This window comes from Paraflavisolibacter caeni (assembly GCF_025628885.1).
GTDB classification, from domain to species: Bacteria; Bacteroidota; Bacteroidia; order Chitinophagales; family Chitinophagaceae; genus Flavisolibacter; species Flavisolibacter caeni.
In genome coordinates this window covers 1-48,475 of the sequence record NZ_JAOTIF010000006.1, presented here as the reverse complement: position 1 = coordinate 48,475, position 48,475 = coordinate 1, and the positions used below count along the sequence as shown (strand labels likewise).

Annotated in this window: 48 protein-coding genes and 1 other RNA gene; 17 read left to right on the top strand and 32 right to left on the bottom strand. The window is 39.9% G+C overall.

All coding sequences use genetic code 11. From position 1 onward, the window contains the following. Positions 1-420: 420 nt before the first annotated feature. Positions 421-951 (top strand): YceI family protein, encoded by a 531-nt coding sequence (locus tag OCK74_RS10245; protein ID WP_279296941.1) that lies wholly within the window; start codon positions 421-423, stop codon positions 949-951. 24 nt (positions 952-975) lie between these two features. On the opposite strand, the gene OCK74_RS10240 is transcribed toward OCK74_RS10245, so the two are convergent. Then, complete coding sequence (locus OCK74_RS10240; protein WP_279296940.1) at positions 976-3,591, bottom strand: PKD domain-containing protein; 2,616 nt, start codon at positions 3,589-3,591, stop codon at positions 976-978. 276 nt (positions 3,592-3,867) lie between these two features. Between OCK74_RS10240 and OCK74_RS10235 the strand changes: the two genes are divergently transcribed. Next, positions 3,868-4,329, top strand: coding sequence for a DUF4268 domain-containing protein (locus tag OCK74_RS10235; protein WP_279296939.1), 462 nt, complete (start codon positions 3,868-3,870; stop codon positions 4,327-4,329). Between the two features lie 85 nt (positions 4,330-4,414). On the opposite strand, the gene OCK74_RS10230 is transcribed toward OCK74_RS10235, so the two are convergent. The 7 genes from OCK74_RS10230 to OCK74_RS10200 form a co-directional block, all read right to left on the bottom strand. Then, the gene (locus OCK74_RS10230) at positions 4,415-4,591 is read right to left on the bottom strand and encodes a hypothetical protein (protein ID WP_279296938.1); all 177 of its coding nucleotides are present in this window, start codon (positions 4,589-4,591) and stop codon (positions 4,415-4,417) included. Positions 4,592-4,841: 250 nt separating this feature from the next. Further along, a complete protein-coding gene (locus OCK74_RS10225) occupies positions 4,842-5,069 on the bottom strand; it encodes a hypothetical protein (RefSeq protein ID WP_279296937.1) in 228 nt (75 codons plus the stop codon). A gap of 165 nt (positions 5,070-5,234) precedes the next feature. Continuing rightward, complete coding sequence (gene hemN / locus OCK74_RS10220) at positions 5,235-6,611, bottom strand: oxygen-independent coproporphyrinogen III oxidase (RefSeq protein ID WP_279296936.1); 1,377 nt, start codon at positions 6,609-6,611, stop codon at positions 5,235-5,237. Positions 6,612-7,058: 447 nt separating this feature from the next. Further along, complete coding sequence (locus tag OCK74_RS10215; RefSeq protein WP_279296935.1) at positions 7,059-8,117, bottom strand: response regulator; 1,059 nt, start codon at positions 8,115-8,117, stop codon at positions 7,059-7,061. Beyond that, positions 8,092-9,687, bottom strand: a complete 1,596-nt coding sequence (locus OCK74_RS10210; RefSeq protein WP_279296934.1) for a PAS domain-containing sensor histidine kinase — start codon at positions 9,685-9,687, stop codon at positions 8,092-8,094. Before OCK74_RS10210 ends, OCK74_RS10215 begins: the two co-directional genes overlap by 26 nt. A gap of 75 nt (positions 9,688-9,762) precedes the next feature. Further along, positions 9,763-10,488: a DUF542 domain-containing protein gene (locus tag OCK74_RS10205; RefSeq protein ID WP_279296933.1), complete on the bottom strand. Its 726-nt coding sequence runs from the start codon at positions 10,486-10,488 to the stop codon at positions 9,763-9,765. 139 nt (positions 10,489-10,627) lie between these two features. Continuing rightward, positions 10,628-11,110, bottom strand: a complete 483-nt coding sequence (locus OCK74_RS10200; RefSeq protein WP_279296932.1) for an RrF2 family transcriptional regulator — start codon at positions 11,108-11,110, stop codon at positions 10,628-10,630. 517 nt (positions 11,111-11,627) lie between these two features. On the opposite strand from OCK74_RS10200, the gene OCK74_RS10195 reads away from it, so the two are divergent. The 7 genes from OCK74_RS10195 to OCK74_RS10165 all read left to right on the top strand — a co-directional run bounded on the left by OCK74_RS10195 (position 11,628) and on the right by OCK74_RS10165 (position 18,667). Then, positions 11,628-12,095 (top strand): c-type cytochrome, encoded by a 468-nt coding sequence (locus OCK74_RS10195; protein WP_279296931.1) that lies wholly within the window; start codon positions 11,628-11,630, stop codon positions 12,093-12,095. Between the two features lie 30 nt (positions 12,096-12,125). Next, positions 12,126-14,150, top strand: a complete 2,025-nt coding sequence (nosZ, locus tag OCK74_RS10190; protein ID WP_279296930.1) for a Sec-dependent nitrous-oxide reductase — start codon at positions 12,126-12,128, stop codon at positions 14,148-14,150. Positions 14,151-14,219: 69 nt separating this feature from the next. Further along, positions 14,220-14,774: a fasciclin domain-containing protein gene (locus OCK74_RS10185; protein WP_279296929.1), complete on the top strand. Its 555-nt coding sequence runs from the start codon at positions 14,220-14,222 to the stop codon at positions 14,772-14,774. Between the two features lie 76 nt (positions 14,775-14,850). After that, positions 14,851-15,894 (top strand): nitrous oxide reductase accessory protein NosL, encoded by a 1,044-nt coding sequence (locus OCK74_RS10180; protein WP_279296928.1) that lies wholly within the window; start codon positions 14,851-14,853, stop codon positions 15,892-15,894. Further along, positions 15,894-17,138 (top strand): nitrous oxide reductase family maturation protein NosD, encoded by a 1,245-nt coding sequence (gene nosD / locus OCK74_RS10175; protein WP_279296927.1) that lies wholly within the window; start codon positions 15,894-15,896, stop codon positions 17,136-17,138. The genes OCK74_RS10180 and nosD overlap by 1 nt, the downstream gene beginning before the upstream one ends. A gap of 4 nt (positions 17,139-17,142) precedes the next feature. Continuing rightward, the gene (locus OCK74_RS10170; protein WP_279296926.1) at positions 17,143-17,916 is read left to right on the top strand and encodes an ABC transporter ATP-binding protein; all 774 of its coding nucleotides are present in this window, start codon (positions 17,143-17,145) and stop codon (positions 17,914-17,916) included. Then, positions 17,900-18,667, top strand: coding sequence for an ABC transporter permease subunit (locus tag OCK74_RS10165; RefSeq protein ID WP_279296925.1), 768 nt, complete (start codon positions 17,900-17,902; stop codon positions 18,665-18,667). The genes OCK74_RS10170 and OCK74_RS10165 overlap by 17 nt, the downstream gene beginning before the upstream one ends. 84 nt (positions 18,668-18,751) lie before the next feature. Here OCK74_RS10165 and hisC read toward each other — a convergent pair whose 3' ends face one another. The 3 genes from hisC to hisG all read right to left on the bottom strand — a co-directional run bounded on the left by hisC (position 18,752) and on the right by hisG (position 22,144). Next, complete coding sequence (hisC, locus tag OCK74_RS10160; RefSeq protein WP_279296924.1) at positions 18,752-19,816, bottom strand: histidinol-phosphate transaminase; 1,065 nt, start codon at positions 19,814-19,816, stop codon at positions 18,752-18,754. 145 nt (positions 19,817-19,961) lie between these two features. Then, positions 19,962-21,242 (bottom strand): histidinol dehydrogenase, encoded by a 1,281-nt coding sequence (gene hisD / locus OCK74_RS10155; RefSeq protein ID WP_279296923.1) that lies wholly within the window; start codon positions 21,240-21,242, stop codon positions 19,962-19,964. Between the two features lie 47 nt (positions 21,243-21,289). Continuing rightward, a complete protein-coding gene (gene hisG, locus OCK74_RS10150) occupies positions 21,290-22,144 on the bottom strand; it encodes an ATP phosphoribosyltransferase (protein ID WP_279296922.1) in 855 nt (284 codons plus the stop codon). A 346-nt stretch (positions 22,145-22,490) separates the two neighbouring features. On the opposite strand from hisG, the gene OCK74_RS10145 reads away from it, so the two are divergent. Further along, on the top strand, positions 22,491-22,811 hold the full coding sequence (locus OCK74_RS10145; RefSeq protein WP_279296921.1) for an ArsR/SmtB family transcription factor: 321 nt from the start codon (positions 22,491-22,493) through the stop codon (positions 22,809-22,811). Then, entirely contained in the window at positions 22,808-23,773 is a 966-nt protein-coding gene (locus OCK74_RS10140) for an SRPBCC domain-containing protein (RefSeq protein ID WP_279296920.1), read from the top strand. The genes OCK74_RS10145 and OCK74_RS10140 overlap by 4 nt, the downstream gene beginning before the upstream one ends. Before the next feature lie 69 nt (positions 23,774-23,842). Here the strand turns inward: OCK74_RS10140 and OCK74_RS10135 are convergent, their stop codons facing one another. The 5 genes from OCK74_RS10135 to OCK74_RS10115 all read right to left on the bottom strand — a co-directional run bounded on the left by OCK74_RS10135 (position 23,843) and on the right by OCK74_RS10115 (position 27,586). Beyond that, positions 23,843-24,724, bottom strand: a complete 882-nt coding sequence (locus OCK74_RS10135) for a DUF5777 family beta-barrel protein (RefSeq protein WP_279296919.1) — start codon at positions 24,722-24,724, stop codon at positions 23,843-23,845. Between the two features lie 5 nt (positions 24,725-24,729). After that, positions 24,730-25,269, bottom strand: a complete 540-nt coding sequence (locus OCK74_RS10130) for a YceI family protein (protein WP_279296918.1) — start codon at positions 25,267-25,269, stop codon at positions 24,730-24,732. Between the two features lie 62 nt (positions 25,270-25,331). After that, the gene (locus OCK74_RS10125; RefSeq protein ID WP_279296917.1) at positions 25,332-25,733 is read right to left on the bottom strand and encodes a c-type cytochrome; all 402 of its coding nucleotides are present in this window, start codon (positions 25,731-25,733) and stop codon (positions 25,332-25,334) included. Positions 25,734-25,811: 78 nt separating this feature from the next. Continuing rightward, positions 25,812-27,023 (bottom strand): outer membrane beta-barrel protein, encoded by a 1,212-nt coding sequence (locus OCK74_RS10120; protein WP_279296916.1) that lies wholly within the window; start codon positions 27,021-27,023, stop codon positions 25,812-25,814. Further along, on the bottom strand, positions 27,011-27,586 hold the full coding sequence (locus tag OCK74_RS10115) for an RNA polymerase sigma factor (RefSeq protein ID WP_279296915.1): 576 nt from the start codon (positions 27,584-27,586) through the stop codon (positions 27,011-27,013). The genes OCK74_RS10120 and OCK74_RS10115 overlap by 13 nt, the downstream gene beginning before the upstream one ends. 158 nt (positions 27,587-27,744) lie before the next feature. Between OCK74_RS10115 and OCK74_RS10110 the strand changes: the two genes are divergently transcribed. After that, a complete protein-coding gene (locus OCK74_RS10110; RefSeq protein ID WP_279296914.1) occupies positions 27,745-28,155 on the top strand; it encodes a hypothetical protein in 411 nt (136 codons plus the stop codon). A gap of 38 nt (positions 28,156-28,193) precedes the next feature. Here OCK74_RS10110 and fsa read toward each other — a convergent pair whose 3' ends face one another. From fsa to OCK74_RS10080, 6 genes are all read right to left on the bottom strand, one after another. Next, the gene (gene fsa / locus OCK74_RS10105) at positions 28,194-28,868 is read right to left on the bottom strand and encodes a fructose-6-phosphate aldolase (RefSeq protein WP_279296913.1); all 675 of its coding nucleotides are present in this window, start codon (positions 28,866-28,868) and stop codon (positions 28,194-28,196) included. A 166-nt stretch (positions 28,869-29,034) separates the two neighbouring features. Further along, positions 29,035-29,133, bottom strand: an RNA gene (ffs, locus tag OCK74_RS10100) — signal recognition particle sRNA small type. Between the two features lie 78 nt (positions 29,134-29,211). Further along, a complete protein-coding gene (locus OCK74_RS10095) occupies positions 29,212-29,976 on the bottom strand; it encodes a LytR/AlgR family response regulator transcription factor (protein ID WP_279296912.1) in 765 nt (254 codons plus the stop codon). Next, a complete protein-coding gene (locus OCK74_RS10090; RefSeq protein ID WP_279296911.1) occupies positions 29,957-31,018 on the bottom strand; it encodes a sensor histidine kinase in 1,062 nt (353 codons plus the stop codon). Before OCK74_RS10090 ends, OCK74_RS10095 begins: the two co-directional genes overlap by 20 nt. A 131-nt stretch (positions 31,019-31,149) precedes the next feature. After that, a complete protein-coding gene (locus tag OCK74_RS10085; RefSeq protein ID WP_279296910.1) occupies positions 31,150-32,343 on the bottom strand; it encodes a serine hydrolase domain-containing protein in 1,194 nt (397 codons plus the stop codon). A 241-nt stretch (positions 32,344-32,584) separates the two neighbouring features. After that, positions 32,585-33,853 carry a type IX secretion system plug protein gene (locus OCK74_RS10080; protein ID WP_279296909.1) on the bottom strand — a complete coding sequence of 423 codons (1,269 nt, stop codon included), beginning with the start codon at positions 33,851-33,853 and terminating at the stop codon, positions 32,585-32,587. 91 nt (positions 33,854-33,944) lie between these two features. On the opposite strand from OCK74_RS10080, the gene OCK74_RS10075 reads away from it, so the two are divergent. Continuing rightward, entirely contained in the window at positions 33,945-35,180 is a 1,236-nt protein-coding gene (locus OCK74_RS10075) for an ABC transporter permease (RefSeq protein ID WP_279296908.1), read from the top strand. 137 nt (positions 35,181-35,317) lie between these two features. Next, positions 35,318-35,878 (top strand): 2'-5' RNA ligase family protein, encoded by a 561-nt coding sequence (locus tag OCK74_RS10070; RefSeq protein ID WP_279296907.1) that lies wholly within the window; start codon positions 35,318-35,320, stop codon positions 35,876-35,878. 51 nt (positions 35,879-35,929) lie between these two features. On the opposite strand, the gene OCK74_RS10065 is transcribed toward OCK74_RS10070, so the two are convergent. The 3 genes from OCK74_RS10065 to OCK74_RS10055 form a co-directional block, all read right to left on the bottom strand. Then, the gene (locus OCK74_RS10065) at positions 35,930-36,328 is read right to left on the bottom strand and encodes a carboxypeptidase-like regulatory domain-containing protein (protein ID WP_279296906.1); all 399 of its coding nucleotides are present in this window, start codon (positions 36,326-36,328) and stop codon (positions 35,930-35,932) included. Positions 36,329-36,370: 42 nt separating this feature from the next. Further along, positions 36,371-37,402: an NAD(P)H-dependent flavin oxidoreductase gene (locus OCK74_RS10060; RefSeq protein ID WP_279296905.1), complete on the bottom strand. Its 1,032-nt coding sequence runs from the start codon at positions 37,400-37,402 to the stop codon at positions 36,371-36,373. A gap of 93 nt (positions 37,403-37,495) precedes the next feature. Continuing rightward, on the bottom strand, positions 37,496-38,488 hold the full coding sequence (locus OCK74_RS10055) for a sugar phosphate nucleotidyltransferase (protein ID WP_279296904.1): 993 nt from the start codon (positions 38,486-38,488) through the stop codon (positions 37,496-37,498). A gap of 408 nt (positions 38,489-38,896) precedes the next feature. Between OCK74_RS10055 and OCK74_RS10050 the strand changes: the two genes are divergently transcribed. Continuing rightward, positions 38,897-40,177, top strand: a complete 1,281-nt coding sequence (locus OCK74_RS10050; protein WP_279296903.1) for a serine hydroxymethyltransferase — start codon at positions 38,897-38,899, stop codon at positions 40,175-40,177. Between the two features lie 76 nt (positions 40,178-40,253). Beyond that, positions 40,254-40,670, top strand: coding sequence for a DUF4293 domain-containing protein (locus OCK74_RS10045; protein WP_279296902.1), 417 nt, complete (start codon positions 40,254-40,256; stop codon positions 40,668-40,670). Positions 40,671-40,771: 101 nt separating this feature from the next. On the opposite strand, the gene OCK74_RS10040 is transcribed toward OCK74_RS10045, so the two are convergent. Beyond that, a complete protein-coding gene (locus OCK74_RS10040; RefSeq protein ID WP_279296901.1) occupies positions 40,772-42,916 on the bottom strand; it encodes an autotransporter outer membrane beta-barrel domain-containing protein in 2,145 nt (714 codons plus the stop codon). A 438-nt stretch (positions 42,917-43,354) separates the two neighbouring features. Then, on the bottom strand, positions 43,355-45,232 hold the full coding sequence (locus OCK74_RS10035) for a hypothetical protein (protein ID WP_279296900.1): 1,878 nt from the start codon (positions 45,230-45,232) through the stop codon (positions 43,355-43,357). Positions 45,233-45,533: 301 nt separating this feature from the next. Here OCK74_RS10035 and OCK74_RS10030 point away from each other — a divergent pair, with 301 nt between their 5' ends. After that, positions 45,534-45,938 (top strand): YqaE/Pmp3 family membrane protein, encoded by a 405-nt coding sequence (locus OCK74_RS10030; RefSeq protein WP_279296899.1) that lies wholly within the window; start codon positions 45,534-45,536, stop codon positions 45,936-45,938. A 138-nt stretch (positions 45,939-46,076) separates the two neighbouring features. Here OCK74_RS10030 and OCK74_RS10025 read toward each other — a convergent pair whose 3' ends face one another. The 5 genes from OCK74_RS10025 to OCK74_RS10005 all read right to left on the bottom strand — a co-directional run bounded on the left by OCK74_RS10025 (position 46,077) and on the right by OCK74_RS10005 (position 48,278). After that, positions 46,077-46,739 carry a SprT-like domain-containing protein gene (locus OCK74_RS10025; protein ID WP_279296898.1) on the bottom strand — a complete coding sequence of 221 codons (663 nt, stop codon included), beginning with the start codon at positions 46,737-46,739 and terminating at the stop codon, positions 46,077-46,079. Continuing rightward, positions 46,732-47,130, bottom strand: coding sequence for a hypothetical protein (locus OCK74_RS10020; RefSeq protein ID WP_279296897.1), 399 nt, complete (start codon positions 47,128-47,130; stop codon positions 46,732-46,734). Before OCK74_RS10020 ends, OCK74_RS10025 begins: the two co-directional genes overlap by 8 nt. After that, positions 47,120-47,356: a hypothetical protein gene (locus OCK74_RS10015; RefSeq protein ID WP_279296896.1), complete on the bottom strand. Its 237-nt coding sequence runs from the start codon at positions 47,354-47,356 to the stop codon at positions 47,120-47,122. The genes OCK74_RS10020 and OCK74_RS10015 overlap by 11 nt, the downstream gene beginning before the upstream one ends. Further along, positions 47,331-47,750, bottom strand: coding sequence for a bactofilin family protein (locus tag OCK74_RS10010; protein ID WP_279296895.1), 420 nt, complete (start codon positions 47,748-47,750; stop codon positions 47,331-47,333). The genes OCK74_RS10015 and OCK74_RS10010 overlap by 26 nt, the downstream gene beginning before the upstream one ends. A gap of 132 nt (positions 47,751-47,882) precedes the next feature. Further along, positions 47,883-48,278, bottom strand: coding sequence for a hypothetical protein (locus OCK74_RS10005; protein ID WP_279296894.1), 396 nt, complete (start codon positions 48,276-48,278; stop codon positions 47,883-47,885). Positions 48,279-48,475 lie beyond the last annotated feature (197 nt).

The following is a 48,475-nucleotide window of genomic DNA, read 5'->3' as shown; positions in this document are numbered from 1 at the left end:
GCGTTGAGGGCAGCTATCCAAAGCTCTTGACTTGCTTTTCGCCCTGATAATTTCTCTTCCTTTACGAACTAATTGCTGTATAGTAGGCATTACAAACCTTTTATTTTTGGGACGGCAAAGGTAACGGCCAAAATGTGAATAACCAAATATTCAATTTCTAATTTCTCAAAAATATTTTCCTTTTTTTCAAAAATAAACTGGTTTTAACAAATTATCTGAGTCTCTTCTGATTGAAAAAGAGGATGAATTTGAGGGATATTATTCAATATGTCCACGAGCAATTTTCTTCTTTTGGGAATATTGGACAGTAATAATTGTTATTAATTAATATCCATCGCCGGGGCAAATCTTTCCAAAAAAGGATCAGGGTTTAGTTTTTGAAGTTGAAACAACAATAAACATTCATCAAAACTTCAATTTATGGCTATTAAATGGAAGATCGATCCTGCGCACAGCGAAATCCAGTTTAAGGTAAAACACCTGATGATTACCACTGTAACTGGATATTTCAAAGAATTTGACCTGGAAGTTGAAACGGAAACAGAAGATATTCATACGGCGAAACGTATTGAATTTACGGCTGATATTGATTCAATTGATACTAATAATGCACAAAGAGATACACACCTGAAGTCAAGTGATTTCTTCAATGCAGAAGAACATCCACAATTAAAGTTCGTGGGCTTGAATTACTCAGCTGATGGAGACACGGCTACACTTAGAGGACAATTGACCATCAGGAATATTACAAAGCCTGTATTGCTCAATATAGAATATGGCGGACAGGTAGTTGACCCTTATGGCCAAACCAAGGCAGGGTTTACCGTTGAAGGCAAGATTAACAGGAAAGATTTTGATCTTACATGGGATGCGGTTACGGAAGCAGGCCAGGTTGTTGTGAGTAATGAGATCAAACTTCATGCAGAGGTACAACTGGTGAAACAAGGATAGATTGAATGACGAATAAAAGGAGGATCATCTGATTAAAGCTGCTGTTCCTTTGCGGAAATAGGATTTACCATTGTAATCCACGGCTTTTACCAGCCACACATAGGTACCAGAAGCCTGCTCCTTACCATTAATCCGGCCATCCCATCCATTGCCGTTTTCAGCAGTGCTAAATACGGTTTGCCCCCATCGGTTGTATACGATAAACTGTTCAATACGCTGTATTCCCACTGCAATAGGTCTTAGTAGATCGTTCCGTCCATCATCATTTGGAGTGAATGCATTGGGAACATATATATAAGGCCCTTTTTGAAATACTTTGACTGTAATAAAGGCGGAATCTGTGCAGCCGGCTTCGTTTGATACCAGTACTTTATATAACTGCCCCTCACTGGGTTCATAATAAACAGCAACTGGATTAGAAACATCAGTTGCCGACAAATTGGAAGCGGGAGACCAAGAGTAACTTTCTCCTCCTTTGGCTTGCAGCTGTAAAGGCTGACCAACCGACACAGCTGTATCTCTTCCGGCTGAAGCGTTTATATCGGGCAATACTGTAATGACCACAGTATCCAGTCCAGCTTTTGGACATCCCTTTGAATCATAAACAGAAAGTGTATAAGCTGTAGTGTTTTTCGGGCGAACAGTTGGATGTAGGGTATTGGCAGCATTCATTCCAATAGCCGGAGACCAGACTGCATTATTTCCATCCATGCTGCCAGACAGTTGGGCCGATGTGGCAAAACATATGGTTGTATCATTGCCTGCATTTGCATTTGGATAGGGAACAGTTTTTACCAGGATCCTATCTGAGGCAGAGCAACCACCAATTCGGGCAGTTACTTCATAGGTTGAAGTAGCATTGGTGACAGCAAGTGGATTTTTTGAAAAAGCATCATTCAGTTGTTCTGCAGGCGTCCAGGAATAAGATAAACCATCTGAAACCACCCCTAGTCGAATTTCATCTCCCTGACAAATCGTAGTATCATTCATGGCCTGCACATTTACTTTACTGACCACGTTTACGGTTACTGAATCGCTATTCAGGCAGCCTCCGTCATCCAATTCAACAAAATAGGTAGTAGTTGCATGGGGAGTCACTGTTGGTGAATTTGTGGTACTACCCGTAATGTTAGATTGCGGGGACCATTTAAAAAGGCCACCCCCTATTGCGTGAAGCGTTAACTGATCGTTTATACAAATGACCGTATCGCGAAAAGCAAGGCCCAAAGGAGGTTTATCAACTATTGAAACAGCCTTACTGATCGTATCTACACAGCCATTTGTATTGGATACGATCAGCTGTACATTTTTGACTCCAATACCAGAATAGGCATAACTAGGATTCTGCAGGGTTGATATGTCATCACTGAGATCGTTGTCACCAAAATCCCAGGTCCACTTGTACGCCGCTCCATAAACTGATGTAGTAGCATCGCTGAACCTGGTTGGCTTTTTAGAACAGATACCATTGACTTCAAAGCCAGGCTTAAAACCAGGATAAACCCTGGCCACCGATGTAATTGAGTCTGAACACTCCTGGCCCCGGTTGATGATTAGTTTAATTTTGTACAGGCCAGTATCGGAGAAAGTATATACAGGATTGGAAGAGGATGATGAGAAGACAGGTGTGCCCTCCTGGTCAGAAAACTCCCAGTAATAAGTTTGAATTAATGGACTGTAAGCACGGTTGTTGAGGGCTAATGTTTTAGAATCATCGCAAAGCTGGTACTCTGGCAGTAAGGATGCGGCAGCGATGGTGCAGGATGTGATATTTATCTGCAAGTCTTTTCTCTGTAATGCGATTACTTTACCATTGCGAATTTCTTCTACGCAAACTGTAACCACGTAAGTGCCGCTAGCTGGTGCAGTACCCTTGATCATACCAGTTTTAGAGTCTATTGTAACTGTATTACCCAAGGGAGAAGAGCCGGTAAATGCCGTGCCCTCGTAAGGAACAGATAAGAAAGGAGGTGGAGAGGCAGGATTACTAGTACTTCCCCCACCAAAAGAACCACCCTGATATGCATTGCAGAATGAATAACGCAGTTCGTCACCATCAAGATCCTCGGCTGCGAAGCTGTAGTTGAATGAATTATCAGCACAAACTACAACCATGTCGTCGCTATTGAACCGTGCACTATTATTTTGTGGTGCTGTCGCCATGGTGGTTGTAGATGGGATTTCAGCGGTAAATGTAGCACCTACATTCCCATAGCCACTACTCAGGTTACTAATACCATTGATTCGAAAAACAATTTGGAGCGCAATAAGATATCCATCCGGAGAACCCGGCAAAGAAAGGTCAAAGTTGTAGTAGGCTAAATCGTAACAAACATCCGGGGGATTTGTAATGCATTTATTGGTGTTGGATAATTCAAGCCGCCCTGAATTGGCAAGGGGAACAGCAAGATCCTTAATACGACTGTTGGTTGCTTTATCAAAAACAGAAATAATTGCAGGATCGGGAAACTGCCTGTTTCTATGGCAATCTTTAAACAGTTTTGCTGTAATCCTGTATTGATATACGCCACCCGATGCTCCTAAAAAAGTATAGTACATTTCCCCCCCGGTTATATGGTCGGCCTTAGCTGCCAACCAAATACCCAGGCTAACAAGTAAGCAGACAATACTTCTCTTCATGAAACCAAATTTTCAGAATAATAAAATGGTCACACTACTCTATAAATAGATATTACTGTCTTGAATCTGAGGAATACATGAATATACGTTTTCTTTTGCACAAGGTGTCTTCCATTTTAACTCAATTAGAAGTTTAGTTAACCCGTGTAATGAAGTAGAAGTCCTTGACGCTACCGCCATAAATCATACGAACATCACTTAGTGGTTCTGGCCAGAATGGTAATTACAAAATGGTATAATTTCACAATACTTTGCATAAAAAACTATTGGTTATCAATGTACTCAAAACAAGAAGCGGCAAAACTGAAAGAGGAGTTCTGGACAGCATTCGGTCAATATATGGCACCGATTTTATCAGCAGATGGAGAGAAAATAAACTGGATCAACTATAAAACAGGAGAAAAGCACATTCAGTTCCGGATGCATGCGGATAATAAAAAAGCATCGATTGCCATTGAACTGTCACATCCCGATCCTGGCATACAGCTGTTATACTTTGAGCAATTTATCCAGTTAAAGAATGTTTTTCAAAGTATTGTTGAAGAAGAGTGGTTCTGGAACCAACATGTAACCAATGATCACGGTAAAACGATCAGCCGGATCTATCATGAAATAACTGGTGTGAGCATCTTCAAAAAGGAAGACTGGCCGAAATTGATTTCATTTTTCAAACCCAGGATCATCTTACTTGATGAATTTTGGAGCAATGTGAAATACAATTTTGAGGCACTCCGGTAATCTTCTGGAAGCCTACAGGGTAATAATTAACGAAATAATCAAGAAAAAGGGAAAAATTACAGCGAATGAACAGGAAAATGAAGAATTATTCGTTTTCCTTAGCTCTGTGGCAAATGAGCTCAATTGAAAAGCTAAAAGCCAGGCCAAATGCTAATGCCTCCCATAGAGATTGTCTTTTGATGACAGCAACGAAAATCATTACGAGGCAAAACAAGCTAGCCATCACAGTCAATGCGTTCTTCTCAGTTAGATACTTTTTCATATTCTTGGATATTTGTAAAATATATAAGGGTAAATGAGACGACAAAATTAGTTTTTGATAGAAAACAACCACTTATACATCGTCCAACTGGCTAAAAATATCGTCTAAAATATTGTTAAAGCAAATTTTAATATAAAGCCGCACCATCCCGGGAATCATATCCTTGTAGGTGCGTGTTTATGATTCACAAGATGTGTAACCTATTTCAGAAAGGCTGGAAAAGCCCTATTTGACAGAAACTAAAGAGCGGTTAAGAATGCTCATGTTTTCTTATAATAAAAACATTTCTATTCTCCGGAGATTCTTCATAGACATACCTGTGGAAGGGAGGAAAAAAACCAACCGGCATCTCTCCTGAATGTAAATCTTCAGGTGGCGGTGGTTGATCTAATTCGTATGAGGTTACATCACTGGCAATTTCCCGAGTTTTTCCATCTAAGGGCCCGCCAACAAATTGAACTGTCTTTGTGTGTGCCATGCTCTTAATTTATTGAAATTTACTTTAAAATTTTTATTGTTTCAAGGATTTGGTCCTGAAGATTTCACCCCTTGATTATTAATTGAAGAGGCTATAAATAAAAAAACCTCAGCAAGAAAACTGAGGTGTGGATTTATTATGAGAAAAATTGCACTAAGGATGAGGCTAAATTGCCTTGCTAAACAGCTGTTTTTCGGTATTCATTTCGTTTCTCAATAGGTATAAGTCAAATGCACTACACACATTTCGTATGAAATAATGCCCTTGAGCGGTTAATTGCACGCCATCTTCATTCCACTCAATCAAACCATCTGCAGCCAGAGCTTCCAGCTTAGGGAAAGTATATTGACGCAGTAGAGGCAGGTGTTCAGGCTCGAACCTGGTAGCTGCACGACAGCTGATATCCAGGATGTACTTGCGAAAAGCAGCATCTTCGGCATTTAGCAGGTAACCCCTTTTAATTGCCAATCGTTTTTCATTGATTCTTTTATAATAATCATGTATAGTTTTTTCGTTCTGAACATAAGCAACACCAGCATCAGATATGCTGGAAACGCCCAAACCGAGTAACAATCCTGTTTGCTGTGTTGTATATCCCATAAAGTTGCGATGCAGCCTTCCATCCAATCTTGCCTTGTATAGATCATCATGGGGCAATGCAAAATGGTCCATTCCTATATCCGAATAGCCATTAGCCATCAGCATTTGCTTTCCTTTTAAATACAGCTGAATTTTATCAGCTGCAGAAGGAAGGTGACTTTCATCAAACAGGCGTTGAGCCTTACTTGTCCAGGGAACGTGTGCATAGCTGTAAAAGGCAATGCGGTCTGGCTTTAATTCAAGCACCTGCCTGATTGTTCTTTCAATACTTTCAAGCGTCTGAAGAGGCAACCCATAGATAAGGTCGTAATTGATTGAAGTAAAACCAATTCTACGGGCATTTTCTGTTGCTTTGATCAGATTTTCAATAGGTTGAATGCGATTTATTACACGCTGCACTTCAGGGTCGTTGTCCTGAACACCAAAGCTAATCCGGCGGAAACCCTGGGCATATAATACCTTTAAATGCTCAACGGTTGTATTGTTCGGGTGCCCTTCTACACTAAATTCATGATGAGGGTGCACAATACTATCCTTCAAAAGGATGCCCATCAACCGCTGCAGATTAGCAGGGGAAAAGAATGTAGGCGTTCCTCCACCTAAATGTACTTCCCTGATTACGGGAGTCTGGTTCATCAGTTTCCGGTAAAGTTTCCATTCTTTCTCCAGCACGCCCAGGTACTCTTCCTCTACACTATGGTTTTTTGTAATCTTTTTATTACACCCACAATATGTGCACAACGACTCACAAAATGGCAAGTGTATGTACAGGCTAATACCACCAATAGCATTTTGCTCATCAAAACGCTTTCTGAATACATTGATCCAGTCTTCAGCAACTAGTTCCTCTTTCCAGAAGGGCACAGTAGGATAGCTCGTATACCGAGGAACGGGCTGGTTATATTTTCGAATCAATAAAGGATTCACTTCTTCGTTTTGCATAGCGTTATACCGTTAGTCTTTTTGTATAGCTTACTCATTATAAGAAAAGTTGCATCCCTATCATGTCAAAAAATAACGAGAACGAAACAATTGAGACTATAAGAACTGCCACACATTTCACTCTTGCGCACCACTTTGACTATAATGGAAAAATCAGCTTTAATTATTCATTAGTGAGTTTTGCCAAAATCTAAAGGTGATCAAAGGTAAAATGAAGTAATAGGGAGTTGAATGATTACAGTTAACCATTCACAGGACATTTATCATAACTCATCGAAACGAATGTTTTTTAGAAAGATTTATAAAAATTCAGAGAGTTATGATAGAAAGATAATTTTAATATTTAGATTATGATCTAAGTCGGATTAAATCTATACTCACCCTAGTAACACCTTACTAAGGATGAGTATAGGTATGATATCTAATTTGTTGCTGGCTGTTATACAATTAATACATAAGGTGTTTCAGGCGATTCACATCACTTACGACGATCTTTCCACCTTTTATATCAATCAATTTCTCTGATTTGAAATCGCTAAGTGTCCGTATCAAAGACTCAGTAGCGGTACCAACATACTGAGCAATCTCTTCCCTGGATATCTCAATAGGGTTCTTTTCGTCAGCTGTATTGAATTTGGCATTGATATCGACTAGCGCCTTAGCTACCCTTTTCCGCAGAGAGCTATAAGCCAGGCTCAGCAGGCGCTCTTCTTTTTCTTTAACATTCTGGGTAATAATGCGAATGAATTTTGCAGCAATACTTACGTCGCTGTAAATCATCTGTAGGAAATCCTCTCTTGGGATCTGCATGATCTCTGCGTCTTCAATAACTGTGGCGCTATCGTCATAATTTTTATCTTCGATCAAGGCAGAATAACCAATAAAATCGCCGGCACTATGTAAATCTGTAATATATTCTTTACCATCCTCATGGGTCTTGTGCCCTTTTACTTTGCCGCTTACCAAGTAATATAGAAAACGAGGGCGTTTGCCTTCCTGGTAGAGCGCCTGCTTTTTATTATACTCTTCCACGTCGTACTGGTCTGACAACTGTTTCAGCACGCCAGTATCCTTAATATCCTTCACAAATTGTGATAGGCCCTGGGGAGAAGGAGGGTATTTTTGATCGAGAATCTCGGATTTTTTTAATCTTACTTCAATTGCATTCAGCAGTTCGATATCTTCAAAAGGCTTGGTCACATAGTCATCGGCCCCCATTTCCATACCCTTTCTAAAATCACTTCGTTCAGTCTTAGCAGTAAGAAAGATAAATGGAATATTTTGTGTATCCGTATTCTTACGCAAAAGATGCAGTACACCATAACCGTCCAATTCTGGCATCATAATATCGCAGACAATAAGGGATGGTTTCTCTTTCACAGCTATATCCACTCCTTGTTTACCATTGGCAGCTGTGAGTGTTTTGTACCCGGCAAGCTCCAAGATTTCAGCCGTATTTTCTCTTAGATCGTTGTTGTCGTCAATTACCAGAATTGTCTTTGCCATTGTTGTCATGTTTAATGGGGAAAGTTAAAGTTATCGTTGTGCCTTGATGCAATTGGCTCTGCAAATGTAATGTTCCGCCCAACAAATCGGAATAGCGCTTTACAATATGGAGCCCCAAACCGGTGCCCTGGATATTGAGCGCATTTTTTCCACGGAAGAAAGAAGAGAACAAGTGTTTCTGGTCTTCATCAGAAATTCCAATTCCTTTATCCTGGACGGAAATGCTGGCATTTTCGCCATCCACCTTACTTCTTACGCTAATAGTGGTATGGGGGTCGGAAAACTTAATTGCATTACTAATCAAATTGATCAATATATTTTTCAAAAGTTTTTTATCACTTTCAACAATACTGTCGCCAATATACTTATAATCTATAAACTGTCCTTCTTTTAAAAGGCCTTTTAGATCGTCTATAGTGTCACCTACCACCTCAGGAAGATTAAAAGTAACGAACTCCGCTCCTACTTTTCCTTCATCAAGTTTACCCAGGGACAAGAAATCTTCTAACAAGTCGTTCAGGTGCTTTACAGACTCTTTTATTCTTGTTATATGCTTATCACGATTTGCCTGTTGTTCAGTAGTGGTATATTTTGATATCAACGAAGCCGAGGACAGCACAGCACTTAAAGGAGTCCGGAATTCGTGTGAAGCCATGGAAACAAAGCGGCTTTTAATTTCATTTAACTGTCTTTCTTTATCTAAAGCTTCACTTAACTCGGCCTGAGATTGTTCTAATCTCTGCAAAGCTTCTTTCAATATAATAGTACGTTCTTCCACCTTAGCCTCGAGCTCAGCATTTAATTTGCGAACGTCATTAGTTACCTTTTCAAGCTGCTTTTGTTGCTTGAGCATGCTTTGCTCTATCTCTTTCCGGTGCGTAATATCAACAATAAAAGCAATCACGTATGAGTTATCCTGCTGTGTATAGGGGCTTAAACTCACCTCAACAGGGAAATTATCGCCCGTCTTTTTTTGTCCAAAAAGGTCTCTGCCGGAACCCATTGTCCGGTTTGAAGGCTTACTGTAATAGCCATCACGAAGTTGCGTATGTCCAAGGCGGTACTTTTTGGGAAGTAGAACTTCGACGGGTTGACCGATTAATTCTTCAGCCACATACCCGAACATTCGCAATGCAGAAGGGTTTACCAGGATAATTTCCCCCTTATTATTAGTTAAAATAATACCCTCAGTGGCATTCTCGAACAAAGAAGTCATGTGCGATTTATGGAACTGCATGCGGTTAAATAGGCTTTTGATGTATAATACAATCAGAGTTGTGAACAAAACTAACAATAGAATGAAAAAGTGTTGCATCCATGAACCAAGAGAATGATATAAAAATATATCCCATATCATGAAACCCAACACAACCAGGCTGCTCACGAGCCCCGCAATAATTGTAGACTGTTTATCCTGAACGAAGACAGAGAGGAAAACTACGACTAATAAACCGCTTAAAATAATGGATTGGCCTGTAATAAAAACCCTTGACAGGATGGTAATCAGAAAAACGCTTGCGGCATATATACTTGCCTGCTTACTTGAAAGTTGTGGCAGTGAGACTATCAAATCAGAACACTTTATGCAAACTTATAGACTAAAATGGTATCTAAGATTTAAAAATAGAAGACCTTATTTATTATATTATTTATCTATATCAGACAATAACTCTTTCTCCATCCCAATAGCTTTAGGGAAGAGCACATTGTCTTCCAGGCGCTTATGCTGCAACAGGTCAGCATCAAACTCTTTCAATTTATTATATAATACCTGGTGATTAGGACAAACATCATCATTGTATGTATAGTTATTTGCAGATTTACGGAGTTGGAGTAACAGGCTGAAAATGCGTTTGTGCTCTGTTTCAATGATCAAGCTCAGGGGCTTACTTAATGTACGAACAAAAAGACTTCCATATATTTCCTTTCGCTTGAAGGTTGTACTCACCAGTTTTAGGTAGGGAAAGATGCTATCTTCTTCATGATCAATGTGTTCGGACAATTCAGCAGCCAGATCAATAAATGCTTCTTCAACTTCATGCAGGTAAGGGTATTTATCCCCATGTGATGATGCAAAGGCCTTTAAACCAGCACTAAGTTCTGGCATTGTTTGCTTGATGTAAGCATGGTGTACATTCAGTATATAGTCCACCAGGAACTCAATGGACCAATCTTCAAATTTCACTGTAGGAGGCAAACTAATAGGATTAGTTACATTTTCCAGTTCTTTTTCTACTGAATCAACATTAACGTTGTGTAATTGGCAAGCTTGCTGCAGCGGCAAGTTTCCGCCGCAGCAAAAATTAATTCCATATTTATTGAATACCTCAGCAGTGCGATAGTCCTTCCGCACAATATCTGAAACGGTCATGTGATATCGTTTTAGTGGTGTTTCGTTCATAATTCAAAAGGACGATAATGCCCTCTTTAATTCATAAATGACAGCAATCGTGTTTATATAACTTCAATAACAACAAATATTCAGATTGAAATATTTGAAGTCTGATTTATTATTGTGAAATCTCAGCCTTCTTTTGCAGCAAATCCTCTACATCAAGGGTGCAAATGCTTTTTATGAATTCTTCTTTGTCTTCAGTAAGCAAATCAGAAATCAAAGTTTTTTCCAGTACATCCTTCATTGCCATTTTAATTTCTACCATCTTGTCGTGAAGCGGGCATGGCTTCTCAGAGTTACATTCTCTTAACCTTAATACACAATTATTAAAAGAAGTCAATCCATCGGTAATTTCAACAACTCTAAAAATTGAAGTGGACAAAGTTTGAGGGTGCAAGGAAAATCCTCCATGAGGTCCTTTTGCAGAAATCAGCAAATTTTCCTTCACTAACCGCTTCAAAATCTTCCCTTCAAAATGCCTAGGCATTGCCAATTTCTCAGCTACTTCATCTGCCTGAATTTTCCTGTCTTCATCTTGCAGCAGCGCTATATATAAAATGCTGCGCAAGGCGTACCCAAATGATTTGGAAAAGATCATAATTCTAAGTTTTAAAGGTCATTTTTCAACAAGCAAGAGAATCGATCACGAATCTAACAGGCCGCTGAACAAATGACATTTTTAAGTCATAACACAATAGCATTAACTTAAACCAGATAATCTCTCTAATCATTGTCCATTTGCCTGCCTTAGGCTCAACAAAATCTATAAAAGATATACTTAGCCAAAAATATTTTTCAAAAATAAATATGTCCACCTCCCTAAAAACCTGATAAAGATCATTTTGCTCTTTGATGATGCTCACAAGTAGCATTAATCACCCCAGATACTTTTGAGCCACATAAGAGACATAAATATCTCTTTTAACTCCTAGGGCGTCCGCCAGTGAAACTTAAGTAACCTAAAAAGTGTCGAAAACATAGTATATGCTTTGTTCATCGAAGAGCTAATAAGGGATTGAAAACCAGCAGAATGAATTGTTGCTCGTAGATATATCAACCATCTGCCAGCAGCAATAGACCAATTATTAATTGTAAACAGACACTAAGAAAAACAAATGAGAAAGATCAAAATTGTAACCACAGCTCTTCTATTTGCAGGGTCATTATCGATGTTTTCTTGTTCAGAAAACAAGGCCCAGGAACCGGAAACTAGCCAGGAACCTGCAACAAAAACAGCCGAAGCAGCAACTGCTGCATTGTCCATGCCAGAAGTTCAACTAAGCACCCCATTAAATCAGGAATGGGTAACAACAGGGAAAGGTCTTTATGAAATGAAATGTCAATCATGCCACAAGCTAACCGATGAGAAATTGGTGGGCCCAGGTTGGAAAGGTGTTACCCAAAGACGCCAAGCCGGCTGGATCTTGAATATGATTACGCATCCGGATGAAATGCTAAATACTGATGGTGAAGCGCAAAAACTCCTTGAAATATGCCTGGTAAGGATGCCAAACCAGAACGTAACACAAGATGAGGCCCGTCACATCATTGAATTTATGCGCAGTAACGATGGCGTAAAATAATCTCTTCATTTTCAACAACATATAAATTTTATGAAAGTCAACTCCTCAAAACTCTTCATCCTGACAGCATCTGTAGCTGCCTTAACAAGTGGGTTACAGAGCTGTAATTCCAGTTCTGCAGGCAGTGCTTCAACTAACGATGCAGCCTCAAAAGTTTATGTTGCCCCGGGTAAACACGATGAATTTTATAATATCGTTTCTGGCGGCTTTAATGGCCAAATGAGCGTTTATGGAATTCCATCCGGGCGCATGTTTCGTATTATTCCTGTTTTTTCGCAACATCCGGAAAACGGATATGGCTTTAGCGAAGAATCAAAACCCATGTTGAACACATCTCATGGCTTTGTGCCCTGGGACGACCTTCACCACATTGCTCTTTCAACTACTAATGGCGAGCATGACGGCCGTTGGGCTTTTGGTAATGCAAATAATACCCCACGGATTGGCCGGGTAAGTCTGAGCACTTTCCGCACAGAGGAAATCATTGAAATTCCTAATAGTGCCGGTAACCACTCCTCTCCTTTTATTACAGAAAACACAGAGTATGTTGTAGCAGGCACCCGTTTCTCAATCCCGTTGGACAATAGTAATACTGATGTACCCATCAACACCTATAAGGACAACTTCAAGGGCACGATTTCTTTTATAGCTGTTGACCAGGCTACTGGCCACATGTCTATCGACTTCCAGTTGCTCTTACCTGGTGTCAACTTTGACCTGGCGCGTGCCGGTAAGGGGCCCTCTAAAGACTGGTTCTTCTTTAGCTGCTATAATTCTGAAAAAGCAAATACGCTCCTGGAAGTAAATGCGTCAGCTAAAGACAAAGACTTTATCATGGCCGTGAATTGGAAAAAGGCCCAGGAATATGCACGCGCAGGTAAAGGCAAGAAAGTACCTGTGAAATATGCTCATAATGTATTGGATGAAAAGACCCATACTGCCACTTCTACAATGATCAATGAAGTGCTCACTTTGGATCCAAAAGACTGTCCTGACATGGTATATATGATGCCTTGTCCCAAGAGCCCACACGGAACCGATGTTGATCCAACAGGCGAATACATTGTTGGTTCGGGAAAATTAGCAGCTACTATTCCTGTATTTTCATTTGCTAAGATTCAACAAGCAATTGCCAGCAAAAATTTCGATGGCAGCTACGACGGTATCCCAGTACTGAAATATGATGCTGTTCTGCATGGCGAGGTACAAAAGCCTGGTCTCGGACCTTTGCATACGGAGTTTGATGGAAAAGGCAATGCATATACATCTTTCTTTGTTTCTTCAGAAATCGTTAAATGGGACATTAAGAGCCTTAAAGTGTTGGACCGCGTACCTACTTATTACTCAGTTGGCCACCTGTCGATTCCTGGCGGCCCCACTAAAAAGCCGTGGGGTAAATATGTGATTGCTTACAATAAGATCACTAAAGACCGTTACCTGCCCACAGGTCCTGAGTTGACACAAAGTGCGCAATTGTATGACATCAGTGGCGAAAAGATGAAGCTATTGCTGGATTTCCCAACTGTTGGTGAGCCGCACTATGCAGAATCTATTCCAGCTTCACTTATTATGAATAATAGTAAGAAGATCTATAAAATAGAAGAAAACCAGCATCCGTATGCAGCAAAAGGAGACAATCAAACAAAAGTAGAACGCAAAGGCAATGAAGTGCATGTTTCTATGACAGCCGTTCGTTCACACCTGACTCCTGATAATATCGAAGGTGTTAAACTCGGGGATGTAGTTTACTTCCATGTAACCAACGTTGAACAGGATTGGGATGTACCGCATGGTTTCGCTATCAAAGGCGCTAATAATTCAGAGATCCTGATTATGCCTGGTGAAACACAAACGCTGAAATGGCAGCCCGACAGAATTGGTGTATTCCCGTTCTATTGCACCGACTTCTGTTCTGCATTGCACCAGGAAATGCAAGGATACATCCGCATATCACCTGCCGGTAGTAATGTTGCACTTACATATAGCACAGGTACCAACCTGCCAGCTGCTACTGCAACCAGTACGCCAGCAACGACCCCAAAATCATCTAAATAAAAAAAAGCAGAGCAGCCTTATAAGGCTGCTCTGTTCTATACTAAAACTAAATAAAATTGATTGCATTATATGAAAAAGATCATCAATTGCTTATCAATATTAATAATCGCTTTATTTGCCTTTGCTTGTAATGCTTCAACCAATGAGGCACAATCATCAACAGAAAATACAGAATCTGTTGGCGGACAATCTGCTGTACAGGATGACGAATCGCAAAAAGATATTGTAAAAGTTGCTGCTTCATCCAAAGACCACAGTACGCTAGTTGCAGCAGTGAAACAAGCAGAATTGGTAGATGTTCTTTCAAATGCAGGTCCATTCACAGTGTTTGCTCCTACCAATGCAGCCTTTGAGAAATTACCCAAGGAAACGCTGAATGCGTTGATGAAAGATGATAAAAAGTCCGAACTTCAGGATATCCTTCAATATCATGTTTCCGTGGGTGTGTTTAAACCTGAGATGTTGCAGGACGGACAAGTAATCAACCAAGCGAACAGCAAGAATATTACCATCAGCAAGAAGGATGGAAAATTGATTGTGAATGGAACAGCAACTATCATTGCGAGCATACCTGCATCGAATGGTATCATTCATGTGATTGATGGGGTTTTGCAACCACAGTAGATAAGATTTATTGTTGTCATTTTCATCATACAGCTTCCAGGGCTCACTACTCCCTGGAAGCTTTAAAAGAAAGGTTATGAAAAAGATGAGTCGAATAGCTAGAATTCTTGTTGTAATTGCCTCCCTGGCATTAATTGCCACCATCTTCTTTCCCATTTGGAACATAGACCTCGTTGCACCTCAATATCCGGAAGGTCTCAGTATGCAAATCTGGCTGAATAAGATAACAGGACAGGTGGATATCATCAATGGCCTGAACCACTATATCGGGATGAAGCACATTAAGGCAGAAATGTTTCCGGAGTTTACTTACCTGGTTTATGTAGTTGGTGCTTTTGTGGTGCTAGGTCTTTTAGTAGCCCTTATTGGCAATCGAAATCTATTGCTAGCATTTATATTTCTTTTAATAGCTGGAGGCGTTACTGCCATGTACGACTTTTACCAATGGGGTTACGACTATGGCCACAACCTGGATCCTACAGCTGCTATTCAAGTGCCCGGATTATCCTATCAACCACCATTAATTGGACATAAAAAGCTGTTGAACTTTGATGCCTTCTCGTATCCAGCAAATGGCGGATGGATCATTGTAGCAGCAGGAGCTTTATTTATTGGAGCATGGATATTTGATACTATGCGCAATAGAAGAAATCAGAAAAACCCAAACCAATCGAACAAAAAATACAACCATTTAGCAGTGACGTCAATTGTTATAGCTACAATTTTCACATCCTGCAAGACAGGTCCGGAACCCTTTAATTATGGTAAAGACGGCTGTCATTTCTGTAAGATGACCATCATGTCGCCACAATTTGGGGCAGAGATTATTACAAAGAAGGGCAAAATATTGAAGTTTGACGATATGCATTGCCTGATCAGCGCTTTGAAAAAGGGGGAAGTAAAACAGGAGGATATTGCACAAAACCTGGTGATCAATTATCAGAAAGAAAATGATTTTATCAAAGCGGAAAGTGCAACCTATGTAGTTAGTGATCAAATTCACAGTCCAATGAATAGCAATGCCGCAGCACTAAGTAATGAAAAGGCTGCAGCGGAATTGCAGAAAACAGTAAACGGCCATGTAATGAACTGGCAATCGTTATACAATCAAGTTCAATAATGAAAAATCTTTTCCTGATAGCATGTGTTTTAATGGCGTTGCCAGGGTTATGCCGCACACTGGTTGTGGGAAAGGGACAGACCTACTCAACAATCCGGGAGGCTGTTGCTGCCGCTCAGGACAGGGATACTATTCTTGTTAAAAAAGGAACCTATTATATCAATAATATCGTCATCATCAAATCCATTTATCTAATTGGTGAAAACTACCCCTTGCTACATGGAGCCGACAAATACGAGATCTTTACTGTCAGTGGGAAAGATATAACTATAAAAGGTTTTCATTTTACGAACTCTGGCTATTCTGCCATGAACGATTTTGCTTCAGTGAAAATAATAGACGCAAGCAATATCATTTTTGAAAACAACCGGGTAACAAATGCATACTTTGGCGTACATATAGCCAATAGCCATCATTTTACTATTCGAAGCAATTATTTCAATGGTCTTACCAAATCTGAACAAACTACCGGAAATGGGATTCACCTGTGGAAATGTAACAATGCTTTAATTGAAAACAATGAAATTCATGGCCATCGCGATGGCATCTACTTTGAGTTTGTTACACAATCACTCATCCAGAAAAATTTTAGCGAAGGCAACATACGGTATGGTTTACACTTTATGTTCTCGAATGATAATTGGTATGTAGAAAACACTTTCAAAAATAATGGCGCTGGCGTGGCAGTGATGTATTCAAAGCAAGTGCACATGCTGCTCAATCATTTTGACAGCAACTGGGGCGCAGCGGCTTATGGCTTATTGCTCAAAGAAATCAACGATAGCAAAATTGATAGCAATACCTTTTACCAGAACACTGTCGGCATCTATATGGAAGGCACTAACCGGATCAATGTAACCAACAATGTTTTTAAAGCTAATGGGTGGGCAGCAAAGGTGCAGGCAAGTTGCATGGATAACACATTCTTTCATAACAATTTCTTGTCAAACACCTTTGATGTTGGGACAAATGGCACACTGGTGTTGAATACTTTTAATAACAATTATTGGGACAAATACGAAGGCTATGATTTGAATAAGGATGGCTTTGGAGATGTGGCTTACCACCCGGTCAGCATGTATTCCACCATTGTAGAAAACAGCCCAAATACATTGATGCTTTTGCGCAGCTTTATGGTTTCATTGCTTGACAAAGCAGAACGTGCTATTCCCAGCCTTACACCTGAAAACTTACGCGATGACCAACCGCTGATGAAAGGATTGAAATTGAAAGAAAAAAAATGAAACGATGATCACTATAAAAAACCTACATAAAAAATTTAAAAAGCTGCATGCACTGAATGATGTTAGCGCATCCTTCAGTAGAGGACAGGTGGTGTCATTGATAGGACCTAACGGCTCTGGCAAAACAACGCTGATCAAATCCATTCTTGGCATTGTGAAACCAGATGCAGGCAGCATTTTGTTTGCTGGCAAGTCGATTGACAAGCAGGTGGCCTATAGAGATAATATTGGATACATGCCGCAAATTGGCCGTTACCCGGACAACATGAAGATTGGACAGGTTATAGAAATGGTCAAAAATATCAGGAACCATAAAGACGGCACCTTGGATGATGAGCTGTTTTTTGATTTCAAGATGGATGAAATGCAGGACAAAAACATGCGTAGCTTGTCAGGTGGCACCAGGCAAAAAGTGAGTGCTGTGCTTGCATTTTTATTCAATCCGGATGTATTGATTCTTGACGAACCTACAGCAGGTTTGGATCCGCTGGCAAGTGAAATCCTAAAAGATAAAATTATAAAGGAAAAGAAGAAGGGTAAGCTAATCCTGATAACGAGCCATGTGTTGAGTGACCTGGATGAACTGACTACAGATGTGATGTACCTGCAGGATGGAAAGCTTCACCTGTATCAAACAGTTGAAAACATCAAGCAGCAAACCGGAGAAACGAGGCTGGAGAAAGCCATTGCCCAGGTAATGAAACGCTACCTTAAAGATGGAACAGCCACTATTCCTATGACCGAAAACAGGGAGGCCGACTATGCTAAAGCTATCTAAATATGTTTTGTATGATATCGTGAGGAGTAAAGTAATCATTGCGTATACATTGTTCCTTATGGCCGTTTCCTTCTCATTGTTCCAAATGGAAGATAACAGTGGGAAAGCTGTTTTGAGCCTGTTGAATATTGTACTGATTGTTGTCCCCCTGATCAGCATGGTGTTTTCTACTATTCACTATTATAATTCCTATGAGTTCATAGAACTTATGCTTTCACAGCCGGTAAGCCGGACTAAGATCCTGTTAAGTGAATATTTAGGAACCGCCCTTTCACTATCTTCTTCTTTCCTGATTGGTGTAGGTATTCCTGTTGTACTATTCTATTTTAATAGCACAGGGATATCCTTAGTTTTAACGGGTTGCCTGCTCACCTTTATTTTTACATCCCTTGCTTTCTTTACTTCCGTACAATCCCGGGATAAAGCCCGCGGTATTGGCGCTGCATTGATGTTGTGGTTTTATTTTGCCCTCATATATGACGGACTGGTATTGCTTGTGCTATTTACATTCAGTGATTATCCGCTGGAGAAGCTAACATTGTTACTTTCATCTTTAAATCCTGTTGACTTGGGAAGGATCTTTATCATGCTGAAGATGGATATTAGTGCCCTTATGGGATATACAGGAGCTATGTACAAAGATTTCTTTGGTAGTGGCACAGGAGCATTGTACACCATAGGTATCATGCTGCTCTGGATGATCACACCATTGCTGCTGGCGGTAAGATCATTTAATAGGAAAGACCTGTAAGAGGAAAGACGAATGATTCGAATGTAGAATAACGAATTAAGATAGAGCCTGTTTTAACCAGGCTCTTTTTATTTTTATTCCGTATTAAGCAACGCCGTCTGAATATTGTTTCAGCTTTGCAAGTAGTTCTTTGTTTTCAGGAGGAGTACCAATAGTGATGCGTAGACACCCCTCGCACAGGATCACATTGCTTCGGTTACGAACAATAATTCCATGATCTTTTAAAAAGTTATATATAGATAAAGCGTCAGAAACTTTTGCCAGCACAAAATTGGCATCAGATGGATATACTTTCTCAACCAATGAAAGCTCTTGCAATTCTTTTGTCAATAGTTCTCGCTCGGCAACGATTTCCTTGATCATTGCATTCACGTCATCCAGGTTGTCCAACGCCTTCATCGCTAATTCCTGGGTTGCCTGGTTGATGTTATAAGGCGGCTTTATTTTATTCAGGATGTCTATGATTTCAGGTGAAGCAATGGTCATTCCCAAGCGCAGCGCAGCTAATCCCCAGGCTTTTGAAAACGTTTGCATGATCACCAGGTTGGGATAGTCCTGCAAGTCGGGAATAAAGGAGCGCTGCCTGCTAAAGTTGATGTAAGCTTCATCGATGACAACTAAACCATCGAAGTTATTCAGAATCATCTCCACATCCTCACGTAAAAGGCTATTAGCGGTAGGGTTGTTGGGAGAGCAAAGGAAGATAAGCTTGGTGCGTTCATCCACCGATTCGGATAATGCTTCAAGGTCTAATTGGTAATTTGGTGTCAGGGGCACCCTTTTTAAGGGCACATTATTGATGTTTGCATACACTTCATACATGCCGTATGTTGGCGGACAAATAACAATATTATCCAATTGCGGCTCGCAAAAAGCACGGATGAGCAGATCAATGCATTCATCACTACCATTACCCAAAAGTATATTTTCGGGCTTTACAGATTTGATAGAAGCGATCTTCTTTTTCAACTCCCATTGTAAAGGATCCGGGTAGCGATTGTACCATTTAGTAAGTGGAGAGCCAAAGCTGTTTTCATTGGCATCTAAAAATATTCTTGCCTCACCTTTAAATTCATCCCGGGCGGAAGAATAAGGTGTTAATGCTTTTATATTTTCTCTGACGAGATTGTCAAGGTTGAAAGTAACCACAGATTTGCTGGATTTTATAAAGATGAACAGGATTTATCCTGAAATATTTGTTTACTGTTATAATAACCATGATTGGAATAACTGCCTTTGATTTACCTATTTACAAAGCTTTTTACTCCAAAATAATCTATCAAATTTCCTCCAATCAAGGTTCAGATATCCTTACCCTCACTGCATTAGCATGAGCCTTCAGGCCTTCTGCTTCAGCCATTTCAATCACTGTCTGTGCAATGTTTTTCAGACCATCTTTAGAAAGCTTCTGGAAAGTGATTTTTTTAACAAAGCTATCTACGCTAACACCGCTATAAGCACGGGCAAAGGCATTCGTTGGTAAAGTATGATTAGTTCCACTGGCATAGTCCCCTACACTTTCGGGCGAATAATTTCCAATGAAAACAGAACCAGCATTCGAAATCTTTTCAGCAATTACCTCTGCATCCCTGCAACATACGATCAGGTGTTCTGCAGCATATTCATTCACCATTTCGATGGCATCATCCATTGTATTTACCACAATAGCCTTACTATTATTCAGTGCTTTTTGAGCAAGATCTTTCCTGGGCAATTGCTCCAGCTGCTTTTTCACTTCCTGCAGCACTTTTTGTACCATGGGCTCTGATGTACTCACCAACAACACTTGGCTGTCTACGCCATGCTCCGCCTGTGATAATAAATCGGACGCTATAAAAGCCGGGTTGGCCGTTTCATCTGCAAGGACACAAACTTCACTAGGGCCAGCAGGCATATCGATAGCTACCCCACTTACCTGAATCAATTGTTTGGCCGCTGTAACATATTGATTGCCGGGCCCAAAGATCTTATACACGGCAGGGATACTTTCTGTACCATAGGCCATAGCTGCAATAGCCTGGGCCCCTCCTACTTTGAAGATCTTTTTAATGCCCACCAGGTTAGCTGTAAATAGTATGGCTGGATGCAGCTTACCTTCTTTGTTGCAAGGTGAACATAATACTACTTCTTTACAACCTGCGATAGATGCGGGAATGCCCAACATCAGGATAGTTGAAAACAAAGGCGCAGTGCCACCAGGAATGTATAAACCGACCTTTTCTATACCAACACTTTTTCTCCAGCATTCTATGCCCTGCATCGTTTCAACAGAGCGTGGCTTATGCATTTGAAAAGAATGGAAAGTGAAAATATTTTCTTTTGCCTGTTGAATAGCCTGTTTCAATTCTGTGGTTAACAGAACTTCGGCCTCTTCGATCTCTGATGCACTCACTTGTAACTCTTTCAGCTCTGCACCATCAAACTTTAATGCCAGGCTCCTTAAAGCGGCATCGCCGTTCTGCTTTACCTCGGACAAAATAGATTGAACTGACTGCAAAACAGCTGTATTATCATTATAGGGTCTTTGTAAAAGGCCGTTCCAATCTTGTTTAGAAGGATTATTGAATAACTGCATATTGATGAATGGTGAAATGTCAAATTATTATAATTCCCGAACAGGATTTATACGATCATTTTTTCAATCGGGACCACCAGTATGCCTTCGGCACCAGCGGCTTTAAGTTGCTCTATCTTATCCCAAAACTCATCTTCACTCAAAACGCTGTGTACAGAGCTCCATCCGGTTTCAGCCAGAGGAAGCACTGACGGACTGCGCATGCCAGGTAACAGTTTGATAATCTGAGGTAGAGATTCGTTGGGGGCATTCATCAACACGTACTTATTCCTTTTTGCTTTACGCACAGAACGGATGCGGAACAACAATTGGTTCAGGACTGATTGTTGTTCTTCGGTAAGCTCTTTTGTTCTGACCATTACTGCCTCGCTTTGCAAAATAGGTTCCACTTCCTTCAGGCCATTCATAAACAAAGTAGACCCGCTGCTAACCAGGTCACAAACCACATCAGCCAGGCCAATGCCTGGAGCCAACTCTACCGAGCCGCTGATCTCATGGATCTCCGCATTTACACCATTTTTATTCAAAAAGTCCTGGGTAAGGAAAGGATAGCTTGTTGCAATCTTCTTCCCTTCTAAGAACCGGGCATCACCATATTCATCTGTTTTCTTTACAGCAATGGATAAACGGCATTTGCCAAACCCTAGCTTCTCAACAATATCAACAGATTTGTTCTTTTCATACAGTACATTCTCTCCAACAATACCGATATGGGCCACTCCATCTTCAACATATTGGGGAATATCGTCATCTCGTAAAAAATAGGCTTCAATAGGAAAGTTATCGGCAACACTCTTTAATTGATTGTGGCCGTTTTTAATACCGATGCCGCAATCATTGAGCAGCTTCATTGAATCCTCGTGCAGCCTACCAGACTTTTGAATTGCGAGTTTCAGGACCATTGCTTGAAGGTTTTTGATTTACTTTTTGGTTCAGTTCTTAAACAAAAAAGGCTTACCCGTGGGTAAGCCTCAATTATTTGTACGCACAAAACATCAATGGCTTACCCCTGGAGGCAAGTATGAGCATGATGTGTATGTGCGAAAATTGTCATAATTGTGGCGCAAAATTAAGGGTTGAGAATTTCCCAGCAAAAAAAATCTGAACATGAGCTTGGGGGGTGAACACATTTTACAATTGCCATGTGCTCAAAATTGAGCGGGTGCAAAAAAATTCCTGCTATTTGAGAAACCAATTGGTTGCATATACTATATTTGCAACCAATTGGTTTCTCAAAATAATTCCAAAATGAGAAGAGATGTTTTTCAAGCCATAGCTGACCCTACCAGACGGGCCATAATTGGGTTGATAGCGTTGCAGGCAATGACACCAAACGCTATTGCAGAGCACTTTGATATTACACGACAGGCAGTGTCGAAACATTTACGCATTTTAACAGAATGTGAACTTGTGAAACAAGAACAACAGGGAAGAGAAATTTATTATCAACTGCAAGTGAACAAAATGAAGGCAATTGACAAATGGCTTGATCAGTTCAGGAAAATTTGGGAAAACCGGTTTGACCAGCTAGATCATTTATTATCAACAACCAAAAACCATAAAAAATGAACCAGATTTTGCTTTTTGATTTTTCAGTAGACAAGAAGAATAAGACCATCCATGTAAAAAGAGAGTTTGCAGCACAACTTGGGCTTGTTTGGGATGCCTGGACAAAACCTGAATTACTTGACCTTTGGTGGGCACCAAAACCTTACCAAACCAAGACTAAATCACTGAATTTTAAAGAAGGTGGTTATTGGTTATATGCAATGGTTGGCCCAGAAGGTGATGTTCATTGGTGCAGGGCCGACTACAAAGAGATACGCCCCCTGGAAAGTTTTTCTGCATTGGACGCATTCTGTGATGAAAAAGGGAATATCAATCAAGACTTCCCTCGCTCATTCTGGACAAACAGTTTTAATGAAAGTGAGGACAGCACAACGGTGGATATTACCATAAAATATGATGAACTTGCCGATCTTGAAAAAATAATTGAAATGGGCTTTAAAGAAGGTTTCACAATGGCTCTTGAAAACCTTGACCAGTATATTGAAGCTCAATTTAAACTAAGAAGCGAACTTAAACCCAATCACTCACCCAGGGTTAGTACCTACCTGAACTTTCCAGGTAATACGGAACAAGCATTTTTATTCTATAGATCTGTTTTCCAAACTGAATTTTGTGGTAAAGGCATTCAACGATTTGGTGAATTACCAGCAGATCCAAGTCAGCCACCTATAGCAGAAAATGTAAAGAACATGGTGCTACACATTGAATTGCCCATAATAGGCAATCATATTCTTATGGGAACTGATGCCCCAAAAGAAATGGGCTTTACATCAATATACGGCAACAATATGCATATAAACATTGAGCCTGAGTCCAGAGAAGAAGCAAAGCGCATTTTTGAAGAACTATCTGAAGGAGGTAACATTTCCATGCCACTACAAGATATGTTTTGGGGCGCGTATTTTGGCAGCTTTACTGATAAATTCGGCATCAACTGGATGATCAACTATCAGAATAGCTAATAGGGAGTTTAAATGAAAAAAAAGATCAGGCTAGAAAGCCTGATCTTAATTTCCCGGCATTTATTCCCACTATCTTTTTTTAAAACTAAAAGCACGGGAAATGTTGAAACCAAAAAAGATATCACCATCACCCCAGGAACCAGACGTCTTCGCTAAATAATAGGGCCCGATCATTCCTTCTGAATTTGTAAAGACCAACTGGAATACATGCCCACCTGTTTCGATATCAAAACCAAATGATACGGAATGGTGAACTATTGTACTACTGATCTGGCCTGTGGGCAGATAATTGTATTCAGCATTGAAACTGGTGCGTTTTGTAATCTTCATCCTGCCGCCAATACCCAATGCAAATAGATCATTCTGATCCTCTGGTGTAGGCACAAGGTTGAAGTGTATCCAGGAAGGACTCAATTGAAATGAAAGCCGCGAACTGAATTTACGGGCCATAAGCAATTGAGTCACGTATGCAATACGGTGTTTTGAAGTCAAGTAAGGTTTATCATCATACTTCAATGTTGTATACGTCATCAATCCATATAGACTAGCTGTTAAAGGCATTCTTCCTTTGGTTTGTTGCAGCATCTTCCACTTGAAAGAACCATCATAGGTCTTATCCAGAGAACTTCTTCCTACACCAATTGAAAATCGATTTGATATGCCATAATCAAGCCCAAATCTGATGGTGGCATTATCCAGGCCCCAGAGAGCATAAGCACCCTCATTGATCCGTCCAAAACGGTGCATGATCAAAAACTGCAAGCCGTTCTTTCCAGGTGATTCCACTGTTGGTGTATTAATTATTTGAGTCGCCTTAAAAGTACCCGCGGAAACATCCTGATGCAATTGCTGTGGCATGGAATCTTCCAACTGTTTCAACAAGGTTGTATCCTGGGAAAATGCAACGCTATTAATTAATAGGATAAGACAGGTAATAATATTTTTCGTCATGTTGATCATTTTATTTTGTTGCATTTGACATTCACACGAACATCCATTTGCTGTGCAATTTTTTCCCGTACAATTGAAGGGATTTCTATATCGAAATCAGCAGGTATGAGCTTAAATTCTGATTTACCTATTAAAGCTTCATCCTGTACTTCAATACTGGCAGGAACTTCAAGATCCTTAGTTACACCATGGAACGTTAACTGTCCCTTTACTACCACAGGATAAATTCCATTCTTACTAACATCCACATCACCACTGTAGGTACCCACAAAGTTTGCCTTTGGATAACGGTCACTTTCAGCATAATTTTCATTAAAATGTGTCTGCATCAATTGTTTTTGAAATGTAAATCCCTTAACCAGTAGCGTAAATGCAATATTCTTTTTGGTTGCATCGATCATCCCATAGGTCTGCTTGTTTTCTGCCCGTATATCTTCTAAAGGTGTTTTGGAGTAGAAGCCTATGAAACCATTCCTGGTGAGGAAAGTCTGAGCTCCCGATTCATTGTATAGGAATAACAATAATAATAGTGCAAGATTTTTCATTTGGTCATTGATTAAAGGTTGCTATTTCTTAGGTAACGTTCATATATAACCAGTAAACCGACTCAATTGTTTTGTGCCCCGTTATTGATCCATGATCGGATCTTATTGATATTGCAGTCGGACAGCTTTGCTCCATTCTTAGGCATTTGCGGATACCCTGCTGCATGTGTAATCACACCAAGCAGAGTTCCATTATTAGCCTTTGTCTTTAATGCATTGTAGTTGTCTAATGTTACGCTTCCTTCAGCAGATCCATTGCCATGACAAACATAACAGTTAGCCTGTAGTATTGGCACCACTCCGGTTGCATATTTAATATTTACGGTATCGCATGTGCTCCCCCCATTTCCACCACCTGAAGGATTTTGATTTTGCGCTTCATCTTGTTCATTGTCTTTTGAACAACTGGTGATCAAAATGGTAGCAAATGTCAATAAGGAGAACAATGTTGATTTTCGATTCATGTCTTGATATTTATAAATAAAAATTCCTGATCAAATAAGATTGCCCTATTGATGTAATGCTAATGCTCAAATTATTGATTAACGAAGAGTGCGGCTAAATCCAATAAAAACACCATTGCTACTCATTGGCAAATCACCAATGCCCACACCTCTGAGCGGAAGTTTCATATATGGTTCTAAACGAAAGCTACCTGCATTGCCTATCTTTTTCTCGAACCCGATACTAAGGTTGAGTATAGATGTCCAATCACGGGATGCATTGTTGTACTTCTTGTAATATTTATATTGTGTTCCGTAATAATCATATGAGTAATCGTACTTTTCTTTTTTCATTAAGTAGGATGAAGCGCCGGCCGTTGCAAATAAGTTGTAATTGCTCTTTTTAACCCAGTTGAATTTCACATTAAACGGAATTTCAAACATATCGCAATAGCCATTAACATCCAGAATCTTTGCATGCTGAGGGAGACCAAGGCCGCTTTTATTAAAATGTTTACCTTCTGAGTAATAATCTTTATGTCCCCATAAAACTCCCGTTTCTAATGAAAAACTTTTACTGAACTGGTAACCAACAAGCAGACCAACACTATAGCCTGGGCTGTTCACCTTTTGTGATTTTACAGTGGTTACATCAGGACCAGCAATAAAAGCAGTATATATTTTTTGCGCAAACCTTTCCTTTTCACTATTTGATAGGTCACCCGTTTCAACAGTGATTTTATCCTTTGACAGCAACCGGATAGAATCTAAAGGTGTAATTTGCTCCAGGTTCTTTGTTATACTTTCGCTGTTTACTAAAACAGGATGCTTATTGGGATCCTGAACATAAGCTTTTGTTTGCTGCTCTTGCGCGTTTTCTTTGGACGGTATTAAAAACGGGCTCTTTGCTTTTTTGGTTCGGATAAAAGCTTGATCGGGTTTCTTATTATGCACCAGGTTCTTTTCTGCATGATTTAATACAATACTTTTTTGGGGAACCTGCCCAGAGGTTAGTTCCTTTTTTGAGCTGCTCATTTCAACCTTCGTATTGGCATCTGTATTCGTGAATGAACTATCAGGTTGGTGAATAGGTTCATTTTTCTGTATAAAAGTGGTGCAAATAACGACCAGAAAGATGGCTGCCATCCAGAAATATCTTTCGAGTTCTCTCACTCTTTCTGGCGCAGCTTTTCTCCTGCCAGGCTCTAGCCCTTCCAATACTTTGTCCCAATCAGAGCCATCGGTATTAAGCGGGTAGTTTTCAGCAGCCTGGCGGAACAAATCATCCATATCGTTATTTACAGATTGCATATCTCAGTTGACTCCTCATCTTTTTTTAAATACTGTTTCAAATGGGCCCTTGCTTTGGAAAGGTTGGATTTACAGGCTCCAACTGAAATCCCCAGCGCATTTGCAATTTCCTGGTGCGAAAAACCATCAATCACATACATATTGAATACCGCCCTGTAAGATGGAGGTAGTTTTTTTACATGTTCAATCAATTCTTTGTACAATACTTTTTGATCTGCAGCCAAATTATTATCAGCAATTTGCCATATATGATCTGGCAGGTCACCAATTTCCGGTAGCATATGTCGTCTCCGTAATTCGTCAATTGCAGTATTGACCATGATCCTTTTGAGCCACCCCATAAGCAGCTTTTCAGTCTGTGCACCATCTCTGCTTTCAAACTTGTGAAAGTTATGAAACAGCTTTACAAAACCATCATTGACAACATCCACAGCCTTATCATAGTGGTAAATATATCGGAATACAATTTTAAGTGCATACCCATAGAATCGCTCATAGAGCATCTTTTGATGCTTATGATCATTCCCGGTACATCCCTTTATTATGGCATGTAAATCTTCCAAATTTTTGATAGTGGGTTATGGTTTCTGTAAAAGAATACGATATTTTTTGATTTGGGTTGCCACAATTTGAAAATCTCTTAATAATTTACAAAAAAGTCAGTTACTATAGTAAACAATTTTTTAACGACTTTAAACAGAACTTTGTAAAAAGTAAGCCAGTGAGAAAGATTTATTTATTATTGATTTTTACAGCGGTTTACCAGCTTTCACTTGCCCAAAAAATTGAAAGCATTGCTTTTAATCTTTATACCGATAGCCTGAAAAAGGGTTTTTACAATTACATTAGTGTTGACGGCAGGTATGATGATGGTCGTTGGCAGCCACTGGATTCCAGTTCCATTATTTTTTCTGCTAATGCAGGCTATTTTAAGGGAAACGACCTGTTTATTGACAGCTCCTATAAGTGTGATAGCATTATTGTAAAGGCAGCACTAAGAAGTAACCCAGCAATTTGGAAAGAAGTTATTATATATATCAGAAAAAGGCCCTTCAATGAGCCCCTGAAAACAAGTCAGGAAGTTCTGGATGAGATTAGAAAGCCAAGAAAGGCAAAGAAAAACATGGTTTAAATGACGAAATATATTTCGTCATTTAAACCATTCGTCATTTAAGAAATATCCTCCACTACCTGGTTCATTTTTTTGGCATCTTCCAGGAACTTGGCCAAACCAATATCAGTTAAAGGATGCTTTAATAATCCTAAAATAGAATCTAGTGGACAGGTACACACATGGGCTCCGGCTTCAGCAGCTCGCACAATGTGATTGGGGTTGCGGATTGAAGCGGCCAGTATCTCCGTTTTAAATCCCTGTATAGAGAAAATCTGGGAAAGCTGTTCAATCAACAGCATACCATCCCAGCCACTGTCGTCAATGCGACCAATGAAAGGAGATACATAGGCTGCCCCGGCTTTAGCAGCTAATATGGCCTGTCCGGCTGAAAATACCAGCGTACAATTGGTACGGATACCATTGTCGGTAAACCATTTAATTGCTTTCACCCCATCCTTGATCATGGGTACTTTCACGACAATGTTTGGGTGAATATCTGCCAGCTTTTTGCCTTCCTCAACAATTTCATCAAAGTCGGTTGATAAAACTTCGGCGCTGATGTCACCATCGACCATTTCACAGATTGTCTTGTAATGCTCAATTATGGCATCTTCCCCAGTGATGCCTTCCTTAGCCATAAGCGAAGGATTTGTAGTTACACCATCCAGAATTCCTAAGTCATTGGCTTCTTTAATTTGAGCAAGATTGGCTGTATCAATGAAGAATTTCATACTTAAGTCCTCGAAGGATTTTTTTAGGTTAAGAATGCTTTTGAGCAAGAGCTCAAAACGAAATCAGTTAAAAAATGAGATATGAAAGTTAAAAAGAAAATGCAATAAGAAACCCGGAAATAAATTGAAGAGAGAAGATTATTAACCTGAAAATAGGGGAAATAAAAAAAGGCAGGCTACTTACATCGCACCGCTACAACCGCTTACCCTTGCTACCTTCCGATCCTGGGGGATTTAGCAGGAGCTGGCCGTGTAAGACCTGCCGGGGTGCAAAATTAGGGGAAACAAGTTTAAAGTCTGCGCTTAAAAAGTAAATTATTTAAAAAAAAGGATAACCCACAGTTCACGCCCCCATCCATTCTTTAAAAATCGAAGCTTTTTCCCTGCTCACAATAATATCTTCTTCAAGAGGAAGCCTGATCTCCAACTTTAATTTTCCATTGAACCAGTTATGTACAGAAGTAATCATATCATGCGCCAGTATAAATTGCCGGTTAGCACGAAAAAATTGATTCGGTGATATCACTTGCTCCACCTCATCCAAAGTATAATCAATCACAAACTTTTGGTTTGACCTTGTTACCAAAAAGCTTAGGGCATGGCGTGAAAAGAAATAAGCAACCTCGGTCGTATTAATGGATACCAGCTTTTGACCTTGTTTTACTAAAAATCTTTCCCGGTAGTTAGAACCAACAGAACCCTTCAATTGTTTCACCAACGCTTCCAAAGAAACAATAGGTTGTTTCCTTTCAATATAAAGATCCCGCCATTTAAGCAAAGCTTTCTTTAGTTCCTGGCTGTTGATAGGCTTTAGAAGGTAATCTATACTATTCACCTTGAAGGCACGGAGAGCGTATTCGTCGTAAGCAGTTGTAAAAATGACAGGGCATTTAACGATCACCTGGCTAAAAATATCAAAACACTGGCCATCCGCCAGCTCAATGTCCATAAAGATTAGATCCGGCTCCTCGTTCTGCTGCAACCATTGTACGGTTGTATCAATGCTGTTGGTTTGTCCATCGATTTCAAGTTCCGGTTCCAGTTCCTGTAATAAGCTTTTTAATTGTTTAGCCAATAAAATTTCATCTTCAACGATCAACACTTTCATACAATTGGTTTTTAATTAGGGGAATGACTACCTGGAATGCATCCTCGGTTTGCAGTATTACCACATTCTTTACATGAAGCAGCTTGTATTTGCTTACAATATTCTGCAAGCCTAGTTTATCAGAACTTACCATTGAACTTTTCTTTTGAAGATTATTTACAACAACCAGGTTTTCTGCCTGATCATTATAAATATGAATATTCAAAGGCCGGTCAGGGAGAATGCTATTATGTTTAACTGCATTTTCCACCAAAAGCTGTAATGTTAACGGAGGCAGCATGCAGGAAACGTATTTCAGATCAACATTAATTGTCAATTCTATACTGTTTCCAAAACGCGTCTTCAATAAATGAAAGTAGTGATTTAGAAATTCCAGTTCTTTTGACAAAGTGGTCAGGTTTCTATCATTTGTTTGCAATAAGTAGCGATATACAAAAGACAGTTCATTTACAAATGTCACAGCCTTTTGCTGATCCTCTATAATTAGAGAAGCAAGTGAACTCAGGCTATTGAATAAAAAATGTGGATTGATTTGAGCTTTCAGGGATTCTAGTTGTGTTTGAAGATTTTCCCGTTTCAGAGCTTCAGTTTCAGACACCAATTGCTTCCATTTCTGAAAATAGTAAATGCCTTCATAAATAGCTGCAACAATTACCACGTAAAGAAGCCCGACAAAAATGTTGTATAAGTAACCTTCAGGCGGAAATAAATAGCCCCAGAACAAGGTTTGGTCGTACACCCAGATATTCAGATAACGCACAATAATTGTAACAAGAATACATCCGGCCAATAGACCAGATATCCGTTTTCCCGACTGCCTTAATTCTGGGAATTTATTGCGAAACCAAATGATGACCAGGCGGTTGGCCTCCCATAGCAGCAGGGCTTCGGCAACTGCTATCAGGTAAACTTCCCAAAATGAAAAGCGCTCTTCATGCCCATGCTGTTCATTGAAAAAGATGACATGAGACATGAATGCAATAAATGGTATTCCTAAAAATCGAAACCATAAGTCGTTTATCTTGATTTTTGCAGTGTGCATTTGTCCGTGGGGTTGCGTATTTATAAAACAGGGCTGATTGAAATTAACCAACCCTGCGCTTATTTATACGTTTTTTTACATGAACTGTATATCCTTTCCTATGGAGCGTACAAACTGACACCCGAACCGTGTTACTTCCATTTGGCTACATATCTGCAAATCTCATTTTTAAAGTCCGTAATCTTAAACAAGTAAGGTCCAAAAATCTTTCTACCAGCTGTCACATTGATGTATACATAAGTATTATTGCCAGGAACATACAATGCTATGGTCGAATTCCCAATACCGTCACCTTCATGGCCCATTTGCGGTAAGCCCCCGTCAGCATATTGGTAATACTCTAACCCAAAGCCATATTCAGGGCCTTCCGAACTACGGCCTCGAAACCAGGTTTTCATTTCCTGTAAAGAAGCATTATTTACTACTTTCCCATTCATCAGGGCCTCATAAAAGGTTATGACATCAGAAGGCGCTGCAGCAATCCCACCCCAGCCTTCACATGCATTACCCAAAGCATTATTCCAGGGAGTAATATTTTCCAGTTGTTCACTGGCATCGCGGTCAAAATAATAATCAGGAAAGTCAAGATTATTGATTTGCTTTTCTGATAAATGAAAAAAGGTTTGTTGTAAACGCAATGGCTGGGTGATCTCTGTCTTTAATAATTGCTCATATGAATTGCCGGAAACCTGTTGCAGTATCAACGTCAATAACAAATAATTGGTATTGCTGTATTTATAATCTACCCCTGGCTCAGAAAGCAGTTCCTTGCCTTTTAGCATTGCAATGATCTGCTGCATAGTAGGCTGATTCAATGGATCACTGAACTGCCACGTAAGAAACTCGGGCAACTCTGCAAAATCAACCAGGCCTGATGCATGATTCAACAGGTTACGAACAGTAATTTTATCACTTCCTGTAATATCGGAGCTTATTGCTTCAGGCAAATAAGTTTTAATAGATGCGTCCAAATTAATCTTTCCCTTCTCTTTCAGCTTCATCACCAAAGATGCTGTGTAAGTCTTTGTAATGCTAAAAATCCAGCTTACCCTACAAGGCTGCATAGTATCTTTTGATTCTGTACGTGCATAACCTCCGCTTGTTAAATACCAACCATTTCCGTTTTTAACGGCCACCTGCACTCCGGGCAATCCTCTGGCAATATACCTGGAGATGATAGCCTGCAGGCTATCTTTCATTGGATGAAGAGAATTTACGGCTACCATACCATTACATTGCTTGGTAGGCTGAGTAAATGATTCCTGGCGGCAGCCTATAGATGAAACCACCGCAAATACGCCAAGAGTGAATACAAACTTTTTCATGGTTGTGGGTTAATAGTTTTTTGAATTTGATTTAAATGCAAGTAACAGCAGGAATATGGCAGAGGAAATGAGATGTTCAGTGAAACGGAGAAATGAAGGGATGAAACGGAGAATTGGAGGAATAAAAATGCCTGTTCGGTGAGGAACAGGCATTACCCTTGATGCACTTATAAATAACTGTCATTTAGTTTTTCTGGATCGAATATGGATAATTAGTTTGGAGTAACCCAAATCGCTATAATTATTGACGGTGGAGTATAGAACTCACAAAATTGAAACCTATCAACTCATCAACTCTTGCTCCAAAGTGACGGTAATAAACCAGTATTATATAACTGTTTTCTGTTTCATAGTAATTGCCTTCTGTTTCGCTAAAATCAGGATACCCTTTTTTATCAGCAGGAAACACTGCATAATTATAGTTGTAATATCCCTGTTTCAAAAGCAATGACTTCTCATACGCCCCCCTCTCCTTGTTAAACTCCATTTTTCCACTATTGTCCCATGCATAATTGGTCATTTCGCCAAATAAATACAAATCCTTTCCCTCATATGGCTTATTGCCTGGAGGAAAAAAAGAGAATTTCACTTCAGCGTAATCACTTTGCCAGAAGGGGTTGATGTTTTCTAGGGCCTCCAATGTAAAAGAGCCATTCAAATCATTGTAATATATATACACCTGGTCTTTTCGTGAAGGATCAGGCTTTACTGTAATGAAAGTAGAATCATTTTTTGTTTTGATATCATGCACCTTGTCTCCCCTTAACCGGAAACTGCGCAGATCAACCCACCGAAACTCTTTGCTGGCAGGCATTGATGTAACCTCTTCGTCACTATACTCAAAATAATTGCCTCTGTAAATAGTAGGGCGGTCAAAAAAACGTGAGGTCAGCCAATTTTTATTTTGCAATACAACAACTTTAAGGTCAGTAGGATTAAAAGACTGAATGCGTTCATCTAATTTGATTCCGATTTGAAGTTTTTGATCAGTTTTGAACAACTTTTGATTAAAAGGCCTTTGCACCTCTGCCGTGATAGAGGTTTTTCTGTCTACAATCACAAATCGCCGGGTAAAAGCCAACTTGCTTGTATCGCCATTCAAAAATACTTTCAGCAAATAATTGCCAGAACGTGTGGGATAAGAGCTTCGATCGGGCAAAGTTGCCTGGTAATGCGTATATCTTGTGGTGGATAGGGATGAATTACGATAGTTGCTGATGCGGACATTTTGAAATCCTTTTGTATATTCAAAAGTAGTTAGCATACTTGGCGTCCAATCGGCATTACACAATTGGAAAGAATAATAATAATTTTTTACGCCCGCATCCAGATCATCAAAATGAAGTTCCAGCACATCAGAAGAATTCAGCATCAAAATAGGAAAAGTAGTTTGGTCACCCGGCTTATATAGTTTTACAGAATGTATATTCTTCCCCAAAGGACCGGTTACCTGGGCAAGCAAATTGTTGCAAAAAGTTGCGATCAGGAGATATAGGGCGATCTTTTTCATATTCTATATGAAAATAAGATATGTTAAGGGTATAACGAAAGGAGCTGTCGTGAAATCTTAACGAAAAACGAAGAAACCCTACCTTTATCTCGTGAACATTTCATCTTTCATAGCCAGGCGTATTGCCTTCAACCAACAGAAATCATTTTCACGGTTCATTATTCGCCTTTCGATAACAGCCACTGTTATTAGCGTAGCGGTAATGATCATTACCCTTTCATTTGTCAACGGTTTCCAGGAAACTGTAAGCCAGAAGGTCTTCAGTTTCTGGGGACATCTGCGCATACAGTACCGCCAGCCCATGAAAGCAAATATTGCCGAAGAACTAGCCATTGAAAAAAACGATACACTAATAGCAAAAATTCGCACCAACCCTCAAATTCAAACTATTCATCCTTTTGCCACTAAATATGCAATTTTAAAAACTGCAGATGAAATGGAAGGAGTATTAATGAAAGGGTTGGATAGTAGCTATAATTTCAAACATATTGCAGGCTTCCTGCAAAGTGGAAGGTGGATCCAATTTAATGATAGTACTTACAGCCGGGAGATCGTCATATCTTCCTACACTGCGAACCAGTTAAAATTAAAGGTGAACGATCGGGTCCTTATTTATTTTGTGAGACCAGATGGCTCTCTGCGTCCTGACAGGTTAACAATTACAGGGATTTATAAAACCAGTATAGAAGAATATGACAAGACCTTTGCCATTGGAGACATTAAACTGATCCAGCGCCTCAACGGATGGAATCCTTCAGAAATAGGCGGCTATGAAATCTTCCTCAAGGATTACAATCAAATGAGCAAGATAAGTGATGAAATTTACAATCAGGACGACTTCCCGCTTCTGTGGGAGACAAGAACAGTTAAAGAAATTTACCCAAATATTTTCGACTGGCTGCAAATACAGAACACCAACCAGGGAATATTGATCACAATTATGATCATCATTGCTGTTATTAACCTGATCACCTGCCTGATTATCCTGGTTTTAGAACGTTTGCGTATGATTGGAATACTAAAGGCACTTGGCGCTAGTAATTGGACGGTGCAAAGAATATTCCTGCAGCACTCTACCCTTATTACATTTTCTGGGGTACTGTTAGGAACAGCCTTTGCGCTGGGCCTGCTTTGGCTGCAAATGAAAACCGGTTTTGTACGATTGAAAGAAGAGGCTTATTATATGCAGACTGCAACTGTAAAAATTGAATGGTGGCAAGTAATAGCAGTCGGTGCCGGCACACTGCTGGTCTCTTACCTGGTATTACTGATACCATCTTTTATTGTAAGAAAAATACAACCAGTAAAAGCAATAAGATTTCAATAAAAAGGCAGATTTTACCAAGTTGATATGGGGAATATCCTGCCAGCTATCTATCTTGCCATCTTTACAATTTTGACAGATGCCAAGCAATCTAACTTTTGTAACTTAACTTCAATTTGTTTTGAATTAAACGTTCTCTCATGAACATGTACTTTATTGCCATTGTCCTTCCTCAAGAATTAAATGAAAAGGTACTCCACTGGAAAAAATACATGCATGAAAAATATCATTGTAAGGTAGGATTGAAATCGCCTGCTCACATCACCATTATTCCCCCCTTTTGGCTGGAAGAAAATATGGAAGAAGAACTTTTGAATGATGTTGAAGTACTGGCAAAAGAGATGGCCCCATTTCAAATTGGTACGAATAACTTTTCTGCATTTAAGCCAAGAACCATATATATTGCAGTTACTCAGAATCCCGAATTAAAAAAGCTGAAACATAAGGCTGACCAGTATTTTTCCGACAAAGAACAATATGGTTTAAAGATAGAAACCCGGCAGTTTAATCCCCATATTACTATTGCTACCAGGGACCTGTTTAAGAAAGACTTCTATGAGTCATGGCCCTTTTTTGAAACTAAAGAATTTAAAGAAGAATGGAATGCAAGGAGCCTTTCGGTCTTGCGACACAATAAAAGGAATTGGGATGTGATCTATGCAGCGCCATTTGGCAATAGCATTGAACCAAAGACGCTCTAGGCAATTTCGTATCTACCTCAGCACCCGAAACCCAATTAGCCAACATCCGAACTATTGTGGCATTGGAAAACTGAATGCACCAGGCATGAAATTAAAGTCTTCGGTTTCAAACATTTCAATATTCATTTGGAAACCATCGTCAGTCTTAATGAAAACCCTGTCCTTTATAACTTTTTTGTAACCGTCTTTTTGAAAAACAAATTTGTATACGCCAGGCTTCAGATCTTCAAATGAATAATCACCATTTTCATTAGTAGTGATCACCTGTTCTTTCTTAGAGGCCATATAAGCTGTTATGCATACGTCCTTCAATGGCTTTTTAGTTTCATTATGGAACACACAACCCATCATGTCGCTTTTCCGGGTGTTATCTTCACCATTTCCATTATTAGCATTGGCAAACAAAGAAGCACCTATTGCAAAACCGCTCAATAATAATTTCATTTTCATGTGCATAACCTTTGTGTGGTGATAGTTATTCGCGTTTCCGCTTCACTGTTTGATAAAATTAAAACTTTTTGAAATTTTTTGAAGTTCTTGCTTGAATTCTTCCATAATAACCTTTACGATTTGCTGAGCTGGCAAAACTTGATCCAGAAGAGCGCTCACTTGTCCAATCTCCAATTCACCATTTTCGAGATCGCCTTCGAACATACCTTTTTTGGCACGGCCCCTGCCTAGAATGCCCCTCAACTCGTCAGCAGAGACACCAAGTTGCTCTGCCGCTCTCACCTCTTCGTAAAATTTATTTTTCAACAGGCGCACAGGGGTCAAACTCTTCATGGACAAAACAGTATCGCCCTCAGTTGCAGCAATGACAGCTTTCTTAAAATTCTTGTGCGAGGAGGCTTCCTCACTAGCTACAAAGCGACTACCCATTTGAACCCCACTTGCCCCTAATACCATTGCGGCCAGCATTTGCCTCCCGGTAGCGATACCGCCAGCTGCTATTACAGGTATTGAAACGGCATCAACCACTGCTGGCACAAGTACCATAGTGGTTGTTTCTTCTCGCCCATTGTGTCCGCCTGCTTCAAAACCTTCCGCTACAACAGCATCGCAACCAGCATCCTGGGCCTTAAGAGCAAACTTGCTGCTGCTTACCACGTGCACCACTGTTATCCCATGCTGTTGTAAATGCTGTGTCCACGTTCTTGGATTCCCTGCAGAAGTAAAAACAATTTTAACACCTTCCTCAATGATGATATTGATATGCTGCTCCAAATCAGGATACAGCAACGGTATATTGACACCAAATGGCCTGTTGGTAGCGGCCTTGCACTTTAAAATGTGTTCTCGCAAAACTTGAGGATACATACTCCCTCCACCGATAAGTCCTAATCCGCCTGCATTGCTAACCGCACTTGCCAACCGCCACCCGCTAGCCCAAACCATACCAGCCTGTATGATAGGATAAGTAATGCCAAAAAGGGAGCAAATCGCCCCTCCCAACACGTCCCCATGCACACCCCCGGCCCCTAAAGGGGTGCTCTGGTCAAACATTCCTTTATTACCCTGATCCATTTTATATATAACTTTTTAAATATAAAGCCAAGGCTACGCAGCGCTGCCCTCTCCGCCTCAGGCGGACTGGGGTGAGGTGTGGGTATTTGGACATTACCCCAGATCAATATTAGTATTATCTCCAATATTCAACGTCCGGGTCTCACCTCGTATACTGGTATCACTACCAATAAGAGAGTAATCCAGAACGATATCAAACAGATTAGAAAATGAACCGATGATAGAATGTTTGATGATCGAAAAATCGATGGTTGTATTGTCGCCGACAGTAACATTCGGCCCAATAATGGAGTTTTTTATTTCGCAGTTTTTGCCAATACTTACAGGATGAATGATTACTGTATTTTCAAAAGAATAATGGTTTTCAATATTATCACCGAATTTTCTCAATAGGGTGGCATTTGAATCCAGCAAGGTTTCTTTCTTCCCACAGTCAAACCAGGAGTCTACCTTAAAGACTTTCACCTGATTCCCATTTTGGATCATGCAATCCAGGGCATCTGTAATACTGTATTCGCCATGCGAACGTAAGCCCTGGCTGATATTTTTGTCCAGGCATTCAAATAGTTGGGGAGTCTCCTTTATTTTATAAATGCCCACTAAAGCCATGTTAGATTTAGGTATCTGCGGCTTTTCCACCAAATGAGTCACAAAACCATCACTATCTATTTCGGCAACCCCAAAATCACGTGGGTCATCCACCTTTTTTACGCCTAACATTGATTCGGGACTATCCAGGACTTTTTTGACATCATACTCGCAGATGGTATCACCAAGTACAACCATCACTTCATCGTCATCAACAATTTCTTTTGTAAGTTTTAAAGCATGACCAATTCCCTGGCGGTCATTTTGAAAAACAAAATGCACCAGCAGGTCAGGGTAATTTGCTTTTACATAATCTCGGATCTTATCTCCCAGGTATCCCACTATAAAAATAAACTCACTGATCCCTGCATCTCTTAACTGGTCTACAATAATGCTTAGAATGGTCTTTCCGGCCATTGGTATCAAAGCCTTTGGCTGGGTGTATGTATGAGGCCTTAATTTAGTGCCGGCTCCGGCAACAGGAATAATTGCTTTCATGAGTTCTTTTATTGTCCGGCAAAAGCAGTTGATAGCTTTTGCGCAACTTCTGTCAATTTAATGATTATTAACCGGTTTTTTGGTGGCGAGCTGGCAGTTGTAAGTCGTAGTAAAAAAATATTTTCGAAATTCAAGCCATTGATAACCGTTGTTTTTAGCTGGTTTTCAGTTTTTTACCCGCACGTCTGACACAACATACGCTACTTTTTACCAGTTGTGTACTATTCACACGCGAACGAAAATATAAATTTTCCCTCAAACCCAAACCTGCTCCGCTGATACTATCGGGTGTAGGCTTATTTTTGCGCTTTAATTGAAAATAGTTCGCTTGTTCACAGGCACACGGGCCCACGAGTTTTTTAGCTCCGACGTGTACACTTGCGAACCCGCAAACGCTAAAACTTTACAATGCAAAGAGATTCACTGGTTTTCGACCTCATCCAAAAAGAACTTCAACGTCAACGTCAGGGCATCGAGCTTATTGCATCTGAAAACTTTACTTCGCTGCAGGTAATGCAGGCCATGGGCAATGTTATGACCAATAAATATGCGGAAGGCTACCCCGGCCGCCGGTATTATGGTGGTTGCGAGATCGTTGACCAAACTGAACAGTTAGCTATCGACCGCATTAAAGAAGTATTTAACTGCCAATATGCCAACGTGCAACCCCACAGCGGCGCCCAGGCAAATGCCTCCGTGCTGTTAGCTACTCTTCAGCCTGGAGATAAAATCTTGGGACTTGACCTTAGCATGGGCGGTCACCTGACCCACGGCTCTCCGGTAAATTTCAGCGGAAAACTTTATGAACCTCATTTTTATGGAGTGAAAAAAGAAACCGGGCTGGTTGATTATGAACAAATGGAAGAAGTTGCCCGCCGGGAAAGACCGAAAATGATTATTTGCGGCGCCTCCGCTTACAGCCGCGACTGGGATTACAAACGCATCCGCCAAATTGCAGATGAAGTAGGCGCCCTGGTAATGGCCGATATTGCACACCCGGCCGGTCTGATTGCCAAAGGGTTGCTCGCCTCTCCTTTTGACCATTGTCATTTTGTTACATCTACTACGCATAAAACACTCCGTGGCCCCCGCGGCGGTATTATATTAATGGGTAAGGACTTTGAAAATCCTTTTGGCCTGAAAGACCCTAAGGGCAACATCCGCATGATGAGCAACCTGCTGGATATGGCCGTATTCCCCGGCATCCAGGGAGGCCCTCTTGAGCATGTGATTGCAGCTAAAGCAGTTGCTTTCGGTGAGTTGCTGTCAGAAGATTATACGCAATATGCCAAACAGGTAAAAAGCAATGCCCAGGCAATGGCAAAAGCTCTTGTGGCAAAAGATTACCATATCATTAGTAATGGTACCGACAACCACCTGATGCTGATCGATCTGAGAAATAAGAACATTACAGGTAAAAAAGCGCAGGAAACACTGGACAGGGCACATATTACCCTGAACAAAAATGCCGTGCCTTTTGATGATAAAAGCCCATTTGTAACTTCAGGTATCCGTGTAGGTGTGCCTGCGATCACTACCAGGGGCATGAATGAAGAACACATGCAAACTGTGGTTAATTTCATCGACAAGGTGCTGATGAACATTGATGACGCAGCCGTTGTAAGCAGCGTGGCAAAAGATGTGCATAGCTTCATGGAGCAGTTCCCGCTCTACCCCGAATTGGGATAACTTAGCTTGTGGTTTGTGGGTATTAACTTATCCACAAACTACAAACTTTCTTAAATAAGCTTTAACTAAAGAAAATATGATCCAACGAATCCAAAGTCTTTGGCTGCTTTGTGCAGCAGCTTTTGATGCTGTGACTTTTCGCTTTCCTTTTTATAGAGGCGACTGGACAAAGGACGCTGTTCAGGGCGACATTGATCTGAATGCTCAAACCTCAATTTGGTTTACAATCCTTACAATTATTGCAGGAGCCCTTGCTTTCGTTACAATTTTCCTCTTCGACAACCGTAAACTGCAATTACGCCTTAGTTATTTAGGCATTTTCATGACTATCATATTACTGGCGCTTTATTTTATGGAGCTACAGAATTTTACTACAGGAACAATAGCCGTCTGGTGCATCTTTTATTTTGCTATCCTCGGATGCTTTATCCTGGCAGCAAGAGGCATCTGGAAAGACCAGAAACTAATCAAAAGCATGGATAGGTTCAGATAGTGCTCATCCCTTATAAATCAAAAAGCCATTAAGGAGTTCCTTAATGGCTTTTTGATTTATCATAAGCTCCTTCACAGGAATGAAGCAACCATGAGCAACTCTTATTGCACCAGGAATTTCTGTTGCATACGCACTGCCCCACTGAGATTAAGAATATAAATACCGGCCTTTGCACTATTCAATGTAGTAGTTTGACTCAAGGAGCCGCCTCCATGGCTGATATTTTCAACCCCCAGCATCTGGCCGGCAGCACTAAGCAACTGTAATTGATACTTCCCTGCTGGCAGGTTACTGATCTGCAGCGCCACCTGGCCACTTTTCGCATACACACTCATACTGCTATTCTTAGCACCCAAAGTAATATTCACCAGGTTGCTATAAATCGTCTTTCCTGTAGTTTCCACAGCCTTGATACGATAAATGATTTTTCCTTCCTTCGCAGCTGCATCCAACCAGGAATAAGCGGCGCTGCTATAATTATTTTTTGAAGGATAAAGTTTCTTGGTGGTAATAAATGCCTTTCCATCCAAAGAACGCTCCACTTCATAATAATCCACATCAGACTCTGTAAGATTGGTAAATTCAACCTGAACTCCGGATGTTTTCTCTGAAGCCTTTACATTGGAAAAATGAACAGGCAATACACTAAAATTCGCAGTGGAACCGAAGGTAAACGGACTAAAGTTAGATACACCGCTCCAGGTAACAGAGCCAGTGGTAGTGGTACTTGCTGTTGCTGTGCCCCCATGAGCATTCCATGTTGTTCCATTAAAATGGGCCACTTTAACTGATGAAGGATCGCTAAAAAAGCTAGAGCCAGTGCAGTTTTTATTCACATCCCAATATAATGTAACATTTACGCTTGAACTACCGGTTATTCTATTCAAATTCCAATATTCACAGCTACTTACACTATTCAAACCAGTAGAAGTAATTGAACCTAAAGCAGCAGCACTTGACGGAATATACTCAGCCTGAAACGCATCACTAATAGATGCAGTAGCAGTTACTCCAATAGGAATATATTTCCCGTTCTTTCCTACAGGAAATTTAAATTCACTAGTAGAGAAACCCACCTTTTGAATTGGGCCGTTAACAAAAGATGCATCTGAAGCTCCTGTTACAGTTGCGTTATTGTTAAGAGTCAACAAACTTGTTGAAGAAGTCGTTATTTGCCCGTTGGTCAAGTTCAAAATGCCATTTACATTCAGATTTTTATTAAGTAAAACACCTGCCGAATTGTTGACAGTGAAATTATTAAACGTTGTTGCGGTTGATCCGGCAATTTCTTGTGTAGAACTACCATTACAAGTTACCTTACTGCTGCCCGCTGTAAAAGTTCCATTGTTTGTCCAATTACCACTAACTCCATAATTAAAAGAACGGGCATCAAAAGTGGCATAAGATCCAATAGAAACATTACCTTTAAAATCCATATTATTAGCAGAAGTAGCAATAGTAGAAGCTGCAGAAGATGTTCCTGCCATAGTGAAATTGCCATTAATTGTTGTTACACCAGTTATTGTTTTGGCTCCACTGCCTGAAAGGATCAAATTATTGTATGTGGTAGGATATATTTTTTGATCAGCTCCATTGTATTCAATAGTAGATCCAGAGTTACAAGTAAAAGTAGTAATCCCATTACCCCCATCCCTAAAATCTTTCAGCGTACCATTTATTTTCAATATACCTGAGACATAAAGTTCATAATCAGAATTATTTGCACCAGTTCCTTGCACGATACTCCCAGTGGAAACTGAAATATTTGCCCCAATGGATAGACGTGCTATAGATTTTTTATTGTTAATCGCATTGACGGCAATAGATGTTAGGCTTAATATTACTGAATTATTATCACTACTTATAGTTGCAGTAGTGTTATCAAGATCACCAGTTTGCAATGATGAAGCTGTAGCATTTGTATTTAAAACAAGTGTATTTCCGCCTGCAATAATAATATTACCAGCATTATTTCCATTGCCACTTACAGTAAGCACTCCAGAACCATTAATTGTGGAAGTACCTGCATCTGCAGTAGTGATTGAGGAAAACGTCTTAGATGCATCCATTTCAAGAGTACCGCCGGCTTTGAGGATAATATCGGCACCTGCAGACAATGTGCTGGCTTTAACAGTTTGACCACTTGTGATTGTTGTACTTTGCCCAAGTACAGCGCCTGCGAAGAGTAGGTTCACTACAATAAAGGCAAAAGAATAGTAGCTTCTTTTGTGTAAAAGAATTTGCATAAGGTTGGGAGTTTAAAGGTTAATTACTGTAGGCTAACACAGGAAGTATGAATCACTGGCAATTCAGAGGAAATGGAATACAGATAACAGTCAAATCAGAGGAAATGGCATTACAATAGTTAGAAATTCAGAGGAAGTGGATACGTGATAGTTAGTTATTCAGAGGAAATGGAAGGGTGATAGTTTTTTATTCTTGCACCAAAATAATGCATGAGTTTGAAAAATACAAATTATCACAAAACTTTTTTAGGTAATTATACTTAAAAAATATAGTAAACACCCATGGCTAATTGATTTTCAACAAAGGGAAACTACACTCTATTTAAAACAGATTGCAATGCATACTCGGTATCTTGAATGTTGATACAAAGTGATGAGTGATGCAAAAAAAGCTTCAATTACATCACTCATCACTAATTCCTGGTCATTCACTTTTCATCACCGCACAACAAATCTCTTCTGCATTTCTACCGGACCACTTACATAATAAAGATAAACGCCTGCCATTACACTTTTTAATGATGTTATCTGGCTAAGCGAACCTCCGGTATGATTAATACTTTCAACGCTAATCAATTGCCCAACAGAACTGAACACCTTAAACTGATATTTACCGGCAGGCAGGTTATAAATCTGAACATGCGCCTGCCCACCCTTAGCATACACGCTTAAGCCCCTGTTCCTTACTCCTAAAGTAATGTTTACAATGTCGCTATAAATGATCTTCCCTGTTGTCTCTACAGCTTTGATCCGGTAAGCATTTTTCCCTTCAAAGGCCGAGGCATCTAGGTAAGTATATGAAGCAACACCATAATTATTCTTTTCGGGCTTTATTCTTTGAATAACACTGAATGATTGACTATTTATAGATCGCTCAATATCATAATGATCAATATCAGACTCCGTAAGATTTGTAAAACCTACTTGAACACCCGCTTGCTTTTCCGCAACTTTCACATTCGAGAAATGTACAGGCAAAACATTGAAAGTTGTTGTTGATCCTAAAGTAAACGGACTAAATTGAGATACATTGTTCCAGGTAACTGAGCCACTATTGGTTGTAATAGCAGCACCTATGCCACCATGTGAGTTCCAACTGCCCCCAACTCCATCAAAATGCGCAACTACTATAGATGGAGGATCGCTTATTCCAGTACATGCGTTATCCTCATCCCAGTATAAAGTAACGTTGACATTTGAATTTCCCGATATCCTCTCTAAATTCCAATATTCACAACCACTTACTTTTAACAAACCTGGAGAAGTGATAGGACCTAAAGCAGCTCCACTTGAAGGAATATATTCGGCAGTGAAAGCATCTCCAACATTTCCCGGAGCAGAAATTGCAATAGGAACATATTTCCCATTTTTTCCAACTGGAAAAATAAATACATCATTACCAATTTTTCTTACTGGCCCATTTACATAGGAGGCATTGGAAACTCCTGGAGCAGTTGCACCATCATTAAAAATAAGAACATTATTGTTTGTTGTATTGACAATTCCTTGGGTCAGTGTAAGCGCCCCTGTAATGTTCAATGTACCATCCAATGTCACATCGAATCCATTTACATTAAAATCATTGAATATTGTACCATTTGGTATACGAAAATTATTATTCAGACCGAAACTTACAAGTAGATCATCTATACCCAATCCTTGCCGGCCAACACCATTTTGATTACCATTTGGTATACTCCACCTTAGCATTATTTCCGAATTATTAGCTAAAGGTGTGCCCAGTTGAATTACAGCGGTTATTATTTTTCTATTAGTGCTACTATTTCCATCCAGGGTACCAGCAGAATTATTGTTTGCTAAACTTACAAAGTTGAATGTGCCCGGACCTGGATCAGTATAAGTTCCAGTTGTAAGACTTGTGACCGAAGCCCCAGTTAAATATCCAAAATTAAGGGTTGATGCATTTTGACTTGCGTTATACCATTGTTCTCCAGTATACGAAACAAGTATTTTATCAACACTACTGCCTGTTGTATTTTTTAATCGTATCCCAAAAAAGACTCTTTCATTGTTATTCTGCCCGGTAATTTGTCCTAAAGCCCTGTCTGCAGAAGTTGTCCCAAAACTATACAACGTACTAGCCGTTCCACTATTAACAGCGCTGTATGAGGTTTTGTTAGAATACCATCCTGCTAACGTAGAATTATTTGTCCAGGTATTACTTGAAGTACTGTTTGCTAGTCCATTAAAATCCTGAGTATAATAAGGTATCGAACTAGTAATCGATATCTGTCCCTTAGAACTTATAGCAAAGACATAAAATGTCAGCACGAAAAGTAGAGATCTTTTCATCATATGAAAATTTTAGAATTGACTAGAAGAAGTTTAAGTTGGAATGACTCAAGTGGAGATCTTCAAGAGGTACAGAAGTGATTAGTATTCGTAACTTTTCTAGTAATTACCCACCTTACCGATTTGACTTCACTTCTGCTAATATAGGAATTTTACTTATTCAAATTCTGAGTTATTCAAACTTTTCCTATATAAGCTTTTAACGTACCATCATAAACGAAATACTAATTACCAAACAAAATGAGCAGGCCTTATTTTTTTACAATCCTTTCAACCTATAACTTTAACCCCAAATCCCTATCGAATGAAAAATGTAATTTTCCGCATCTTACTGGTACTACTCTCCTTTGCTTCCATTGCACCCCAAACTTTTGCCGCAAGTATGCCGGTTCTTGTAAAGCCCAATACAGAAGACCCCACTGTAAAACAAGCATTGGAGGAGTTCAACAACTTGCCTTCAAAAGAAAAGAAGGAGCGCATCAAAGAAGCGAAAAAAGCAATCAAAAAACTGAAAGCTGAAAAGAAGGCAGGCATTGAGCTTACAACAAGTAAAGCTTTGGAGATTATTTTTGCCATATTGCTTCCGCCATTAGGTATCTATTTACATGAAGGCCGCATCAACAACAGGTTCTGGATAGGCTTATTACTTACATTGCTGTTCTTTATCCCAGGCATGGTCTATGCACTGATTATAGTTCTGACAGAATAATCCCGATATACCAGCTTCAAATGGCAACAACAGGAATGAATTACCATTCAAACAAGAGGCCCTCAACTGAATAAAGTTGAGGGCCTCTTGTTTATAATATTATATATAGCTATGGCTTTGCTGCGCTGCCCTCTCCGCCTAAGGCGGACCGGGGGTGTGGTCCGTGGCATGTCCCGGATCGTATTCAGCCACCACCTCGTACAACGGACTAAACAAATACAATTTTTTTGTAGCTACCTCTTCGCATTTAAAACGCTTGCGCATCTTCGCGCCCTTTCTAAAGATCTTGCCATCATAGGTTATAAACAAAGCGCCTTCCGGAAGATTCTCCACAAAGATGACTTCCTTACCATTCTTTTGGTCATAACTTTTCAAAACACGAAGCAACACATCATCTGCACAACTGCTTGCGGAAGGATTGTGAAGCGATCGAATTAACGCCTGTTTAATATCATCAGGAAATACATCATGCTTGATGAATTGATCAAGCAACTGGCCGAAAATAGATTTCCACTCCCGTCCATGCGACTGCACCCTGTTGCCAAACTTCTCAAATGTCAGCAAGTGTGCCAGTTCATGCAAAAGCGTAATTAAAAAAGAGTACTGATTGAGATTACCATTTACACTGATGCGGTGATTATGCATATGCGTACGGTGCCGGTAGTCGCCCAAAATGCTTTTGCGCTCACGGGCCACGGTCAAATGCACTTTAAATTCATGCAAATAGTGCAATACCGGTTCGTAAGTGTTGGGAGGAAGAAAATCTTGTAATCTTGAAATAGGTGCTTCTTTTTTACCCATGGGCCTTTCCTCTTAGCAATTTAGTTAATATCGAAACTTCCATAAAAGTATACACAAGGTACAAACCCATACAGCCAAATAAGGCGGGCTTATTCAGGTTGCTTTTATAGGTAGCGATATAAACAGTAGCAGCTATAATGCACACAACAAGCTTTAACAGGATACTGCCGAAAACGGCACGGGTAAACGCATGAGGGTTTGGATTCTTCAATCCTTTTTGAGCGACAATAAATGAGATCAGTGTAATCAGGAACAGCATCAGGTTCCCCACAATCAACACATCCTTGTTGGCGTTCCATTTGTTCAACAGCCCGTTCCCAAGCAGGAAGAATGAATTCAAAATGATAAATAATAAAAATACCGGCAGGAATGCCCTTAACTTACTTTGCATTGCTTTTATTACGTTTAGATGTCTCTTTGATCAATTTATAAATTATCATGCATACAACGACCAAAGGTAATATCCAAACTGTTAATGGAATAGGAACTTTCATCCACCGGTCAGCTTTATAGCCAGCGAAAACAGCTATGCCAAGCGACACAAATATTTGAGTGGCCAGCCCGGCATAGCGCATCAATTCAGGTGTGGCTCTATTTTGCTTTTGATTTTGCGGCATCAGGTTCAGTCATTTTTACAATATTGGCAGGCACAGTTCCCATCTGGCACTGCCCGTTAAAGGTGGCAGTCGGTTCTACCTGTAATTTAGCAGCAACAATGTTGCCTAGAACATTACATTGCCCCCTCAATTGCAATAATTCTTTTACCTGAACATTTCCCTGTACCCTGCCAATGATGTCAGCCTGCTGGCTTTCAATATTACCTTCTACATAGCCTGCCTGGCCCAAAATAATTTTTGCAGTACAGGAAACGTTACCAATAACCGAACCATCAATACGTAGATCATTACTGCAATTGATGTCTCCCTTCAATGTTGTTCCTTCACTAATAAGGGTTGCGCTCCCCAATGGTGTTTTTTCAATAGGACTAGGGTTTTTCTCTTTAGTAAACATAAGGATTGGTTTATTTAATTGAATAGTCTTCAAAGGATAAACAAATATTTAATTTAAAATCATATTCCACTCTAAATGGCTCAAAAGTTCGTCATTCAAACTTGTCCGCCTCTGGCGGATGCGAATCATTCGTCATTCATTAGACTCTTCCACCACTGGCACTTTCAGCTGCGTCGTATCACGCTTCAACTCAATCTCACCTGATATGACACTTTTTATACTTTCAATATACTGGGTCTGATACGTCACTTGTTTCTCCAACGAATCAGTTAAATACTTCAACTGGCGGTATTCACGACTGATCTTTGCACTTCCGTAACCGGGAATATAGTATTTAAGTGGAGTTAAAACAATTAATGCAGCGGTTAATCCAACAAATAAGACGATTACAGTACTCATAGCTATGTATACACTCCTACGGGAAAGGCGGAAAGTCACTACCTCCTCATAGGTATCATCATTCATTATAACCAGTCTATACCGGTTGCGCAAGCGTTTAAAAGTTGTCCCAGCATCCAATTTAACCATACCAACTGTTTAGCGCTTAAAGTTAGGCAATGAAAAATTTGAAAATATGCCAACTTGAAAATGATGAGGGACTTTTTTCTTTCCTATCCCAATCTTATAGAGACCTTATAGAGACATTATAGAGATTCTGTGTTAAAAGTCAAGAGATTTTTACTTTAATTTTGTGTTTTAGGCGGCTGTATGCCAGCCTGTTTAGG

Coding starts and splice junctions, on each gene's coding strand:
- OCK74_RS10145 (WP_279296921.1), top strand. CDS start 22,491: ATGAGAAGAGATGTTTTTCAAGCCATAGCTGACCCTACCAGACGGGCC.
- OCK74_RS10230 (WP_279296938.1), bottom strand. CDS start 4,591: ATGAAAAAGTATCTAACTGAGAAGAACGCATTGACTGTGATGGCTAGC.
- OCK74_RS10185 (WP_279296929.1), top strand. CDS start 14,220: ATGAAAAAGATCATCAATTGCTTATCAATATTAATAATCGCTTTATTT.
- OCK74_RS10245 (WP_279296941.1), top strand. CDS start 421: ATGGCTATTAAATGGAAGATCGATCCTGCGCACAGCGAAATCCAGTTT.
- OCK74_RS10085 (WP_279296910.1), bottom strand. CDS start 32,343: ATGAAAAAGTTTGTATTCACTCTTGGCGTATTTGCGGTGGTTTCATCT.
- OCK74_RS10005 (WP_279296894.1), bottom strand. CDS start 48,278: ATGGTTAAATTGGATGCTGGGACAACTTTTAAACGCTTGCGCAACCGG.
- OCK74_RS10020 (WP_279296897.1), bottom strand. CDS start 47,130: ATGCAAAGTAAGTTAAGGGCATTCCTGCCGGTATTTTTATTATTTATC.
- OCK74_RS10090 (WP_279296911.1), bottom strand. CDS start 31,018: ATGCACACTGCAAAAATCAAGATAAACGACTTATGGTTTCGATTTTTA.
- OCK74_RS10205 (WP_279296933.1), bottom strand. CDS start 10,488: ATGACCGTTTCAGATATTGTGCGGAAGGACTATCGCACTGCTGAGGTA.
- OCK74_RS10065 (WP_279296906.1), bottom strand. CDS start 36,328: ATGAAAATGAAATTATTATTGAGCGGTTTTGCAATAGGTGCTTCTTTG.
- OCK74_RS10120 (WP_279296916.1), bottom strand. CDS start 27,023: ATGCAATCTGTAAATAACGATATGGATGATTTGTTCCGCCAGGCTGCT.
- OCK74_RS10095 (WP_279296912.1), bottom strand. CDS start 29,976: ATGAAAGTGTTGATCGTTGAAGATGAAATTTTATTGGCTAAACAATTA.
- hemN (WP_279296936.1), bottom strand. CDS start 6,611: ATGCAAAACGAAGAAGTGAATCCTTTATTGATTCGAAAATATAACCAG.
- OCK74_RS10135 (WP_279296919.1), bottom strand. CDS start 24,724: ATGACGAAAAATATTATTACCTGTCTTATCCTATTAATTAATAGCGTT.
- OCK74_RS10010 (WP_279296895.1), bottom strand. CDS start 47,750: ATGTTTACTAAAGAGAAAAACCCTAGTCCTATTGAAAAAACACCATTG.
- OCK74_RS10045 (WP_279296902.1), top strand. CDS start 40,254: ATGATCCAACGAATCCAAAGTCTTTGGCTGCTTTGTGCAGCAGCTTTT.
- OCK74_RS10030 (WP_279296899.1), top strand. CDS start 45,534: ATGAAAAATGTAATTTTCCGCATCTTACTGGTACTACTCTCCTTTGCT.
- OCK74_RS10040 (WP_279296901.1), bottom strand. CDS start 42,916: ATGCAAATTCTTTTACACAAAAGAAGCTACTATTCTTTTGCCTTTATT.
- OCK74_RS10200 (WP_279296932.1), bottom strand. CDS start 11,110: ATGATCTTTTCCAAATCATTTGGGTACGCCTTGCGCAGCATTTTATAT.
- OCK74_RS10015 (WP_279296896.1), bottom strand. CDS start 47,356: ATGCCGCAAAATCAAAAGCAAAATAGAGCCACACCTGAATTGATGCGC.
- OCK74_RS10025 (WP_279296898.1), bottom strand. CDS start 46,739: ATGGGTAAAAAAGAAGCACCTATTTCAAGATTACAAGATTTTCTTCCT.
- OCK74_RS10055 (WP_279296904.1), bottom strand. CDS start 38,488: ATGAAAGCAATTATTCCTGTTGCCGGAGCCGGCACTAAATTAAGGCCT.
- OCK74_RS10140 (WP_279296920.1), top strand. CDS start 22,808: ATGAACCAGATTTTGCTTTTTGATTTTTCAGTAGACAAGAAGAATAAG.
- OCK74_RS10235 (WP_279296939.1), top strand. CDS start 3,868: ATGTACTCAAAACAAGAAGCGGCAAAACTGAAAGAGGAGTTCTGGACA.
- fsa (WP_279296913.1), bottom strand. CDS start 28,868: ATGAAATTCTTCATTGATACAGCCAATCTTGCTCAAATTAAAGAAGCC.
- OCK74_RS10060 (WP_279296905.1), bottom strand. CDS start 37,402: ATGGATCAGGGTAATAAAGGAATGTTTGACCAGAGCACCCCTTTAGGG.
- OCK74_RS10215 (WP_279296935.1), bottom strand. CDS start 8,117: ATGGCAAAGACAATTCTGGTAATTGACGACAACAACGATCTAAGAGAA.
- OCK74_RS10080 (WP_279296909.1), bottom strand. CDS start 33,853: ATGAAAAAGATCGCCCTATATCTCCTGATCGCAACTTTTTGCAACAAT.
- OCK74_RS10225 (WP_279296937.1), bottom strand. CDS start 5,069: ATGGCACACACAAAGACAGTTCAATTTGTTGGCGGGCCCTTAGATGGA.
- hisD (WP_279296923.1), bottom strand. CDS start 21,242: ATGCAGTTATTCAATAATCCTTCTAAACAAGATTGGAACGGCCTTTTA.
- OCK74_RS10125 (WP_279296917.1), bottom strand. CDS start 25,733: ATGAATCGAAAATCAACATTGTTCTCCTTATTGACATTTGCTACCATT.
- OCK74_RS10070 (WP_279296907.1), top strand. CDS start 35,318: ATGAACATGTACTTTATTGCCATTGTCCTTCCTCAAGAATTAAATGAA.
- OCK74_RS10180 (WP_279296928.1), top strand. CDS start 14,851: ATGAAAAAGATGAGTCGAATAGCTAGAATTCTTGTTGTAATTGCCTCC.
- OCK74_RS10165 (WP_279296925.1), top strand. CDS start 17,900: ATGCTAAAGCTATCTAAATATGTTTTGTATGATATCGTGAGGAGTAAA.
- nosZ (WP_279296930.1), top strand. CDS start 12,126: ATGAAAGTCAACTCCTCAAAACTCTTCATCCTGACAGCATCTGTAGCT.
- OCK74_RS10050 (WP_279296903.1), top strand. CDS start 38,897: ATGCAAAGAGATTCACTGGTTTTCGACCTCATCCAAAAAGAACTTCAA.
- OCK74_RS10130 (WP_279296918.1), bottom strand. CDS start 25,269: ATGAAAAATCTTGCACTATTATTATTGTTATTCCTATACAATGAATCG.
- OCK74_RS10035 (WP_279296900.1), bottom strand. CDS start 45,232: ATGATGAAAAGATCTCTACTTTTCGTGCTGACATTTTATGTCTTTGCT.
- OCK74_RS10240 (WP_279296940.1), bottom strand. CDS start 3,591: ATGAAGAGAAGTATTGTCTGCTTACTTGTTAGCCTGGGTATTTGGTTG.
- OCK74_RS10170 (WP_279296926.1), top strand. CDS start 17,143: ATGATCACTATAAAAAACCTACATAAAAAATTTAAAAAGCTGCATGCA.
- hisG (WP_279296922.1), bottom strand. CDS start 22,144: ATGGTCCTGAAACTCGCAATTCAAAAGTCTGGTAGGCTGCACGAGGAT.
- nosD (WP_279296927.1), top strand. CDS start 15,894: ATGAAAAATCTTTTCCTGATAGCATGTGTTTTAATGGCGTTGCCAGGG.
- OCK74_RS10195 (WP_279296931.1), top strand. CDS start 11,628: ATGAGAAAGATCAAAATTGTAACCACAGCTCTTCTATTTGCAGGGTCA.